Annotated in this window: 47 protein-coding genes (1 of these 47 running past the window's edge); 23 read left to right on the top strand and 24 right to left on the bottom strand. The window is 61.0% G+C overall.

Translation table 11 applies throughout. The features are described from left to right. From priA to H8S23_RS11955, 14 genes are all read left to right on the top strand, one after another. Positions 1–1107: the 3' portion of a replication restart helicase PriA gene (gene priA / locus H8S23_RS11890; RefSeq protein ID WP_186888553.1), read on the top strand. It extends 1152 nt beyond the left edge of the window; only the last 1107 of its 2259 coding nucleotides appear in the window; its start codon lies off the left edge, out of view; its stop codon occupies positions 1105–1107. A gap of 41 nt (positions 1108–1148) precedes the next feature. Beyond that, positions 1149–1688, top strand: a complete 540-nt coding sequence (gene def / locus H8S23_RS11895; RefSeq protein WP_186888554.1) for a peptide deformylase — start codon at positions 1149–1151, stop codon at positions 1686–1688. Between the two features lie 25 nt (positions 1689–1713). Continuing rightward, on the top strand, positions 1714–2640 hold the full coding sequence (fmt, locus tag H8S23_RS11900; protein WP_186888555.1) for a methionyl-tRNA formyltransferase: 927 nt from the start codon (positions 1714–1716) through the stop codon (positions 2638–2640). A 74-nt stretch (positions 2641–2714) separates the two neighbouring features. Further along, the gene (locus H8S23_RS11905) at positions 2715–3413 is read left to right on the top strand and encodes a zinc metallopeptidase (protein ID WP_186888556.1); all 699 of its coding nucleotides are present in this window, start codon (positions 2715–2717) and stop codon (positions 3411–3413) included. A gap of 10 nt (positions 3414–3423) precedes the next feature. Beyond that, on the top strand, positions 3424–4731 hold the full coding sequence (gene rsmB, locus H8S23_RS11910) for a 16S rRNA (cytosine(967)-C(5))-methyltransferase RsmB (RefSeq protein ID WP_186888557.1): 1308 nt from the start codon (positions 3424–3426) through the stop codon (positions 4729–4731). A 1-nt stretch (position 4732) separates the two neighbouring features. Further along, entirely contained in the window at positions 4733–5776 is a 1044-nt protein-coding gene (gene rlmN / locus H8S23_RS11915; RefSeq protein WP_186888558.1) for a dual-specificity RNA methyltransferase RlmN, read from the top strand. 69 nt (positions 5777–5845) lie between these two features. Continuing rightward, positions 5846–6589: a Stp1/IreP family PP2C-type Ser/Thr phosphatase gene (locus tag H8S23_RS11920; RefSeq protein ID WP_186888626.1), complete on the top strand. Its 744-nt coding sequence runs from the start codon at positions 5846–5848 to the stop codon at positions 6587–6589. A 2-nt stretch (positions 6590–6591) separates the two neighbouring features. Then, the gene (pknB, locus tag H8S23_RS11925; protein WP_186888559.1) at positions 6592–8652 is read left to right on the top strand and encodes a Stk1 family PASTA domain-containing Ser/Thr kinase; all 2061 of its coding nucleotides are present in this window, start codon (positions 6592–6594) and stop codon (positions 8650–8652) included. A gap of 58 nt (positions 8653–8710) precedes the next feature. Beyond that, positions 8711–9601: a ribosome small subunit-dependent GTPase A gene (gene rsgA / locus H8S23_RS11930; RefSeq protein ID WP_186888560.1), complete on the top strand. Its 891-nt coding sequence runs from the start codon at positions 8711–8713 to the stop codon at positions 9599–9601. Further along, entirely contained in the window at positions 9594–10226 is a 633-nt protein-coding gene (locus H8S23_RS11935; protein WP_186888561.1) for a thiamine diphosphokinase, read from the top strand. The genes rsgA and H8S23_RS11935 overlap by 8 nt, the downstream gene beginning before the upstream one ends. A 327-nt stretch (positions 10227–10553) precedes the next feature. After that, positions 10554–12071: a DUF3794 and LysM peptidoglycan-binding domain-containing protein gene (locus H8S23_RS11940; RefSeq protein WP_186888562.1), complete on the top strand. Its 1518-nt coding sequence runs from the start codon at positions 10554–10556 to the stop codon at positions 12069–12071. A 17-nt stretch (positions 12072–12088) separates the two neighbouring features. Then, a complete protein-coding gene (spoIVA, locus tag H8S23_RS11945; protein WP_186888563.1) occupies positions 12089–13558 on the top strand; it encodes a stage IV sporulation protein A in 1470 nt (489 codons plus the stop codon). A gap of 565 nt (positions 13559–14123) precedes the next feature. Further along, on the top strand, positions 14124–15227 hold the full coding sequence (locus tag H8S23_RS11950; protein WP_186888564.1) for a serpin family protein: 1104 nt from the start codon (positions 14124–14126) through the stop codon (positions 15225–15227). Between the two features lie 482 nt (positions 15228–15709). Beyond that, positions 15710–15922: a hypothetical protein gene (locus H8S23_RS11955; RefSeq protein ID WP_186888565.1), complete on the top strand. Its 213-nt coding sequence runs from the start codon at positions 15710–15712 to the stop codon at positions 15920–15922. A gap of 93 nt (positions 15923–16015) precedes the next feature. On the opposite strand, the gene H8S23_RS11960 is transcribed toward H8S23_RS11955, so the two are convergent. Beyond that, positions 16016–16825 carry an IS3 family transposase gene (locus tag H8S23_RS11960; protein WP_243166005.1) on the bottom strand — a complete coding sequence of 270 codons (810 nt, stop codon included), beginning with the start codon at positions 16823–16825 and terminating at the stop codon, positions 16016–16018. Positions 16826–17641: 816 nt separating this feature from the next. Next, a complete protein-coding gene (locus tag H8S23_RS11970) occupies positions 17642–19378 on the bottom strand; it encodes a sensor domain-containing protein (RefSeq protein ID WP_186888567.1) in 1737 nt (578 codons plus the stop codon). A 286-nt stretch (positions 19379–19664) separates the two neighbouring features. Here H8S23_RS11970 and H8S23_RS11975 point away from each other — a divergent pair, with 286 nt between their 5' ends. The 3 genes from H8S23_RS11975 to H8S23_RS11985 are packed head-to-tail and all read left to right on the top strand — an operon-like array spanning position 19665 to position 23573. Then, the gene (locus tag H8S23_RS11975) at positions 19665–20543 is read left to right on the top strand and encodes a methylenetetrahydrofolate reductase (RefSeq protein WP_186888568.1); all 879 of its coding nucleotides are present in this window, start codon (positions 19665–19667) and stop codon (positions 20541–20543) included. Continuing rightward, on the top strand, positions 20540–21238 hold the full coding sequence (locus H8S23_RS11980; RefSeq protein ID WP_186888569.1) for a vitamin B12 dependent-methionine synthase activation domain-containing protein: 699 nt from the start codon (positions 20540–20542) through the stop codon (positions 21236–21238). Before H8S23_RS11975 ends, H8S23_RS11980 begins: the two co-directional genes overlap by 4 nt. Then, positions 21216–23573 (top strand): homocysteine S-methyltransferase family protein, encoded by a 2358-nt coding sequence (locus H8S23_RS11985; RefSeq protein WP_341479921.1) that lies wholly within the window; start codon positions 21216–21218, stop codon positions 23571–23573. The genes H8S23_RS11980 and H8S23_RS11985 overlap by 23 nt, the downstream gene beginning before the upstream one ends. Before the next feature lie 933 nt (positions 23574–24506). On the opposite strand, the gene H8S23_RS11990 is transcribed toward H8S23_RS11985, so the two are convergent. The 4 genes from H8S23_RS11990 to pyk form a co-directional block, all read right to left on the bottom strand. Next, positions 24507–24899 carry a VOC family protein gene (locus tag H8S23_RS11990; RefSeq protein ID WP_186888570.1) on the bottom strand — a complete coding sequence of 131 codons (393 nt, stop codon included), beginning with the start codon at positions 24897–24899 and terminating at the stop codon, positions 24507–24509. Positions 24900–25384: 485 nt separating this feature from the next. Beyond that, entirely contained in the window at positions 25385–27211 is a 1827-nt protein-coding gene (gene recQ / locus H8S23_RS11995) for a DNA helicase RecQ (protein WP_186888571.1), read from the bottom strand. A 118-nt stretch (positions 27212–27329) separates the two neighbouring features. Further along, on the bottom strand, positions 27330–27788 hold the full coding sequence (locus H8S23_RS12000) for an S-ribosylhomocysteine lyase (RefSeq protein WP_186888628.1): 459 nt from the start codon (positions 27786–27788) through the stop codon (positions 27330–27332). A 32-nt stretch (positions 27789–27820) separates the two neighbouring features. Beyond that, complete coding sequence (gene pyk, locus H8S23_RS12005; protein WP_186888572.1) at positions 27821–29566, bottom strand: pyruvate kinase; 1746 nt, start codon at positions 29564–29566, stop codon at positions 27821–27823. 327 nt (positions 29567–29893) lie between these two features. Between pyk and H8S23_RS12010 the strand changes: the two genes are divergently transcribed. After that, entirely contained in the window at positions 29894–31069 is a 1176-nt protein-coding gene (locus H8S23_RS12010) for a phosphopentomutase (RefSeq protein WP_186888573.1), read from the top strand. A 776-nt stretch (positions 31070–31845) separates the two neighbouring features. Here the strand turns inward: H8S23_RS12010 and udk are convergent. The 4 genes from udk to H8S23_RS12030 all read right to left on the bottom strand — a co-directional run bounded on the left by udk (position 31846) and on the right by H8S23_RS12030 (position 35557). Then, the gene (gene udk, locus H8S23_RS12015) at positions 31846–32472 is read right to left on the bottom strand and encodes a uridine kinase (protein ID WP_186888574.1); all 627 of its coding nucleotides are present in this window, start codon (positions 32470–32472) and stop codon (positions 31846–31848) included. An 81-nt stretch (positions 32473–32553) separates the two neighbouring features. After that, positions 32554–34269, bottom strand: coding sequence for an ABC transporter ATP-binding protein (locus tag H8S23_RS12020; protein ID WP_186888629.1), 1716 nt, complete (start codon positions 34267–34269; stop codon positions 32554–32556). 9 nt (positions 34270–34278) lie between these two features. Then, positions 34279–34725, bottom strand: a complete 447-nt coding sequence (locus tag H8S23_RS12025) for a GNAT family N-acetyltransferase (protein WP_186888575.1) — start codon at positions 34723–34725, stop codon at positions 34279–34281. Positions 34726–34804: 79 nt separating this feature from the next. Further along, the gene (locus H8S23_RS12030; protein ID WP_186888576.1) at positions 34805–35557 is read right to left on the bottom strand and encodes a YdcF family protein; all 753 of its coding nucleotides are present in this window, start codon (positions 35555–35557) and stop codon (positions 34805–34807) included. Positions 35558–35717: 160 nt separating this feature from the next. Between H8S23_RS12030 and H8S23_RS12035 the strand changes: the two genes are divergently transcribed. The 4 genes from H8S23_RS12035 to H8S23_RS12050 all read left to right on the top strand — a co-directional run bounded on the left by H8S23_RS12035 (position 35718) and on the right by H8S23_RS12050 (position 40614). Beyond that, positions 35718–36674: an ATP-binding cassette domain-containing protein gene (locus H8S23_RS12035; protein ID WP_207721162.1), complete on the top strand. Its 957-nt coding sequence runs from the start codon at positions 35718–35720 to the stop codon at positions 36672–36674. Then, positions 36667–38112 (top strand): COG1361 S-layer family protein, encoded by a 1446-nt coding sequence (locus H8S23_RS12040; RefSeq protein ID WP_186888578.1) that lies wholly within the window; start codon positions 36667–36669, stop codon positions 38110–38112. Before H8S23_RS12035 ends, H8S23_RS12040 begins: the two co-directional genes overlap by 8 nt. After that, positions 38099–39460 (top strand): ABC transporter permease, encoded by a 1362-nt coding sequence (locus H8S23_RS12045; RefSeq protein WP_186888579.1) that lies wholly within the window; start codon positions 38099–38101, stop codon positions 39458–39460. Before H8S23_RS12040 ends, H8S23_RS12045 begins: the two co-directional genes overlap by 14 nt. 311 nt (positions 39461–39771) lie before the next feature. Further along, a complete protein-coding gene (locus tag H8S23_RS12050; RefSeq protein WP_186888580.1) occupies positions 39772–40614 on the top strand; it encodes a 5'-3' exonuclease in 843 nt (280 codons plus the stop codon). A 147-nt stretch (positions 40615–40761) separates the two neighbouring features. On the opposite strand, the gene H8S23_RS12055 is transcribed toward H8S23_RS12050, so the two are convergent. From H8S23_RS12055 to H8S23_RS12080, 6 genes are all read right to left on the bottom strand, one after another. Next, positions 40762–41412 carry a pentapeptide repeat-containing protein gene (locus tag H8S23_RS12055; RefSeq protein ID WP_186888581.1) on the bottom strand — a complete coding sequence of 217 codons (651 nt, stop codon included), beginning with the start codon at positions 41410–41412 and terminating at the stop codon, positions 40762–40764. Then, positions 41409–42029, bottom strand: coding sequence for a hypothetical protein (locus H8S23_RS12060; protein WP_186888582.1), 621 nt, complete (start codon positions 42027–42029; stop codon positions 41409–41411). The genes H8S23_RS12055 and H8S23_RS12060 overlap by 4 nt, the downstream gene beginning before the upstream one ends. A gap of 147 nt (positions 42030–42176) precedes the next feature. Then, positions 42177–43583: an MATE family efflux transporter gene (locus tag H8S23_RS12065; protein ID WP_186888583.1), complete on the bottom strand. Its 1407-nt coding sequence runs from the start codon at positions 43581–43583 to the stop codon at positions 42177–42179. A gap of 272 nt (positions 43584–43855) precedes the next feature. Then, on the bottom strand, positions 43856–44320 hold the full coding sequence (locus tag H8S23_RS12070) for a threonine/serine exporter family protein (RefSeq protein WP_186888584.1): 465 nt from the start codon (positions 44318–44320) through the stop codon (positions 43856–43858). Beyond that, positions 44317–45087 (bottom strand): threonine/serine exporter family protein, encoded by a 771-nt coding sequence (locus H8S23_RS12075; RefSeq protein WP_186888585.1) that lies wholly within the window; start codon positions 45085–45087, stop codon positions 44317–44319. The genes H8S23_RS12070 and H8S23_RS12075 overlap by 4 nt, the downstream gene beginning before the upstream one ends. Positions 45088–45113: 26 nt before the next feature. After that, entirely contained in the window at positions 45114–47156 is a 2043-nt protein-coding gene (locus H8S23_RS12080) for an LTA synthase family protein (RefSeq protein WP_186888586.1), read from the bottom strand. A gap of 317 nt (positions 47157–47473) precedes the next feature. On the opposite strand from H8S23_RS12080, the gene H8S23_RS12085 reads away from it, so the two are divergent. Continuing rightward, a complete protein-coding gene (locus tag H8S23_RS12085) occupies positions 47474–48472 on the top strand; it encodes an adenosine deaminase family protein (RefSeq protein ID WP_186888587.1) in 999 nt (332 codons plus the stop codon). A gap of 203 nt (positions 48473–48675) precedes the next feature. Here H8S23_RS12085 and H8S23_RS12090 read toward each other — a convergent pair whose 3' ends face one another. From H8S23_RS12090 to H8S23_RS12125, 8 genes are all read right to left on the bottom strand, one after another. After that, positions 48676–50121, bottom strand: coding sequence for a TrkH family potassium uptake protein (locus H8S23_RS12090; RefSeq protein WP_186888588.1), 1446 nt, complete (start codon positions 50119–50121; stop codon positions 48676–48678). Positions 50122–50128: 7 nt separating this feature from the next. After that, a complete protein-coding gene (gene trkA, locus H8S23_RS12095) occupies positions 50129–51529 on the bottom strand; it encodes a Trk system potassium transporter TrkA (protein ID WP_186888589.1) in 1401 nt (466 codons plus the stop codon). A 649-nt stretch (positions 51530–52178) separates the two neighbouring features. Continuing rightward, positions 52179–52610, bottom strand: coding sequence for an N-acetyltransferase (locus tag H8S23_RS12100; protein WP_186888590.1), 432 nt, complete (start codon positions 52608–52610; stop codon positions 52179–52181). Further along, positions 52597–53691: an A/G-specific adenine glycosylase gene (mutY, locus tag H8S23_RS12105; RefSeq protein ID WP_186888591.1), complete on the bottom strand. Its 1095-nt coding sequence runs from the start codon at positions 53689–53691 to the stop codon at positions 52597–52599. The genes H8S23_RS12100 and mutY overlap by 14 nt, the downstream gene beginning before the upstream one ends. Before the next feature lie 96 nt (positions 53692–53787). Then, entirely contained in the window at positions 53788–55374 is a 1587-nt protein-coding gene (locus H8S23_RS12110) for an amidohydrolase (RefSeq protein ID WP_186888592.1), read from the bottom strand. 254 nt (positions 55375–55628) lie between these two features. Further along, positions 55629–56285 (bottom strand): HAD family hydrolase, encoded by a 657-nt coding sequence (locus H8S23_RS12115; protein WP_186888593.1) that lies wholly within the window; start codon positions 56283–56285, stop codon positions 55629–55631. Positions 56286–56306: 21 nt separating this feature from the next. Then, the gene (locus tag H8S23_RS12120) at positions 56307–57218 is read right to left on the bottom strand and encodes a magnesium transporter CorA family protein (protein ID WP_186888594.1); all 912 of its coding nucleotides are present in this window, start codon (positions 57216–57218) and stop codon (positions 56307–56309) included. Continuing rightward, positions 57215–57622: a DUF3783 domain-containing protein gene (locus H8S23_RS12125; protein WP_186888595.1), complete on the bottom strand. Its 408-nt coding sequence runs from the start codon at positions 57620–57622 to the stop codon at positions 57215–57217. Before H8S23_RS12125 ends, H8S23_RS12120 begins: the two co-directional genes overlap by 4 nt. Between the last annotated feature and the right edge of the window lie 49 nt (positions 57623–57671).

Here is a 57671-nt window from a genome sequence, read left to right on the forward strand (position 1 = left end):
GGGCGCTGCCAGCTGCTGCGGCTGACCAGGCGCTACAACGAACAGCCGCTGCCGGCCGTGGAGATGGTGGATATGCGCGGCGAGCTGGCGGCGGGCAACACCGGCGCCATCAGCGGCCGGCTGGCGGAGGAGATCGCAAAAAACCTGGACGCCGGCGAGCAGACCATCCTGCTGCTGAACCGGCGCGGCTACAACACGGTGGCCGTGTGCAGGGACTGCGGAGAAGCGCTGAAATGCAATCTGTGCAGCGTGCCCATGGTCTACCACAAAAAGGAGGACCGCCTGCTTTGCCATTACTGCGGCGGGGCGATCTCACCGGCGCCCCGCGTCTGCCCGGCCTGCGGCGGTGAACTGCGCTATGCGGGCACCGGCACCCAGCGGGTGGAAGAGGAGCTGGAGGCGCGCTTTCCAAAGGCGCGGGTCCTGCGCATGGACATGGACACCACCCAGGGCAAAAACAGCCATGAGCGGCTGCTCTCCGCCTTTGCGCAGGGCCGGTATGACATCCTGATCGGCACCCAGATGGTGGCCAAAGGGCTGGACTTTGCCCGCGTCTCGCTGGTGGGGGTGCTGGGCATCGACCAGCTGCTTTTTGCCCAGAGCTACCGCGCCTTTGAGCGGGTGTTTTCCCTGGTGACCCAGGTGGTCGGCCGGGGGGGCAGGGGCGGCCTGCCGGGCCGGGCGCTGATCCAGACCGTGGACCCGCAGAACCGGGTGCTCAGCCTGGCTGCGGCGCAGGACTACGAGGCCTTTTACGCCGAGGAGATCGCGTTTCGGCGGCTGCACTTGTACCCGCCTTTCTGCAGCCTGTGCATGGTGCAATTTTCCGGTGCGCAGGAGCGGGAGACCGCGGACGCAGCCCGCGCCTTTGGGACATACTTGAAAGAGGGGGCGGCGGGGCGCGGCGATCTGCCGCTGCGGGTGCTGGGCCCCGCGCCTGCCGGGGTGGCCATGCTCCACGGCCGCTACCGCTACAAACTGACCATCAAGTGCCGCAACGACGGCGCTTTCCGCGAGCTGCTGCGTCAGGTGCAGCGGCGCTACAGCGGCAGCCCCTATGTGGGCCGGATATCCGTGAGCATTGATTTTAACAGCGACAGCGACTGAAACCGCCGCGCTGTGGTTTTGACGGAAGGAGACGAGAGAAGATGGCTTTGAGAACGATCGTGCAGGACGGGGACCCCATCCTGAAAAAGGTGTGCCGCCCGGTGACGGACTTTAACGCCCGGCTGGGGCAGCTGATCGACGACATGAAAGAAACTTTGGTGGAGGCCTGCGGGCTGGGCCTGGCCGCGCCCCAGGTGGGGGTGATGCGCCGGGTGTGCATCGTGGTGGACCTGCCCCCCGAAGACGACGGCGCCGCGCCGGAGGAGGGGGAAGAGCCCGAGTACAAATTTATCGAGCTGGTCAACCCTGAGATCATCGACCGTCAGGGTTCGGTGGGGCTGTACGAGGGCTGCCTGTCTTTTCCCGGGCACAACGGCTATATCGAGCGGCCTGAGCAGGTCACGGTGCGGGCGTTTGACCGCGACGGAAACGAGTTTACCCTCACCCGCACAGGCATGACGGCGCGGGCCATCTGCCATGAGCGCGATCATCTGGACGGCGTCACGATCATGGATCTGGCAGAGTATTTTTACGAGGATCAGGAGCACGGCGCAGAGGACGAGGGCGACGCGGAGGAATGATCTTGAGAGAGGGGCAGGGAACGGCATGAAACTGGTTTTTATGGGCACCCCTGAGATCGCGGCCGCCGCTCTGGAGGCGCTGATCGGGGCGGGGCACGAGATCGCGGGCGTTTTTACCCGCGAGGACAAGCCGGTGGGGCGCAGGCAGACGCTGACGCCGCCGCCGGTAAAGGTGGTGGCGCAGAGCCGGGGCATCCCGGTTTTTCAGCCGAAAACGCTGCGGGACGGCGAGGCGGAGCGCATTTTGAAAGAACTGGCCCCCGAGCTGATCGCCGTGGTGGCCTATGGGCGCATCCTGCCCGCGGAGCTGTTGGCCCTGCCCCGCTTCGGCTGTGTCAACCTGCATGTGTCGCTGCTGCCGAAATACCGGGGCGCAGCCCCCATCCAGTGGGCGGTGCTGAACGGCGATGCCGAGACCGGCGTCACCATCATGCAGATGGACGAGGGCATGGACACCGGGGATATTCTTGCGGTGGCCCCGGTCGAGATCGGGCCGGAGGAGACCAGCGCCGACGTGTTTGAAAAGGTGACGGCCCTGGGCGCCCGGACGCTGGCGCAGACCGTGGCGGCCATCGGCGCGGGTCAGGCGCGGCCCGTCCCGCAGGACGGCGCGAAAGCCACCGCCGCCCCGCCGCTGAAAAAGGAGATGGCGGCCTTTGATTTTTCGCAGGACGCACAAAAGCTGCACAACCTGATCCGCGGCCTTTATCCCTGGCCGGTGGCTCAGTTTACGGCCGGGGGCGTCAAGGTCAAGGTGAACCGGGCGCGGGCGGCGGCAGGCGCCGGCGCGCCCGGCGAGGTGCTGGCCCTTAAACCCCTCACCGTCGCCTGCGGCGCGGGCGCGCTGGAACTGCTGGAGGTCGTGCCGCAGGGCAAGCGCCCCATGACCGGGCAGGAGTGGGCTGCAGGCCGGCGCCTGAAAAAGGGCGACCTGCTGCGGCCGGAAGCATGACAACATCCCTGCCGCCGCGGCCCTTGCAGCCCTGCGGGGAAGATCGTCCGGCTTTTAAATAGGAGGCAAACTGTATGTATTTCTACGGCATCGACGTTTATTATATTGTGCTGGTGGTCCCGGCGCTGATCTTTGCCATGTGGGCACAGATTCGGGTCAGTTCCGCGTTCAGCCGCTATTCTCAGATGCGCACGGAGGGCGGCCTCACCGGCGCGGACGCGGCGCGGCTCATTTTGGACCGCAACGGCCTGACCAATGTGGCGGTAGAGCTCACCGAGGGCCGCCTCAGCGACCATTATGACCCGCGCGCAGAGGTCATCCGGCTCTCCCGCGAGGTCTACTACAACGCCACGGTGGCGGCGGTGGGCGTGGCCGCCCACGAGTGCGGGCACGCGGTGCAGCATGCCGAGGAGTATTTCCCGCTCAGGGTGCGCAGCGCGATCATCCCGGTGACCCAGATCGGCTCAAAACTCGCTTTTCCGCTTTTTCTTTTGGGGCTGCTTTTTTCTTATCCCCCGCTCATGGACGCCGGCATCCTGCTGTTCGCGCTGGTGGCGGTGTTCCAGCTGGTGACTTTGCCGGTGGAGTACAATGCCAGCAGCAGGGCCGTGGCGACGCTGTCCGGCAGCGGCATGGTCTCGGCGGAGGAGGAGCGCGGCGTGCGCAAAGTGCTCTCTGCGGCGGCGCTGACTTATGTGGCGGCGCTGGCCACCGCTTTGGCAAACCTGCTGCGTCTGATCTTGATCGCAGGCCGCCGCAACAATCGGAATTAGGGGGATGCAGATGCAATATCCACGCCGCCTGGCGGCAGAAGCGCTGATCCGCATCGAGCGCGGCGGCTATTCCAATCTGGTGCTGGCAGGCCTGCTGCGGGACAGCGGCCTGTCCCCGCGCGACCGGGCCTTTTGCTCCCGGCTGGTGTACGGCGTGCTGGAACGGCGGCGTCTGCTGGACGCGCGGCTTTCGCCCTTTCTCAAAAAACCGGTGGACAAGCTGGACGCCCAGGTGCGCGCTGCGCTGCGGCTGGGGCTCTACCAGCAGCTTTATATGGATGGAGTGCCAAACGCGGCTGCGGTCAATGAATCGGTAAAACTGGTGCGCGCCCTGGGCAAAAGCTCGGCCGCGGGGCTGGTGAACGCGGTGCTGCGCCGGGCCGCCGGGCCCTGGCAGCCCGTCTTTCACAGCGAGGCGGAGCGCCTGGGCGTCACCTGTTCGGTCTCAGACGAGATCGCGGCCCTCTTTATGGATGCCTTCGGCCCGCAGGCCGGGCCGCTGCTGGAGGCCTGTTTTGAGCCTCCGGCGCTGACGGTGCGGGTCAATGCGCTGCGCACCGACCCGGCCGCCCTGGCCGCGCGGCTGAAAGAAGAGGGCGTGCAGGCGGAGCCCGCCTGGGTGCCCGGCAGCCTGCAGCTGTACGGGGCGGGGGAGATCGCCGCGCTGCCCGCATTTCAGCAGGGGCTGTTCCACGTGCAGGGGCTGGCCTCCCAGCTGGCGGCGGCGGCGCTGGACGCGCGGCCGGGCCAGCGGGTGCTGGACCTCTGCGCCGCGCCGGGCGGCAAATCGGCGACCATTGCCCAGGCGATGCAGAATACGGGACAGCTGTTTTGCTGCGACGCGGCCGCTTCCCGGCTGCCGCTGATCGAAAAGCTGCTCGCCCGGCTGGGCGTGACCAACGCCCAGGTGCTGCGCAGCGACGCGGCACAGCCGGTGCCGGAGCTGCAGTCGATGGACCGGGTGCTCTGCGATGTGCCCTGTTCCGGCCTGGGGGTGCTGGCGAAAAAGCCGGACATCCGGTATAAGGACCTGTCGGACCTGCCAAGACTGATAGAGACCCAGCGGGCGATCCTGGCCTGCGGCGCCGAGGCGCTGCGGCCCGGCGGCCGGCTGGTTTACTCCACCTGCACCGTAAACCCGGCCGAAAACCAGGCGGTGGTGCGCGGCTTTCTTGCGCACAGGCGGGATTACAAGCTGCTGCCGCCGCCGTTTGCCCTGCCGGAGGGGGCGCTGGACGATGACGGAATGATTACATTTTTGCCCGGCACGGCCCGGATGGACGGGTTTTTTGTGGCATGTTTGGAAAGATTGTGGTAAAATGAGTGAGTTCAAGGTCAAGATCACCTCGCTGTCCGAAGAGGAGCTGACGCAGTACATACGCGGGCTCGGTCAGCCCGCGTTCCGGGCGGGCCAGATCTTCCGGTGGCTGCACCAGCGCGGCGCCGTCCGGTTTTCCGCGATGACCGATATCCCCAAAGCCCTGATCGCGCAGCTGGACGGGCAGTGCGAGATCGAAAGCCTTGCGGTGGAGCGAAAGCAGGTGTCCAAAGACGGCACGGTAAAGTATCTGTTCCGTCTGCCGGACGGCAACTGCATCGAAAGCGTCGTGATGCGCTACCATTACGGCAACACGATCTGCGTTTCCAGCGAGGTCGGCTGCCGGATGGGCTGCCGTTTTTGCGCCTCTACCCAAAACGGGCTGGCGCGGGTGCTGACGGCGGGGGAGATCGCGGCGCAGGTCTATGCCGCCGCGGCGGATCTGGACGAGCGCATCTCCCATATCGTGCTCATGGGCATTGGGGAGCCGCTGGACAACTATGACAATGTGCTCAAGTTCCTGCGCCTGATCTCTTCGCCGAACGGCGCGGGCATCGGCATGCGGAACATCAGCCTGTCCACCTGCGGCCTGGTGCCGCAGATCGGACGCCTTGCACAGGAAAAGCTGGGCCTGACCCTGTCGATCTCCCTGCACGCGCCCACCGACGCCCTGCGCTCTTCCATGATGCCGGTGAACGACGCCTATCCGCTGGCGCAGCTGATCCCGGCCTGCAGAGCTTATCAAAAAACCACCGGGCGGCGCATCAGCTTTGAGTATTCGATGGTCAAGGGCGTCAACGACAGCCCCGAGTGCGCGCGTCAGCTGGCGCAGCTGCTGCGGGGCATGGGGGCGCATGTCAACCTGATCCCCATCAACCCGGTGGACAGCTCGCCCTATACGGCCAGCGACGCCGCCAATGTGGAGCGCTTTAAAGAGCTGCTGGGCCGTCTGGGCCTCAACGCCACTGTCCGCAGGCGCCTTGGCACGGATATCAGCGCGGCCTGCGGCCAGTTGCGACAGGAGGAAGCCGGCCGCAGGGGCTGATCTTTTTTATTGCTGTCAGACGCCTGTTCCCGCAGGCGTGGGAAAAGCCCTAAGGAGGGAGTGACCACCATGAAGATCGTCGGCAAAACCGATATCGGCAAGCGCCGCACGGAAAACCAGGACAACTACCGCGCCGGCCGCCAGAGCGACGATACCATCTGGGCCGTCGTCTGCGACGGCATGGGGGGCGCGCGCGGCGGTGCGGTGGCCAGCAGCGTTGCTGTGAGCGTGCTGGAGGAGGAGTTCGTCCGCGGCCTGCTGCCGGGGCTGCATTCGGCAGCGATCCGGGAGCTGATGGAACAGGCGGCGCAGCATGCCAACCGCGAGATCTACGATCTGGCCTGTGCCGATCCCTCCAAGCGGGGCATGGGGACCACCCTGGTGGCGCTGGTGCTCAAAAACGGGCTGGCGCACATCGTGCACGCGGGCGATTCCCGCGCGTACCTCTACCGCAGCGGCCGCCTGGAGCGGCTTACGCGCGACCACTCGATGGTGCAGGAGATGGTGGAAAACGGCTCGCTGACCCCGGAGGAAGCGGAAGTGCACCCCAACAAGAACCTGATCACCCGCGCGGTGGGGGTGAACCCCGAGCTTTTGGTGGAGTACGGCGAGCGCCAGGCGCTGCCGGGCGATATCCTGCTGCTGTGCAGCGACGGGCTGACCAACTTCACCAGCGAAGAAGAGCTTTGCGATATTCTGGGCGGCAGTGAATTTTTCGGCGCGGCGGACGCGATGATCGACGCGGCGCTCGCAGCCGGCGGGCAGGACAACATCACCGCGGTGCTGATAAAGGTCGAGGCGACGGAGGATTGAGCATGGATATGTATATCGGCAAGCGGCTGGACGGCCGCTATGAGATCGAAACGCTGATCGGCGTCGGCGGTATGGCCAATGTTTACAAGGCCAAAGACCTGCTGGAAGATCGCGCCGTGGCGGTGAAGATCCTGCGGGACGAGTTCCTCTCCAACGAGGACCTGGTCCGGCGGTTCAAAAACGAGTCCAAGGCGATCTCGCTGCTCTCCCATCCCCATATCGTGCGGGTGTTCGACGTCAGCGTGTCCGATAAGGTGCAGTACATCGCCATGGAATACATCGACGGGGTGACCCTGAAAGATTATATCGAGCAGCGCAGGGTGCTGACCTGGAAAGAGACCCTCCACTTTATCACCCAGACGCTGGAAGCCCTGCAGCACGCCCACAACAGGGGGATCGTGCACCGGGACATCAAGCCGCAGAATATCATGGTGCTGGCGGACGGGTCGATCAAGGTCATGGATTTTGGCATCGCGCGCTTTTCCCGGGGCGAGTCCCGCACCACCACGGACAAGGCGATCGGCTCGGTCCATTACATCAGCCCCGAGCAGGCAAAGGGCGAGGCCATCGACCTGCGCGCCGATCTCTACTCCACCGGCGTGATGATGTACGAGATGCTCACCGGCAAGCTGCCGTTTGAGAGCGACAGCGCCGTCTCGGTGGCCATCAAGCAGATCTCGGACGAGGCCGTGCCGCCGTGCAAGGTCAACCCGGAGATCCCGGAGGCGCTGGAGGCCATCACGATGAAAGCCATGGCCAAGGATGTGCGGCGCCGCTATCAGACGGCGGGCGAGATGCTGGCCGCTATCGAAGAGTTCAAAAGGAATCCCAGCGTCCGTTTTGAGTACGAGTATTTAAAAGAGGATTCTCCGACGAGGTATATTGACAAAGTGGTTAACAAGTCGAAACGATCGCAGCCCGCCCCCCGCGGCGGAAAAAAGTCCGGCCAGCCGTCCGGCCCCAAAAAATCCAAACTCCGCTTCACCGTGCCCATTCTGGCGGGCATGGCGGTGGCGTTTGCGGTGGGGGCGGGCATCCTGTGTTTTTTGATCTTCAGGACCAGCGGCCTGTTCAGCACCAAGCCGGACGTGGAGGTGAGCACCTTCACCGGCATGACGTTGAACGAGGCGAAAAAGAACGGCGATTTCAAGTTTGAGACCGTGGAGGTCTACAACGCCAACGTGGAGGCGGGGGTCATCTTCGACCAGAGCCCCAAACCGCCCAAGATCGTCAAGCAGGGCTCCCGGATCACCGTCAAGGTGAGTTTGGGAAAACAGGAGGTCAAGGTGCCGGAGCTTTCCGGCCTGACCCGCGGCCAGGCGGAAAAGGCGCTGACTGAACTCGGGCTGATGGTCAGCATCGTGCCCGAGCAGAACGACAACGTCCAGGAGGGCAAGGTCATCCGCACCAATCCGGAAAAGGGGACCAAGCTGGAGAGCGGGCAGACCGTGGTCCTGTATGTCAGCCGCGCGGCCCGCAGCGAAAAGGTCAAGGTGCCTGACCTGACCGGCCTCACCAGTGAAGCGGACGCCTCCAAGGTGCTGGAGCCGTTGCGCCTGCGGCTGGGCACCCGGACGACGGTGGAGAACACCGCCCCCGCGGGCACGATCGTCGGCCAGGACCCGGTGGGCGGCACCGAGGTCGCGGTGGGCAGCAAGATCAATATCCAGGTCAGCTCGGGCGTGGTGGAACCCACCGAGCGGACGATCGCCGTCACCATCACCTTTGACCCCTATGTGCCGGACGGGCACTGGGCGGCGGATTTCCCGGGCGGACACAGCGAGTTCGACGTGACCCAGACCAGCCGCGTGTGGACCTTTACGGCGGTGGGCACCAGAGGGCCGTCCACAATCACGCTGTCCAACGGGATGCAGATCGGCATCGACTTTGACACCGAGACGGTGAAGAACATCGAGGTGAACGGCACACCCCCGACGCCGACACCGGTGCCTACGCCGGTGCCCACGCCGACGCTGGAGCCGACGCCGGTGCCGACGACAGAGCCCACACCGGTGCCTACCACAGAGCCGGCGCCCACAGAGACGCCGGTCCCCAACCCCTGACCGCAGGCCGGCCGTGCCGGATGCTGCGGACCTACTTAAAAGAGAAACGGGAAACCGTATGCAGCAGCTTCAAAAAGAAAATCGGATCATGAAAGGCATCGGCGGCTTCTACTATGTGCAGACGCCGTCCGGGCCTGTCGAGTGCCGCGCAAAGGGGATATTCCGCAAGAGGGGGATATCCCCTTTGGCGGGCGACCTGGTGCGGCTGGAAAGCGAGGGCGGCGGCACGGTCATCGCGGATATCCTGCCGCGCAAGAATTTTTTTGTGCGCCCGCCGGTGGCCAACCTGGACCTGCTGTTTGTGGTGGCGGCCACTGTGGAGCCCGCCCCCAATTTTCTGGTGCTGGACAAAATGTGCGCCATCGCGCTGGACAAGGGCGTCACCCCGGTGCTTGTGGCCACCAAGACCGACCTGGCGTCTGCGGACAGCTTCTCGCAGGTGTACGCCCGCAGCGGCATCGAGGTGCTGCTGGCCGGACAGGATGAGGACGCGGCGCTGGCGCGGATGCGCGAGCTGATCGCGGGCCGTCTGTGCGCGTTTACCGGCAATTCCGGCGTGGGCAAATCCACGCTGCTGAACCGGCTTTTGCCCGGCCTGCGGCAGGAGACGGCCGGCATCAGCAAAAAGCTGGGCCGCGGCCGCCACACCACCCGCGAAGTGGAGCTTTTCGAGGCGTTCGGCGGGCTGGTGGCGGATACGCCGGGCTTTTCCTCCCTGGATATGGAGCGGGCCAATGTGATCCTGAAAGAAAATCTTCAGTTCTGTTTTCCCGAGTTTGAACCGCTTTTGAACCAGTGCCGCTTCACCGGCTGTTCTCACCGCAGGGAAAAGGACTGCGCAGTGCGCCGTGCCGTGGAGCAGGGCCTGATCCATCCGCGGCGCTACGAAAACTATCTGACGATGTACGAAAACGCCAGCGCCATCAAGGAGTGGGAACAAAATGGCTGACAAAAAAGGACGCTGCGTCGTGCTGGCGGGCGGCCCCATCCGCGCGGAAGAGCTGCGGCTGCTGCGGCCGGGAGACACCGTGTGGGCGGCAGACGCGGGCCTGAAAGCGGCGCGGAGAGCCGGCCTTGTGCCGGAACTCTGCCTGGGGGACTGGGATTCCTGCGAGCGGCCACGGGACGCAAAGGAGCTGATCGCCCTGCCCGCTGAAAAGGACGATACCGACACCCATCACGCGGCGCGGCTCATCGCGGAGCGCGGGTTTGCGGAGGCGCTGCTGCTGGGCTGTCTCGGCGGCAGGCTGGACCACACGCTGGCAAACCTCAGCACCCTGCTGTATCTGACCGGGCAGGGGGTCCGCTGCTGGCTGGTGGGCGCCGACGCCGCGGTGACGGCGCTGCACAGCGGCAGCCTGCGGCTGCCCCGGCGGCCGGAGTGCTATTTTTCTGTTTTCGCGGCCGGCGGCGAGGCCCGCGGCGTGACCCTGCGGGGCATGAAATACCCGTTGGACAGGGCCCTGGTGACCGAACAGTTCCCCATCGGGGTCAGCAATGAGATCTTGCAGGAAACAGGCGAAGTCACGGTGGAAAACGGCACTTTACTGCTGGTTTACAGCAAAAGGGAGTAACGCGGCGCGCCCCCGCCGTATATAATGGTGCAAAGGCGGCCCGGCGATCTTGCTGCCGGGCCCCGAGCAAAGCAGGGCCGCCCCGGGCGTCGCTGCTGAACCATAGAAAGAAGGGGTCTTGTGCAGGTCGTCGTATGGAAAAGCCCGAAAGCGCTCAGCGGGATCTTGAAAGCGATTTTCAAGATCAGAAACGAAAAGTAAAAACAAGCGCCCCCGGCAGGCTGCGGACAGCCGCGCCGGGGGCGCTTGTTTTTTGTCCATTTTCCGTCATAGCCCCGCCGCGGACTGAATATAGTTTAATCAGAACGCGAAAGGGGCGAGGATGATATGGATTTGAAGGTGTTCCGGGACACTGTCAGCGTGTCCCAGCAGCTTTGCGACTTGACGCTGGAGCACCCGGTGGAGACCGAAATTCTGATCCCGGACTATCAGCCCGAGATCTTCAAGATCGTTAAAAGCTTTGTGACCCCCGTGATCCTGCAAAAGCAAGTGCTCGGCGGCAAACTGACCCTGGAGGGCTATCTGCGGGTGAGCGTGCTCTATCAGGGAGAAGAGGACCAGAGCCTGTGCCAGGTGGAACAAAAACTGCCCTTTTCCAAATCGGTCGAGCTGAAAAACGGCGGCTACAGCAGTTACCGGGTCAGCGTGCACGGCGAAAATGAATATCTGAACACCCGGGCCATCAACTCCCGGCGCATCGACGTAAAGGGCGCCTATGCCTTTGCCGTCGTCGCCTGCGGGCAGATGGAGCAGGAGATGGTGACGGCCCTGTCCGGCGCAGGGGCGCAGCAACAGCTGGTGCCGGTCAATTTTACCCGGGTAGTGGCGGATATCGAGAAGCCTTTTTCGGTGGAGGACAGCTTCAGCTTCCCCACCCAGCCGGCGGCGGTGCTGTATACCGGCTGTACGGGCAGCATCTCAGAGATCAAGCTCATCTCGGGCAAAGCGGTGGTCAAGGGGACGGTGCATGCGGCGGTGACCTACCGCAGCGCGCCGGGCTATGCGCTGGAACAGGCCGAAAAAGAGCTTCCCTTCAACCAGATCGTGGATATTGAAAATCTCACCGAGGACTGTGAGTGCCACGTGGAGATCGTGCCCCAGGGCTGCACGCTGGTGGAGGGCGGCGAGGAGGCCGGGGGCACCACGATCAGCGTTTCCAGCAGCCTTTCGGTGCTGGTGCTGCGGCAGAACCTGGCCTATGCCGTGGGCGACGCCTTTTCGACCCAGTACGAGGCGGAAGTGACCACCAAACCGCTGATCGCCGAGCGGCTGGTGGACAATTTCCACAACACCGTCACGGCCAGCAGCGCCGGGGCCCTGCCGGACGAGGGCTGCACGATCATCGACTGCCTGGCCACCCCGCTGCCGCTGGAAACGGTCACCGAGGAGGGGGAAGTCAGCATCCGCGGACGGGTCATCGCCCATCTTCTCTGCTGCAACAGCCTGGGCGAGCTGGAGTGCTATGACAAGCCCTGCGAATATGTGCTGCCGAAAAGATACGCGGCCGGCAGCGGCGGCGTATCCGTGGAGGTGAACGCCCTTTTTGAAGGGGCTCGGGCCCAGAAAAACGGCGGCGAGGCCAGCTGCGAGGTCACGCTTTCCGTGAGCGGCACAGTCATGGAACGGCAGAAGCTGGAGGTGCTCGACGAGATCACCTGCAAAGAGCCGCTGCCGCCGGATGAAGACGAGATCGCGCTGCGCATCTACTACGGGCGAGCGGGCGAACAGATGTTTGAGATCGCAAAGCGCTATCACGCGGACCCGGAACAGATCGCACAGCAGAGCGGTGTTGAGGGCGACGTGCTGCAGGAAAACACCCGGCTGCTGATCCCGGCGGCGGAGTGAGGGGAGGTGAGCATCAGATGGATTACAGCATTTATAAAGAACTGATCGAGCGCACGGGCGGGGACATCTATATCGGGGTGGTCGGCCCGGTGCGCACCGGCAAGAGCACTTTCATCAAAAAATTCATGGAGACGCTGGTGTTGCCCGCGATCCAGAACCAGAACGTCAAGCTGCGGGCGGTGGACGAACTGCCGCAGAGCGCGGCCGGGCGGACCATCATGACCACCGAGCCCAAATTTATCCCCGAACAGGCGGTAAATGTGGAACTGGAAGAGGGGATCAGCTTCCGCACCCGGCTCATCGACTGCGTGGGCTATATGGTCAGCGGCGCCATGGGCAGCGTTGAGGGCGAAAAGCCGCGCATGGTGAAAAGCCCCTGGTTCGATCACGCCGTTCCCTTTGACGTGGCGGCGGAGACCGGCACCAAGAAAGTCATCTGCGAGCACTCCACCATAGGGCTGGTGGTCACCACCGACGGCAGCATCAGCGATATTCCCCGCGAGGCCTATGAGGCCAGCGAGCAGCGGGTCATCGATGAGATGAAAGCCACCGGCAAGCCCTTTACCGTGCTGCTCAACTGCGTGTCCCCGGCCTCTACCGCAAGCGTTGCCCTTGCAAAACAGCTGGAGGAGAGATACGGCGTCGGCGTGCTGCCGGTGAGCTGTGTTGATCTGGACGAGGCGGCGATCTGCGAGATCCTCAAGAGCGTACTTTACGAGTTCCCTGTCCGCGAGATCGGCTTTTCGATGCCCAAGTGGGTGACCATGCTGGGGCCGGAGCACTGGCTGCAGCAGGACGTCTACGCGGCGGTGCAGCAGTTTGCGGCCGGGGTGGAGCGGGTGCGGGACCTGCGGCGCGAGCAGAAGATCGAGAGCGAATTTGTGGCGCGGTCGGGCGTGACCAGGGTGGACCTTGGCACCGGCGTGGCGCGGGTAGAGGTCACGCTGCAGCCCGACATCTTTTACCGGGTACTGGGGGAGACCACGGGCCTGGAGATCTGCGACGAGGCTAGCCTGATGCCCTGCATCATCAACCTGGCACGGATCCGGAAAGAGTATGAAAAGATCAAGGACGCGATGGACCAGGTGGAGGCCACCGGTTACGGCATCGTGATGCCCACCATCGACGAGCTGCATCTGGAGGAGCCGGAGATCGTCAAGCAGTCGGGACGCTACGGGGTAAAGCTGCGGGCCAGCGCCCCCTCTATCCAGATGCTCAAAGTCAACATCACCACCGAGATCAACCCCATCGTCGGCTCTGAAAAACAGAGCGAGGAGCTGGTCCACAGCCTGCTGGATGAATTTGAGGAGGACCCTATCCGCATCTGGGAGTCCAACATTTTCGGCAAATCCCTGCACGAGCTGGTCAACGACGGGCTGCAGGGCAAATTGCTGCACATGCCCAGCGAGGCGCGCATGAAGCTGCAGGAGACCATGGAACGGGTCATCAACGAGGGCTGTCAGGGCCTGATCTGCATCATCCTCTGACGGGCCGCATCAACAAAACAAAAGGGCAGGAGCGCCGGAGACCGCAGCCGGCGCCCCTGCCCTTTTCTGCAGCCCTGAAACAAAGCGGCCCCCTGCGCGCCGCGGGGACAGGCAAACCATGCGAAATCAAAAATAAAGAGAAACGGGAAAAGCGGAGGCTGGAAACCGCGCTTTTATAAGGACCGGCCGCTCTGCGGGCGGCGCGCATTGTGATAGCAGAGCGCGGCAGGAGGCGCAGGGGCCGTCCTTATGGACTGCCTGCGCCGCCGTTTTTTGCGGTTTTTCGATGCAAAGCCGCAGAAAACATGGTATAATAACCAAAAAGCGGTCACGGCGCCGCCCATGCACATCATCCGCCCTGCGCGCAGCTGCACAGCGGGCGGCCGGCTTTTGAGGCTGCCGCACAGGCCCTCCGCGTCTGTGCGGCTAACGATAAAAGTACTGTCCTGCCCGGTCTTGGATCCGGCAGCCCGTTTCCTGCGGCGGGGCTGCTTTGCGCCTGGCGTTCCGGGCATAATAAAAACAAAGGGGAACGGTTTGCCCCGGTACGGAGGGAACACGACGCATGGCCTTGTTTAAGGGAACGGTAAAAACAGCGCTCAAGCTGCTGCTTCTTTTGCCGCTGGTGCTGCTGGTGCTCTGGGTCAACTATTTCGTGGATCAGACGGGGCTGTTCCGGGGCGGAAAATATGAGTTGGAGCTGGCGCAGATCCTGCTGGGAGGCGACGCGGTCTCCAATTTCACCAAAATGGACGAGCGGGAAGTGCTGAAGCTTTACATCAAAAACATGCCCCAGCCCTATGACACCCTGGTGGTGGGGTCCAGCCGCGGGCTGCAGATCACGGCCGCCATTGCGGGGGAAACCGGCACCTTTTACAACGCCGGCATGTCGGGGGAGGATTTTTACGACATTGTGGGCACCATCGCGCTGCTGGACAAGTATGACCGGCTGCCGAAAAACATGATTTTGGTGCTGGACCCCTGGATATTGAACGACAATGTGGACAGTTACAGCAAGCGGTCGGACGCAGACCTGGCCAATGAGTTCCTTAGCGAGACGCTGGGGTTCCATGAGAGCTATGAGGCGCAGGATCGCAGCCGGTACACAGAGGCGCTGCTGGACCTCGACTATTTTCAGAAAAATGTAGCCTACCACTTTGCGGATCACTCAGATGAGGACCAGCCCTCCCGCGTGAGCGGCAACGTTTACGAGCAGGCCACCGAGACCAAAATGCCGGACGGCACCCTGCTGTACACCCGGGAATATCGCGAAAACTCGCAGGAGTGGGTGGACCAGGAAGCCCTTTCACGGGCAAGCAGCATACTGCCTTTTGGTTGCTATGATTTTACCGTGCTCAATGAAAAGCGCTGTGCCCAGTTTGAAGCGGTGATCGACTTTTTGCGGGAAAAAGGAGTGGAGCTGACTTTTGTGCTGAGTCCATTTCATCCGATTTTTTATGACAAATTGGCCGGAACGGAAAATGCACGGGGAGTCTTGCTGACTGAAATTTATTTTAACCGCATGGCACGTCGGCTGCAGATCCCTTTTTATGGCTCTTATGATCCCGCGCAGGCCGGCTGCAGCAATGAAGATTTTTATGACGGTTTACATGTGCGCAGAGAATCCATCAAGAAATTTTTCTTTGGTATCCATGCTTCTCTCGTATGATCCGGGGAGATTTTCAGGCCGGAGGATGGCAGATCAGACCGCATAGTGGGAAAGAAGAATAAAGAGGACCGACATGCTGAAGCGTGTCGGTCCTTTTGTGATTATCTTCCAGCGGAACAGGACGGTTTCCCACCAAAGGACCAAACATATTGCGGCGAGATGTTTTAAACAGAGCTGAAAGCGGGAAGAGATTTTAGAATCTTTTCAGATGGAAGAAAGTTGTATTCACCGCTGAAGATGCATGGCATGCCCTCTCCGCAGGACGACAGAGGGATACGGCGGCGGGCATGCCTCTCGGACAATGTGTTGATTCTTTACTTTATGTCAGGAGATTCGGGACGATTCTTGCGATGAAAAAAAGCGGACACAAAATTTTTTGCTTCTACTGCAGAAATTGATGTAAGATTGTGATATTTTCCGGCGTTATCCACATATAAGAATATTAAATAAAGCAAAATGCACTGGTGAAAGGAGGACACGCAGTGAAAAAAGTATTTTATCTCTCCTGTTCAGCGCTGTGGATGCTGCTGCTCATGGTACAGCATTACCGGGGGCAGAGCTTTTTGCTGGAAGATCTTGTCCTCGTGGTCAGCATCATGGTGTTTTTGGGGCTGTTTGCAGTGGAATACGCCAAAGGCAAAGAGCGGAAAGCGCCGCCGTGTGAACCCCGCATCATGATCCCCAAAAAGCCTTAGAAAAAACAGATAAAAGGGGCGGCTGCAAAGCGAACAGCCCCCGATTATGCAGACAGCACAAAAAAGCGGGGTCCTAAGTAGGAAAACGAGGTTCTAAGTGGAGAGGCGGCGTGCAAGCGGCGCCTCTCCGGTCTTTAGCTGGTTGCGCTCATAATTGTAGAAATGGAGAAAATGATCAATCATATCGTTGGCTTCAGCGAATGTATTTGGTTTACGGCGGTAGATACGCTCTACCTTGAGGATAGAAAAGAAGTTCTCCGCCATAGTATTGTCGTAGCAGTTTCCACGCCTTGACATAGAGGGCGTTATGCCGTATTCTTGAGTCAGGTTAAAGTATGCTTGCGAGGTGTACTGAAATCTCTGGTCGCTGTGGAGCTGTAACTCTGCAGTGGCCCTTTTTTGCTTCATAGCAAGGTGAATTGTATCTAAGACAAGGTTTACCGTCTGCCGGGTTGCGGTCTTGTATACCACAACACTGTTGTCATAGAGATCGCGGATCATGGACAGATAGAGTACCCCTTGTTTCGTAAAAATATAGGAGATATCCGTCGCCCATTTCTGCTTAGGATGCGCTGCGCGAAACTCCCGATTGAGCAGATTTTCATATTTGTGAACCTGCTGTCCCATCTGGACGCACTTTCTGCGCCGGCGAATTTCAGACAGCAGATCATACTTCTTCATGATTCTCAGGACCGTCTTGGGATTACGATGGATGTTATGGCTTTTCAGCCATAACCACATCCTGCGGTAGCCATAGGTTTGGAAACATTGCTCACGCTGCTTGGCGATCATCTCGGCAAGCTCAGCGTCCTTTTCTGTTCTCCCAAGGCGGTGAACAAAGTCATAGTAACCACTCCTGGACACAGCAAAAAATCGGCACATGACTGTGATCGGATATTCCATCCTATGGCGATAAATCACATGATACTTTACCCTCGCTCTCACTTCCTTCCTGTCAATTCCAGAAAATCCCGCAGCAGCTTATTCTCCATCCTCAGACGATTGATTTCATAGGCCTGCTCTGCCACTACGTTTCTTGGTGTGCCATCGCTCCTTGGCCTTCCCTTGGGACGAGGTATGATTCCCGCCGCCAGCTTTGCCTGTTTTCGGTTATATCGTGTGATTCATGTTTCAACCTGTTTGAGTGTTAACCCTAACCGCTCGCCTATCTCACGTCGTGTCTTTCCCCCCGCCCGCATCTCCATAATTTCCGCTTCCATTTTTGTGTACTTCCGTTTTTCCATAAAATGGCCCCCTGATGTAGTCTTATTTTCCTACATCAGGGGGCCATTTGTCTATTGTCTGTTTTTACTGGGGCTGTTCAAAAGCGGTCGCCCTTTTTATCTGTTTTTTGGACCCTGGCGCACGAGACCGCCAGCGCGCGCGGGGACGGGAACAAATGCGCCTGCGCGCCGAGCACGGAAATGGAAAAGCGCGCTGCGGACCGGAGATTTCCCCATGGGGAAAGTCCTGTTTACCGGTAAAAGTTTCTTTAGGGGGCGGATGACTATCAGCCTCCTGTACGCCGAGAAATCAGGCCTAAAAATAGCCGCGGCAAAGCGAAGCCTATTTTTTCGGCCCTTCGCCCCGGTCGTCCCGCAGGGACGAGGGGCAGGCCATCAGGATAAGTCTTTTTTATTGTGGAGCAATAAAAAACGCTCACAGATCCCGCCGAAAAAACGGAACCTGTGGGCGCCGGTGTGATAAAGCCCTGAAATACTATTCTGCAGACGGGGGAGAGCCCATCTGTTCCCCGGCCGCCGTGCCTTTTTCTTCATACAGATGCCAGCGGTTTTTGCCCAGCGCTTTTGCCTGATAGAGCGCCGCGTCAGAGTGCTGGTACAGCGTCTTGAAGTCGGCGCCGTCCTCCGGGGCAAAAGCAATGCCCACCGAACAGGACAGCTCGCAGCGGACGCCGCGAATGGGGTAGACCCCGTGCAGCGTCCGGCAGATCTGGTCGGCTTTTTTGAAAGCGAGTTCCCGGTGAGGGATGCCATAGAGAAAGACGAAAAATTCATCTCCGCCCAGCCTGGCGAGAATGTCTCCTTTCCGCAGCATGGAGGAAAGGCGGGAAGCAAAGTTGACCAGCACTTCATCGCCGAACTGGTGGCCGAAAGTGTCGTTGATATTTTTAAAGTTGTCGATATCCATCATAAAGGCGGCGCACAGGGTGGCCGTGCCGCGCAGGGCCTGTTCCACCAGCCTGCGGGCGGTAGAGCGGTTGTACAGCCCGGTCAATGGGTCGCGTTCTGCCTTGCTGCGCAGGGCGAGCTCCTGCCGCATCTGGCGGTCGATGTCCTGCATATGGATAAAACAGCACACGTCGTTGCCCGGCGGCGCCTGAATGAGGGTGGCGGTACAGTGGACCCAGATCATCTTCTCTTCCGGGCCCAGCCGCAGATAGTCCAGCCGCACCTCGCGCTGGCCGTCGGCAAACGCGTCGAGCAGGGCCTTTCGGTTGAACTTTCCAAACATTTCTTCGCGATGGTCGGGATGTACCAGCAGATTGACCGCCGTGCCCACCAGCTGGGAGTAGCTGCACCCGGGCAAAAGCCCCAGCTGATCCGCCCAGGAGGAAGAGATCTGCATCACCTTATCCTGGGTGAGGTTTGCCTCGTAAGTGCAGACCGCGTTGGAAAACATGGCGGCGCGGTACTGCTGTTCCTGCGCCGAGCGCTGTTCCAACAGCTTTTCCCGGGTGATGTCGCGGGTGGTGCCCACAATACGCATCGGTTCGCCCTCGGCATCCTGCACCCGGTTCGCGTGGATGGAGACCCAGTGCCAGTCGCCGTCCAGCCCGCGTATCTGCAGCGCGGTATCCACGGCGGACAGATCGCCTCCCTGCCGCATCAGACGCTGAAAAGCGGAGATGCTGTCGGGGTGGATGACGCCTTCACGCAGCAGCGTCGCCTCCACGTCGTCGATGACGGCGCGGCGGTCAAAGGGGCTGTTTTCCAGCGCCTGGCCCTCGCTGAACTGGCGCAGCCTGCGGCTGGACAGATCATATTCCCACATCATCGTCCCGGTCTGCTGCAGGGCCAGCTGGTAGCGCTCTTCGCTGGCCGCCAGCCTTTCCTGCGTCCGGGCGAGCTCGGTGACTTCGGTGGACAGGCTCAAAAAGGCGATGCGGTCGCCGCCCGGGCCCAGCAGGTCCGAGATGGAGACCCGGAACGCGCGCCCATCGGGCCGGTGCTGTACAGCCGGGGCCTCCCCGCGCAGATAGCGCCGGATGCAGCAGTCGTCGGTGCCGCACAGCGGGGTGCTGCAGATCGAGCACGGACGCCCCACGCATTCCTCCAGCGTCAATCCGAGCAGCTGCTCCGACGCCCGGTTGAGGAACAACAGCCGAAAATCCGTGTCGATGATAAAAAACGGATTTTCCATGGAGTAGAGCACGTGTTTGTAAAATTCATTGTCCATATCCGCCCAAAAAGCGACGGGCTTGTCCCGGTCCATCTGCTGCGGCACCTCCTTTCAATGCGGTTTCAGGGCAGAAGCGTTTTGCCGGCGGCTCCGACCGGCATTCTGGACCGCTGCGGGCCCTGATTTTTGTCTTGAGTTCAGAATACCCTATTTTGTGAAAAAAGACAACAAAAAATTGCTGTGTGCATTCAAAAAAGCGTCTCGAACGGGAAACTTCGCGGGAAAAAGGTTTACAAAGCCGGGCGCACAGTTTTATAATAAGTAGCTGTCAGCGATATTTTAAGGCCGCGCACCAGGCGCGGCGGGGGATGGGGACGTTATGAGGATCCATGAGTTGTTTGCAGGCGAAAAGCCTGTTTTTTCGCTTGAGGTGTTTCCGCCGAAAAAAAACGGTTCCATAGAGGGCATGTATCGGACCCTGGCTGAACTGGCGGACCTGAGACCCGATTACATCAGCGTCACCTATGGCGCGGGCGGCACGGCAGCGGGGCTTTCCTGCGAGCTGTCGTCCCATGTCAAGCATCGTCTGGGCATCGAGCCGCTGGCCCACCTTACCTGCATCAACTCGAGCCGCAGCCAGGTGGAACAGGTGCTGGACCGGCTGCGGGACGAGCAGATCGAAAACGTGCTGGCCCTGCGGGGAGACCGGGTGCCGGGGCTGGAACCGAAGAGCGATTTTTCTCACGCTGACGAGCTGATGCGCTTTGTCAGCGGGCGGTACGATCTCTCGCTGGCGGGGGCCTGTTATCCCGAGGGCCACCCGGACAGCGAGAGCCTGCAGGCGGACGTGGAGAGCCTGCGCCGCAAACAGGAGGCGGGCGCAAAGCATCTGGTCACCCAGCTGTTTTTTGACACCGACCCCTATTTCCGCTTTCTTGACCGGGCGGCGGCCGCAGGCGTGACGCTGCCGGTGCAGCCGGGCGTTATGCCCATCGTCAAGCTGGGGCAGATCCAGCGAACCGTGGCGCTGAGTTCCGCCAGCCTGCCCGCGTCTTTTTCAAAAATGATCACCCGCTATGAGTACGACGCCGACGGGCTATATAAAGCGGGGATCCAGTATGCGGTCAGCCAGTGCCTGGCGCTGCTGGCGGGCGGCGCGCCGGGCGTGCACATTTATACCATGAACAATGCGGATGTGGCCCGGCAGGTGTATCAGGGCATTCGCGGCGCGCTGGACCGGGAAGAGGGCAGAACATGAAGCTTGCACTGGACGCCCCGCTGGACCGAGCGGAGATCTGCCGTTATCTGGGCTGTACGCCCGCCGACCTGGACGGGGCGGCGCGGGCGCTGATAGAGGAGTGCGAGCGGGAAATTTTACATGCGGCCGCGCCCCGCTGTGTGTTTCGGCGGTTTGGGCTGCAGTGGCAGGCGGAAACGCCCCGCCTGGCGGGGGCGTCTCAGGCGCTGGAGGGGCGGGATATCGCCCGTCACCTTGGCGGGTGCCATGCGGTACTGCTGATGGCCTCCACGCTGGGGGCGGGGGTGGACGCCCTGCTGCGCGCGGCCGCGGCGGGGGACGTGGCCCGCTCGGTGGTGCTGGACGCCGCGGCCTCTGTGGCGGCGGAGACGGCGGCCGCAACGGCGGAAGAGGCTGCGGCCGCGGCCCTGTGCAGGGCAGGAGAATACCGCACGGGCCGTTTCAGCCCAGGGTACGGGGATCTCCCCATCACAGGGCAGAGGGCCTGGGTGGCGCTGCTGGACGCGCCGCGGGCGATCGGCCTGGCGGCGACGCGGGAGGCGATCCTCACCCCGCGCAAATCCGTGACGGCCCTGGTCGGCGTTGCGGACCACCCGGTGCGGGGGCGGCTTGCCGGCTGCGACTGCTGCGCCCTGAAAGAAAAATGTGAATTGAGAAAGCGAGGGACGCCCTGTGGAAAAGCGGACGGGCAATGACGGATATTTGATCCTGGACGGCGGGATGGGCACCATGCTGCAAAGCGCCGGGCTTGCCGGGGGCCAGCGGCCGGAGACGCTGTCGGTCACCGAGGCGGAAAAGATCACCGCCATCCACCGGGCCTATCTGGATGCGGGCGCACAGGTGGTCTATACCAACACCTTTGGGGCGAACGGCCTTAAGGCGGAGGGATGCGGCTATTCGGTGCAGGAGCTGGTGACGGCGTCGGTGCGGGCCGCGCGCGCAGCCGCACCGACGGGCAGCGCGCGGGTTGCGCTGGACATCGGCCCGCTGGGGGAACTGCTGGAGCCGGTCGGCACCCTCTCGTTTGAAGAGGCATACGAGCTGTTTGCGGAGATGGTGCGCCCGGGCGCGGCGGCAGGGGCGGATCTGGTGGTCATCGAGACCATGACGGACCTGTATGAGGTGAAAGCCGCGGTGCTGGCCGCAAAGGAAAACTGCGCGCTGCCGGTATGGGTGTCGATGACATTTGAAGAGTCGGGCCGCACCTTTACGGGCTGCAGCGTGGAGGCCATGGCCGCGACGCTGGAGGGCCTGGGCGCTGACGCGGTCGGCATCAACTGTTCGCTGGGGCCGGTGGAGATCCTCCCCATCGCAAAGCGGCTGTGCGCGGCCACCAACCTGCCGGTGTTCATCAAGCCGAACGCAGGCCTGCCTGACCCGGAGAGCGGCAGCTACGATATCACGCCCGAGCAGTTCTGCGCCCAGATGGAGCCCTATCTGGAGCTGGGCGTTTTCGCGCTGGGGGGCTGCTGCGGCACCACGCCGGAGTATATCCGCCGTCTTGCCGCGCTGTGCGGCGGCAGGGTCCCGGCGGCACGGCAGCCGGTGGAGGCCTCCGTCGTCTGTACCCCCACCCTGGTGCAGCAGGTGGAGGGGCTGACCGTGGTGGGGGAGCGCATCAACCCCACCGGCAAAAAACTGTTCAAACAGGCGCTGCTGGACGGCAATATGGACTATATTTTGACCCAGGCCCTGAGCCAGAAAGAAGCGGGGGCCCAGATCCTGGACGTCAACGTGGGCCTGCCCGGCATCGATGAGCCCGCGATGATGGAGCAGGTGGTGAAAAGCCTGCAGACGGTGAGCGATCTGCCCCTGCAGTTGGATTCCTCAGACCCCGAGGCGCTGCGCCGGGGCCTGCGCGTTTACAACGGCAAGCCGATCGTCAACTCGGTGAATGGCGAGCAAAAGGTGCTGGATGCCGTGCTGCCGCTGTGCAAAAAGTACGGGGCCGCGGTGGTGGGCCTGACGCTGGACGGGAACGGCATCCCGATGAAAGCGGAGCAGCGGTTTGCGGTGGCGGAAAAGATCGTCTCAGCCTGCGAGGCGGCAGGCATCCCCCGCAGGGATATCTATATCGACTGCCTGACCCTTACCGCCTCGGCCCAGCAGAAAGAGGTGGCCGAGACGCTGGCGGCCATCCGCATGGTCAAAGAGCGTCTGGGTGTGCGCACAGTGCTGGGGGTGTCGAACATCTCCTTTGGCCTGCCCAACCGGGAACTGCTCAACCACAGCTTTTTGACGATGGCGGCCGCCGCCGGGCTGGACCTGGCGATCATCAACCCCAACGTGACTTCCATGATGGACGCGGTGCGCGCCGCGGATGTGCTGCTGGCCCGGGACAAAAAAGCGGGCCGCTATCTGGTCGCCTATGCAAACGCTGCGCCGGCGCCCCTGGCGGCCGCAAAGCGGGAAATGACGATCGAGGACGCCATCTACCGGGGCTTTAAAGCGGAAGCGCGCCAGTGCACGCAGGAACTGCTGCTGAAAATGGGCGAACTGCGGCTGGTGAACGAGCGGCTGATCCCGGCGCTGGATGCGGTGGGGGCGGAGTTCGAGGCCGGAAAACTGTTTTTGCCGCAGCTGCTGCAGGCAGCTTCGGCGGCCCAGGCCGCCTTTGAGGTGGTCAAGCTCTCCATCGCCTCCAAGGGCCGTCCGCCGGTGAGCAAGGGGAAGATCCTTGTGGCCACGGTCAAGGGTGACATCCACGATATTGGCAAAAATATCGTCAAGGTGATCCTTGAAAATTACGGCTACGACGTGATCGATCTGGGCCGGGACGTGGCTGCAGAGCGGGTGGTAAAGACGGCGCAGGAGCAGGGGATCCGGCTGGTGGGGCTTTCGGCGCTGATGACCACGACCCTTGCCAGCATGGAGCAGACCATCCGCCTGCTGCGGGAAGCCGCGGTGGACTGCCGGGTGTTTGTGGGCGGGGCAGTGCTCACGCCCGGCTACGCAAAGCGTATCGGGGCCGATTATTACGCCAAAGACGCAAAGCAGGCGGTGGATATCGCCAAAGAGGTGCTGGGATAGGCTTTGGCAGCGCGGCTGCCCGGCGCGCCTTGTGTGCGGGGGACCGTTTCCCGGAATATTTTTTCTTTATGGCTGTGGCCCGGCGGGGTCCACAGCTTTTTTGTTTTTGCACCGCGGCGGAGGAACGGCAAAAAGGCCGGCTGCCGCAGGCTTTGACAGCAGCCGGATGACGGTGATGCTTCAGCCCCTGCAGCGCCCCCACAGAAAAGCAGCCCCTACCGCGCAGGAGTTTCTGCGGCAGGGGGCTGGAATTCAAGGTAAGCTTGCAGGAGATGTACTGAATCGCCCCATCGAACCCGGGAAATTGCCCCTTTAAAACAGGGAGGGAATCCGGACGGCCGGAAAACAGGCCCGGCAGATCTGTTTCCAGCCTGTTGGACTGAGCGGAGAGGAACGCTGTGTTTTTGCAAAAAAATGCGAAAGATCCAAACGCCTTGTCCGGCACGGACGGTAAATAAGAGCGGACGGGGAAACAAGAATTCAAAGCGCTGGATGGGATGAGGCTTTCAAGCGCCTGCTGGGAGCCCAGGTGATGTATCTCCTTGATCCCGAAAAGGGCAGCCGCCATTTTATAGAATGACGAAAAAAGAGAGGGAAAATGCCCCTCTCTTTTTTCGTTTTTATGCGCGGCAGAGGCGCTGATCTTGATGCCGAATGCGCAGGACGGTCAGGATGCAAATGCAGCTGCCCGGAAAAAGCGCATGCGGGAAGGGATGCGGACTTTTTAGCAGGAGCGAACTTTTTATTGCTCCGCAACAAAAAACTTATCTTAATAGCTCCCCCTCGCCGCTTGTGCGGCAACCGGGCGGATGGCCCCCAAATAGCTGCTGCGCGGCATTTCCAGCCGATGGTTTCCCGCAGGGGACTGTGTCTTTTGCAGCCGGTAAAGGCTCTCTTTTAATTGCTCCAAACGTGCGCAGCCGCGCAGCGCGCTCATGTCCAGGGCATAATAGGGGGCAGGATGCAAAACGGATGTCCCGAGGGGTCGAGCATCACACGCCAGCGGTCATCAAATTGAAGTTCAGAGACCGTTGCGCCGCACGAGACGGCGTGCTTCACACCTTCTTCCACGTCCTGCACATGAAAATCCAGATGTGCCATCTGCTGCTGTTCACCCGGTACAGGGGGCCAAATGGGCGGCACATAGTCGTCTGCCTGTTGAATGGTGATCCAGGTCGGCACGCCTTTTTGCTCTAAGTTGGTCAAAACTGTATACTCTTCGCCTTTGAAACGTGTCCAGCCAAGAAGCTTTTCATAAAACACAGACAACTCATCTGCGCGATCAGAGTCCAGGACGGTATTCCATCCCACAAGATCGAGAGCCATAGCAACGCACCTCCGCTTTTCATTGTTTTCCGTTCCTGGCCGTCAGCAGGTCATAGCCGCTCAAGGGGGCCAGGCAGGGCTTGATTTCTCAATTCTAATCTCAGCATGAAGAAATGTCAAACAACTCCGTGGACGCTCAGCGAATGATCCCGCGAAAGTTCTGCGGCGGCAGGGCGGGGAAGCTCGCCGGAGATCCCATCTCTGAAAATAACGGCCCGGCCGGCGGAAGTCTGCTTTCCGCCGGCCGGGCCGTTCTGATGTTTGCCCCCCGGCGTCCGATCAGGCCGCGGAGGGGGAAAGAGAGGACGAAAGGCCGCAGAGGGCGCCTGTGCCAAGGGGCTGCACTTTTTTGCGGGGGCCGCCGCCGCACCATGCGCACACATCTGTCCCCAACCCAGCCGCCGGTTTTTCAAACAGCAGCCTGCGGTTAGTCGCACCATCTGCGCAGGGGTGCGCGCATCTGTCCCCAAGGCGCGCCGGCCCTGCTATTGCGGCTGCTTTTGCCGCTCCTGATAGCTGCGGATCGCGGCCAGGAACTCGCCGGCATACCGTTCGCATTTTGTTCTGCCCACGCCCGGCACTTTCAAAAACTCCGCCTCATCGCAGGGCATCAGCTGGCACATTTTCTGCAGCGTGGCGTCGGTGAAGATGACGAAAGCGGGCACCCCGGCCCGGCGGGCGGCGGTGAGGCGCAGCGCCTTGAGCTCGGCGTAAAGGCTCTCGTCCACCTCGCGCAGCGGGGCCGAACGGGGAGCCGCAGCCCTGGGCCGCACGCATTTCATGATCAGGCTCGACGGCTCAGCCAAAAAGGCCGCGCCTTCCGGCGTCAGGGCCAGCACCGCATATTCCTCTTCCGTTTGATACAGCAGCCCGTCCGAGAGCAGCAGCGAAAACAGCTCCCGCACCCGGGTCTCGCTCCACTCGGCCAGCGCGCCGTATTCTGTGGTCTCGGTCAGCCCAAAACGGCGTGTCTTTTCGTTTTTGCTCCCCCGCAGCGCGTCCACCCAGGTCTTGACCCCATAGCGGCGCCGGCTGGCCTGCACTGCGCCCAGGGCCAGCACGGCCGCCGCGGTGGCGTCCACCTCTTCAAAATTCGACAGACAGCCCGAGCAGTTGCCGCAGTAGGAAGCGGGGCGCTCGCCGAAATATTTGAGGATAAACTCCCGCAGGCAGCCCCGGGTGGTGGCGTAGAAGGTCATCTGCCGCAGCCGCGCTTTGTCTTTTTCCCGCAGCTGCAGCTGCTGCTCTTCGGTGAGTTCCGCTTTGCCCTCGCCGTGGTCGATCAGAAACTGATTGGTGATCACATCCCGGCCGCTGTAAAGCAGGATGCAGTCCGCGGCTTCCCCGTCCCGTCCCGCACGCCCGGCCTCCTGATAATAGCTTTCGATATTTTTCGGCATATTGTAGTGGATGACAAAAGAAACGTTTGATTTGTCGATCCCCATACCAAAGGCATTGGTGGCCACCATGATGCGGGCGCGGTCGTAGAGAAAATCATCCTGGTTGTCCCTGCGCTCGGCCGGGTCCAGCCCCGCATGGTAGCGGGCGGCGGCAAAGCCGTCGGCGCACAGCCGGGCGGTCACCTCCTCCACCGTCTTGCGGGTCAGGCAATAGACGATGCCGCTGCGGTCCGGGTGTGAGAACAGATATTCTTTCAGCGCGGCGTATTTGTCGCCCGGGGCCTGCACTTCAAAATAAAGATTGGGTCGGTCGAAGCCGGTGACCAGGATCTCGGGCTCCCGCAGGCCGAGCAGCTCCACAATGTCGCCCCGCACTTCTTCGGTGGCGGTGGCGGTAAATGCGCCCACCACCGGCCGGGCGGGCAGGGTGTCCAGATATTTCGGGATATCCAGATAGCTGGGACGGAAGTCCTGTCCCCACTGGGAGACGCAGTGCGCCTCGTCCACGCAGACCATGTTGATGGCCTGAAACTGTCCCAGGGCCAAAAAGCCCGGGGTGAGCAGCCGCTCGGGGGCGACGTAGATGATCTTATACATGCCGCCGCGGGCGTTTTCCATGGCTTTGCGGCACTGGCTTTCGGTGAGGGAAGAGTTGATGTACGCCGCGCGCACGCCCGCCTGCACCAGTGCGCTGACCTGGTCTTTCATCAGCGAGATGAGGGGGGAGACCACCACCGTGATGCCGGGCAGCAGCAGGGCGGGCAGCTGATAGCAGATCGATTTGCCCGCGCCGGTAGGCATGATGCCGACCGCGTCCCGTCCCGAGAGCAGGCTGTCAATCAGCGGCTCCTGCCCGGGCCGGAACTGGGGATAGCCGAATATTTCCTGTAAGAGCTGTTGTCTTTGATCCATAAAGCTTCCTTTTCAAAACAGCGCCGCCGTGACGCTGCGCGCCACGGCGGCTGAATAAAGCGCTTTTCTGTCAGCGCAGCACGGCCCCTGTGCCGCTGGGGGGCAAAGCCGTCTGCCGTTAAGCCTGGTAGGCAAGGTCGTCGGGCGTCCAGAATTCCAGCACACGGCACATCTCCCGCGCCGCCTCTTTTGCCCCGGGCAGGTCGTGCTCGCGGCAGTTGCCGCACTCGGCCTCTTCCGAACCGGGGATCCTGCCCTCAAAATCCGCGATGAAAGCGAAACTCTCGCGCACCAGATCGATGGACTGCTGCGGCGAAAGACCGCGCACCAGCAGATAAAAGCCGGTGCGGCAGCCCATGGGGCCGACGTAAAGCACCCCGTCCTGATAGCGGGAATTGCGGGCATAGGTGGCAAACAGATGCTCAAAAGTGTGCAGGGCCCCGCAGGAGAGATAATCCCCCTGGTTGGGGCGTTTCATGCGGATATCGTAGGTCACCACGTCGCCGTCGACGCGGGAGGTATACATGCCTTTCTGCAGCCGGGTGTGGTCCACAGAAAAACTGGCGATGCGCTGCATTTCCATAACAGATGACTCCTTTTCTGCGGTCCCTACTGCGGCATGACCCGCACAATGCCGCGTTCAGCGTCCACGGCCACCTTGACGCCGTCTTTCAGTTTGTGGGTGGCGCCGGTGGCGCCCACGATGACCGGCTTTTCCAGCGTCAGCCCCACAATGGCCGCATGGCTGTTGAGGCCGGGCTCCTCGCAGATGATGGCGGAGGCCTTTTTCATCTGGTCCAGGATGTCGTTGCTGGTGGAGGGAAGCACCAGCACGTCGCCGGGATGGAATTTTGAGCGGATCTCGGCTTCGGTCTTGCAGATGCAGATGCGGCCCACGCCCACCAGCTTGCCCACGCCCACGCCGGACAGCAGGGAAGCGCCCACCAGATGGGCCTTGATCATATTGGTGGAGCCCGAGACCCCCACCGGCACGCCGGCGGTAATGACCGCCATGTCGCCCTCTTTGAGATAACCGGCTTTTTGCGCCAGCTCGGCGGAGGTGTCGATCAGATCGTCGGTGGTTTTTACCAGCGGCATCACCATGGGGACGATGCCCCAGGAAAGGCTGAGATGCCGGTAGACCTGCTCGGAGGTGACGCAGGCGATGATGGGCGGCGTGGGGCGGTATTTGCACAGCAGCCGCGCCGTCTCGCCGCTTTTGGACACCGTGACGATGGCCTTTGCCCTGATATCCATGGCGGTGGTGCAGGCCGCGTGGGCCATGGCGTCTGCGATGCCCATGTGATCTTCCAGGCCGCGGTTGCGCAGCCGCTTGTCGTAATTGATGTCGGCCTCGGTGCGCTCGGCGATGGCGGCCATGGTCTTGACGGCTTCCACCGGGAATTTGCCCGCAGCCGTCTCGCCCGAAAGCATGATGGCCGAGGTGCCGTCATAGATGGCGTTGGCCACGTCGGTGATCTCGGCACGGGTGGGGCGCGGGTTGTTCATCATCGATTCCAGCATCTGGGTGGCGGTGATGGCGGGCTTGCCGCTGTTATAGCAGTGCCAGATGATGTTTTTCTGGATGATGGGGATCTCGGTAAAGTCGATTTCCACCCCCATATCTCCGCGGGCGACCATCACGCCGTCGGACACTGCCAGGATCTCCTCGATGTTTTGCACGCCGTCGCTGTTTTCGATCTTGGCAATGATGCGGATGTGGTCGCACTTGTGCCTGTCCAGCACTTCCCGGATATCCAGCACATCCCGCGCGCAGCGCACAAAAGACGCGGCGATAAAATCAAAGCCGTTTTCAATGCCGAAAAGGATGTCTTTTTCATCCTGCTTGCTCAGATAGGGCATCGAGAGGCGCACGCCGGGCACATTTACGCTTTTGTGGTTGGAGACATAACCGCTGTTTTGGACCGAACAGGTGATCTCGCTGCCCTCGATCTTTGACACCACCATTGAGATCAGGCCGTCGTCCAGCAGCAGCCGGGTGCCGACCTTTACGTCCTGGGGCAGGTCGCGGTAGGTGATGGAGCAGATCTCCTCGGTGCCCTCGACCTCGCGCGTCGTCAGCACAAAGGTGGACCCCGCCTTTAAAAAGACCTTTCCGCCTTTGAAATCCCGCAGGCGGATCTCCGGCCCTTTGGTATCCAGCAGGGCGGCGATGGGCTGTTCCAGCTCATTGCGGACCTTGCGCAGCAGGTTGAGACGGGCCAGATGTTCTTCATAACTGCCGTGGGAAAAATTGAAACGGGCGACATTCATGCCCGCGGCCGCCATTTGACGCAGTATTTCCTCCGAATCGGTGGAGGGGCCGAGGGTGCAGATGATCTTGGTCTTACGCAAAGCGCAAACCTCCTTGTCAAACGGTAGGGGAAAAAGCCCCTTGCTTTTTACGAAATCAGAAACATTATACACCATCCCATCCTGTTTGCCTACAGGGTTTTATGTCGATTTTACATTTCAGGAACATTTTGGAGCAAAAAACAGACAACACGAAGGCTCGGCGCACAGAAAATGCGGACAAAACGATGAAAAACAGACTGTCTTTGTGTGAAAAACAGAGGAAAGGAGGCAAACCGCATTGTCCGCGCGGCGCTTTTATGATACAATAAAGCTATCCAGTCCGAGACCGGAAAACGATCATATTTAATGATACAGGAGCGTAGCAAAATGGCAAAAAGAGCATTTCTTATTGTACTGGACAGCTTCGGCATCGGTGCGGAGCCGGATGCTGCCGCGTTCGGCGACGAAGGCGCCGATACCCTGGGGGCCATTGCCTCTCACCCCAATTTCAAGTGTCCCAATCTGCAAAAACTGGGCATGTTCAACATCGACGGCGTGACAGCCGGCGAAAAATGCGCCGCCCCGGCGGGGGCGTTTGCCCGCCTGCAGGAGCAGAGCATGGGCAAGGATACCACGATCGGCCACTGGGAGATCGCGGGCGTCGTCAGCCCCGAGCCGCTGCCCACTTTCCCGGACGGGTTCCCCGCTGAGCTCATCGCGGAATATGAGGCAAAGACCGGTCACAAGGTGCTGTGCAACAAGCCCTATTCCGGCACGAAAGTCCTCCAGGACTACGGCGAGCAGGCCATAGCCGAGGACGCTCTCATCGTCTACACCAGTGCAGACAGCGTGTTCCAGGTGGCGGCCAGCGAAGAGATGGTGCCGGTGCCCGAGCTGTACCGCTACTGCGAAATTGCCCGCGAGATGCTCAAGGGCAAATATGGTGTGGGGCGCGTCATCGCCCGCCCGTTCCTGGGCCGGACGGCGGACACGTTCTACCGCACCACCAACCGCCACGACCTGAGCCTGAAGCCGCCCCGCGCCACGATGCTGGACGTGCTGAAAGCAGCGGGCAAAGACGTGATCGCCGTGGGCAAGATCTACGATATTTTTGACGGCGAGGGCGTGACCGAAAAGATCAAGACCACCGGCAACACCAACGGCATCGCTTTCACCAAGGCGCTGCAGACCCGTGATTTTGAGGGCCTGGCCTTTGTCAATCTGGTGGATTTCGACATGCTGTACGGCCACCGCCGGGACGTGGCGGGCTATGCCGCTGCGGCCAGCGAGTTTGACGCGTTTCTGTCCGAGTTCATCCCGGGCATGCGGGAGGACGACCTGCTGATGATCACCGCCGACCACGGCTGCGACCCCTCCTATACCAAGACCACCGACCACACCCGCGAGTATGTGCCCCTGCTGGTCTGCGGCAAGCAGGTCAAAGAGGGCGCAGATCTGGGCACCCGCATGGGCTTTGGCGCCATTGCGCGCACCGTCTGCGACTATCTGGGCGTGGAGAACCAGCTGGACGGCGAGAGCCTGCTGTCCGAGATCCTGAAATAAGCCGCCGCACACAGGCGGGGCAGAAAGGCCGTCCTTCGGGACGGCTTTTCTTTTTGGGCAGGCCCTTGCCGGCCAGACGAGGGGGCAGCTCCAAAAAGGCTTTCGCTGTGGGAAGCGGATGGGGCGGTTTTGACAGCAGGGCTGCCGCGCGGACGGAAAGCAGAGCCGGGCGGGCAGAGACTGGCTGCGGACGGCAGGGCAGGGGGACAGGTGCGGGCAGGCAGAAGCCCGGCTGTGCCCCGCAGCCTGTTTCCCCGAAAATCAGCGGCGGCCGCGGCAGCGCCCGCCGGTGTCCGGCCCTTATAAAACGCGGCTTCGATCTGCCGCCCTGCCGGAAAAAGCTGTCTTTGCCGGGGCGCCAAAAGCGGGGCTGCCCGCACGGTGGACCGCACCGCGGCAAAAGCACCCTGTCTTTTCGGGTCGGTGTGGCCCGGCCTGCCGCGGCGCGTGGGGCCGCGAAGCGCTGTTTCTTAAGAAATTATGAAATTTTGAAAACCCTGTAATAAACGCGCAGCGGTTCTCGTTTCCATTAATAGAAAGACGAAAAACAAGACGTCGAGAATCGGAGAAGGAGGGTTTTTACAATGTTTGTGGAGACTTTGATTTTTGCAGTGATCGCGGTGGGATGCGTGCTGTTCAGCGTGGGCGTGCTCGCGGCCGGCGGCAGTGAAGACCCTCAGGAGGCCGCACAGAACTGAGACTGTGAGATCAGCGAAAGCAAAAGGCTGCCCGAAAAATTTCGGGCAGCCTTTTTTGCGCGCAGACGGCGGCGCGCCTTATTTTTTTGCGATCTCGGCGCGGATGCGGTCGATGACCATATCCAGCGCCACGGCGTTGAAGCCGCCCTCCGGGACAATGACGTCCGCATACCGCTTGCTGGGTTCCACGAATTCTTCATGCATCGGCTTGACGGTGGAGAGGTATTGATCCATCACGCTCTGCAGGCTGCGGCCGCGCTCTTTCACGTCCCGTGTCAAGCGGCGGATCAGGCGCACGTCGCTGTCGGTGTCCACATAGACCTTGATATCGAAAAGCTCGCGCAGCTGCCGGTTTTCAAAAATCAAAATACCGTCCACGATGATGACCGGGGCGGCCGCCACCCGCACGGTCTGGGGCAGACGGGTGAATTCCGTGTAGGAGTAGATCGGCCGGTCGATATCCTCGCCGTGTTTGAGCCGGAGGAGATCTGCGATCAGCAGATCGGTGTCAAAGGCGTTGGGGTGATCAAAATTCTGCTTTTTTCGCTCTTCCAGCGGCAGCTCGGCGAAAGGCTTGTAATAAAAGTCGTGGTTGAGGGTGGCCACATCGCCGCCGAAGTACTGGATGATCTTGTTGGCAAAGGTGGTCTTGCCGGAGCCGGAACCACCTGCGATGCCGATGACGAGCGCGTCTCTTCTTTCCATACGAAAACCTCCCGTGAGGGGGCCCCGGGCAGGGCGGTCCCAAATCTGCGCCCCGCCTGCCGGCGGCCCGGTGATCTGTCTTTAATTCATGGAGAATTGCGTGTTATAAAGGGCGGCGTAAAGGCCGTTCTCTTTCAGCAGCTGTGCGTGCGGGCCCGACTCGGCGATCCCGTCCTCGGTGAGCACCAGGATGCGGTCGGCATTGCGCACGGTGGAGAGGCGATGGGCCACCACCAGGGTGGTGCGCCCGCGGGAGAGCTGGTCAAAGCTTTTCTGGATGGCCTGCTCGGTGACGGTATCCAGCGCGCTGGTCGCCTCGTCCAGGATCAGGATGGGCGGGTTTTTCAAAAAGACCCGCGCAATGGCGATGCGCTGCTTTTGCCCGCCGGAGAGTTTGACGCCCCTCTCCCCGATATCGGTGTCGTAGCCGTCCGGCATGGCCATGATGGTGTCGTGCAGTTCCGCCTCTTTGGCCGCGGCCACGATCTCCTCCTCGGTGGCGTCCAGCTTCCCGTAGGCGATGTTCTCCCGGATGGTGCCGGTAAACAGAAAGACGTCCTGCTGCACGATGCCGATGCTGCGCCGCAGGCTGCTTGCGGGGATATCGCGCACGTCGATGCCGCCAATGCGCACCGCACCGCGGGTGGGCGTGTAAAAGCGGGGAATAAGGTGACAGAATGTGGTCTTGCCGCCGCCCGACGGCCCCACCAGGGCCACCGTCTCGCCGCGGGGGATGACGGTGTCGATGTTCTCCAGCACCGTCTTGTTCTCATCATAGCGGAAACTGACGCCCTCAAAGGTGATGTCGGAGGAAAAACTCTCCGGGGTGCGGGGATGCGCGGGCTCCTGCTCGGAAGGGGTATCCATCACCTGGCAGAAACGCTCAAAGCCGGACATCCCGTCCTGGAACATCTCCACGAACTGGTTGAGCCGCCGGATGGGGTTGGTAAACATGGAGATATAGAGCAGAAAAGCGGCAAAGTCGCCGATATCGATGCGCCCCCAAAAGACAAAGAGGCCGCTGGCGACAAGGGCCAGCAGCGGCAGCAGGTCGATACCCAGCTGCATGCCGGAGTTGAAGATCGCCATCACCCGGTAAACGCCCTGACGCGCGCTGACATAGGCGCGGTTGCGGCCCTCGAACTTTTCCCCCTCATAGCCGGCGTTGTCGAAAGCCTTGGCCACCCGGATGCCGGAGAGGCTGTTCTCGATCTCGGCGTTGATATGGCCGGTCTCCTCGCGGCTGCGCGCAAAAGCTTTCAGCATCAGGCGCCGCAGCCGCACGGCGAACAGTACCAGCAGCGGCACGAAGAAAAAGATGATCAAAGTCAGCGCCAGGTCGATGCGGGCCAGCAGGATGAACGAGAGGAAAAAGGTCACCAGCGAGATGAACAGGTCCTCCGGCCCGTGATGCGCCAGCTCGGCGATCTCAAAGGTATCGTTCACCACCCGGCTCATCAGGGCGCCGGTCTTGTTCTCATCAAAAAAGGAAAAGGGCAGCGTTTCCATATGCCGGAACAGGTCGCGGCGCATGTCCGCCTGGATCTTCACCCCCACCATATGGCCCCAGTAGATGGTGAAGTAGGTCAGCAGCGTCTTGATGAGGTAGATGACCAGCATGGCGGCGGCCCAGCCCACAAAGAGCTGCAGCTTGCGGCCGGGGACGTAGTCGTTGATGACGGTGCGGGTGAGCATGGGGTAAAACAGGTCGCAGGCAGCCATAAAAAAGGCGGCCAGAAGATCCAGCGTGAACAGGACCCGATGCGGCTTATAATAGCGGGCAAAGCGTCTGAGCATTTTCACAGTTTAAAATCCCTCCAGGATCATCTGCGTATAGGGCAGCACCTGAAAGCCCTCCCGCTCGTAAAGCTGGCGCGCGCGCGGGTTTTCGGGAGCCACTTCAAGGCGCAGGCGGGCAGCCCGGCCCTCGTATTCTTTCTTGATAAAATCCAGCAGCTGCCTGCCCAGGCCCCGGCCGCGGCAGTCGGGGCGGAGATAGAGCTCCTCCAGCAGGACGACGGGGCCGCCGGCTTCGGTGGAATAGGTGAAAGCCAGCTGGCAGTAGCCGCACAGCTGGTCTTGGTCCAGCAGGGCAAGGCCGCGCAGCAGCCCGCGATCCGCCGCCATTTCATCAAAGGCGTCTGCAAAATTCTGCACCGGGATGGCGTGCAGGCAGGCGGGGGAGTTGTAAAAGTCGGACACCAGGGCCAGGACGGCCTCCCGGTCCTGGGGCAAAAAGGTTCGGATCTGCATGGTTATCTCCTTTGGTTCTCCAGTTTTATCTCGCTGTTTTCAGTCTCAAGCCCGCGGCGGCCCAAAACCCGCGGCGGGTTCAGATCTTCGCCCAATAGGCGCAGATGGCCAGCGCTTCCCGCATGACGGCCGCCGGCCAGACAAAGACGCTGGTGCCGGTGGGCAGGGCGGCTGCGCGTGAAAAACCGGCGCGGCGCGCATAGCCCGCCGCCCGGTAGCAGTGAAAACGGTTGGTCACAAAGAGCATCGGCGTGTCGCCCCCCAGCCCGCGGCGGCGCAGCAGGCGCAGGGAAAAGGCGAAATTTTCCTCTGTGGAGGAGGACGCATCCTCCAGCAGCAGGTCCTGTTCCGGCACGCCTGCCGCCCGCAGATACCGGGCCATCGCCTCGGCTTCGGGCAGCGTTTCGTCCGGGCCCTGGCCGCCGCTGAGCACCAGCAGGCAGCCGGGATGCTCCTGATAATAGTCCAGAGCGGCGTCCAGGCGGCGGCGCAGCGTGTCGGAGGGCTGTTCACCGCGCAGCCCCGCGCCCAACACCACGATCACCCGCTCTTCCCCGGTGGGGGCGGCGCGCAGGGCGCTGAGTTCCATCAGCCCCACCAGACACAGAAAAAAGGCAAAGCCGCAAAAGAACACGATCCGGAGCAGCGCGCCCGGGCCATGGCTGCAGAACCCGTCGATCTGGCGGTGAAAAAAGAAATAGACAAAGAGGGCGGCAGTGAGCCCGTACATTAAAAAAAGGCCCAGCGTTACGCTGGCACGAACGGTGAGCACGGCGCTGTCCAACAGGCAGAGCAGCGCCAGGATGAGAAGTATGATCTCTTTTAGTTTCATAAAATATATTTTAACAGCATTTGTAAGTTTTATCAACCGCGATACGTTTCAGTACTGTATTATGGCGCCGGAAAACGTCGCTTTTAGGAAAGTGTTTGTAATATAAGGACGACCTATGGTAGAATGAAAAATAACAAGGCAGGTGAAGCAAGTGCAGTCCATGATCAAAGTAGAACATCTGCGCAAAGTCTACCGCACCGGAAAAGAAAAGGTGCTGGCGCTGGCGGATATCAACCTGGAGCTGGCAAAAGGGGAATTCTGCTGCATCGTCGGCGCGTCCGGCAGCGGCAAGTCGACCCTGCTCAACCAGCTGGCGGGCCTGGAAAAGCCCACCCGGGGCACGGTGGTGATCGACGGGGAAAACATCTCGGCCATGAGCGAAAACCAGCTGGCGGCGTTCCGCCAGCAGAAGCTGGGGTTCGTGTTCCAGTCTTACAATCTGCTGCCCACCATGACGGCGGTCGAAAATGTGGCGCTGCCGCTGATGTTCAAGGGGATCCCAAAACGCAAACGGGAGAAAATGGCAAAAGAACAGCTCAAAAAGATGGGGCTGGGCAAAAGGGCACACCACAAACCCACCGAGATGTCGGGCGGCCAGCAGCAGCGCGTGGGCATCGCCCGCGCGTTCGTCAGCAAACCGGCGGTCATCTTTGCCGACGAGCCCACCGGCAACCTGGATTCTCACACCACGGTGCAGGTGATGAACGCCATCCTAAAGCTGATCCGCGAAAACAACATCACCTTTGTCATGGTCACACACGAGCGTGATCTGGCCGCCTGTGCGGACCGCATCATCACGCTGCGGGACGGCCTGGTGCTGCGGGACGAGCGGATGGACCACCCGCAGGAGGCGTATACCGTCCCCGAGGGGCAGGAGGATGCCGACCTGGACGACAAAAGCTGGGACGACAGCACCGGCAAGGCGGCGGCCCAGCCGGCAGAGGGAGAGACGGGAGAAGGACAGGGGACAGAGATACCGCCCCCGCTGGCCGGGCAGGCGCAGCAGGACGAGACTTTGGCCCAGATCAGCGAGACCATCCGCAGGGCAAAGGAAAAAGCCCCGGCGGCCCCGGTACAGACGAACCAAAAGATAAAGGAGAACAGCACCCATGAGTAGAAAGAAAACTGCATTTCAAAAAGTTTTGTGCAGCGCTTTGTCGCTGCTCCTGATGGCCGGCGTTCTGGCGTCCGCCCCCGCAGGGGCGACGGATGGTGGGAACCAGCCCACCCCCACCCCTGCGCCGACTGAAACGCCGAAGCCGGATATCGACCAGGGCGGCTCGCCGGTGATCACCGCCTATACGGTGCAGGACGCATCCGGCAAAGAACTGCAGCGCATCGAAGAAGGGCAGAAGTGCCAGATCGTCGTGGCCATTGCCGATTCCCGCTTCACCACGCTTGCGGGCCTGCAGACCGATGGGCAGATGACGGCTGATTTTGCCAACGCAAAGATCACGTCCACCGGCTCTTTCTCCACCCCCAGCCTGGGAGATATCCGCTTTACCACTCCCAAGGACGACGGCGGTGTCGTGCGGTATGCGGTCGTTTTTAACGACATTACATATCTGGGCGGAGAGAACAAGCTGAGCTTTGACCTCAGCTATAAAAACCAGAGGGTCTCCCTGGTCAACCTGACTCAGGCCATCAGCCAGTGCGCGGGTTCTTCTTCCACCGAGGGCGGCAAATCCAGCGCCCTGGTGGTCAAATCCGCTTCCTATGGTGCCAGCGAGGTACAGGCGGGCAAGGAGTTCGACCTCACCGCTGAGATCCTGGCCACCGCGGGCACCAATGCCATCGACATGGTGCAGGTCTCGCTGGAGCTGCCCGAAAAGATCACGGTCGTCTCCGGCAACAACAACTACTATGTGGGCAAACTGACTGCCGAAGCGTCCGCTTCGGTCACTTTCCGGCTGCTGGCCAGCGCAGTCACCGAGCCGGGCAGCTATAACATCTCGGTCAACGTCTCGGGCATCGGCAACGATGGCGCCCCGGTGAGCAACAGCCTGAAAGTCACGGTGCCGGTGGTGCAGCCCGAGCGGTTTGAGATCACCAACCTTGAAGCTTACAGCCCGCTGTTTACCGGTGAAGAGGGCAGCGTTTCGGTCACCTATGTGAACAAGGGCAAGGGGATCATCTATAACCTCTCGGCCAAGATCGAGGGCGAGGGCATGGACAACGAGGGCCAGAACCAGTATCTGGGCAATATCGCAGCCGGCACCGAGGGCAGCGCAGACTTCACCGTCTCGTCCCAAAACCCCGGCACCATCAACGGCAAAGTCATCTTGACCTATGAGGATGAAAAGGGCCAGGAGAAAACGCTGGAAAAAGAATTTTCAGTTGAGGTCCAGCAGAACGATATGGGCGGCATGGACCCGGGCATCATGGACCCCGGTATGATGGACCCGACCATGGGCCAGCCCAGCGGCGGCATGCCCTGGTGGGGCTGGGTGCTGATCGTTGTCGGCGCGGCGGCGGTCGTGATCGTGATTGTTGTGGTCGTGAAAAAACAGAAAGCGAAAAAGCAGCGTCTGGAGGACGAAGATGAGGATATCTGATCTTCTCTCGCTCAGCTTTGAGAACCTGCGCCGCCGCAAGGGCCGCACGACGCTGACCATCATCGGCGTCATTGTGGGCACCTGCTCCATCGTGGTCATGGTCTCGCTGGGTATCGCCATGAACGTGGGCTTCGACGAGATGATCTCCCAGTGGGGCGATCTGACCCAGATACAGGTTTATAACTGGGGCGGCAGCAACAGCGACGTCCCAAAGCTGGACGATAAAATGGTGGCGGAGCTCGACGCGCTGGAGCATGTCAAGGTGGCCACGCCTATCTATAATGCCCGCTATCTGAACGCGCAGATCTTCGCCGGCAAGGGCGACCGCTATGTGATGGATGCCTATAATATCGTGGGCATCTACCCCGAGGCCATCAAAGAGCTGGAATATGAGCTGATCAGCGGCAAATATCTGGACGAGGCGGCGGTCTCCGGCAAAAAACTGCCGGTGCTGGTGGGACAATATGCGGGCTACGGCTTTACCGACAGCAAAAAGCGGGGAGAAAAGGCCTATCGCTGGCAGGGGCAGACAGATGCCCAGGGCAATCCGCTGGACCCGTTTGTGGACGTCAACAAGGATAAGCTGACCCTGAAAACAGTGAAACAGGAAGACAACTCCAAGCAGATCACCTACGAACTGCAGGTCACCGGCGTGATGCTGGAGGACTACAAAAAGGGGTATGTCACTTCACAGGGCATCGTCATGGACCTGAATACCCTCAAACGGCTGGAAAAAGAGTACATGAAAGCCAACGGCATCAAGGACGCCAATTACGACAAGCAGGGGTATGACAATATCTATGTAAAAGTTGACGATGTGGACAATGTGGAGGCGGTGGAAAAAGCCATTCAGGACTATGGCTACGACACCTATTCCATGAGCAGCGAGCGCGACCGCATGCGCGAGCAGTCCCAGATGATCCAGATGATCTTGGGAGGGCTCGGCGCGGTGTCCCTGTTCGTGGCGGCGCTCTCGATCGCCAACACCATGACCATGGCCATCTATGAGCGCACCCGCGAGATCGGCGTCATGAAGGTGCTGGGCTGCAAGCTGGGCAAAATTCGCCAGATGTTCCTGCTGGAAGCGGCGATGATCGGCTTTGTGGGCGGCGTGCTGGGCGTGGGCATCAGCTATACGCTCTCTTTCCTTATGAACCATTTCGGGCCCATGCTGCAGAATGTGCTGGGTAGCATCCTGCCCATGTACGGCTCCAAAATGTCGGTCATCCCGCCGTGGCTGGCCTTGGTGGGCATCCTGTTCTCCACCGGCATCGGTATCCTGTCCGGCATCATGCCGGCCAACCGCGCAGTGAAGATCTCCGCGCTGGAGGCGATCCGGCACGAATAGGCCGCCGTACGGCACAGGGAGCGCGGCTTCCTGCTGAAACAGTATAAAAAAGAACGCCTTTCCCTCTGCCTGCGGCGGGGAAAGGCGTTCTGCGTTGGGGGCATTTTGGGGGCCCGGATGCCGTTATCTGCCGGAAAAGACACCGGCGCCGGACTGCGTACCGCCGGTCTTGCAGCTTATCCCCAGCGCGCGAAAAGCGCTTCGGGGCAGAGGGACGTTCCCGCCGGCCAGTGCCCGGCGCTCTGACCCCCAATACCTGCCCGCCCCGTTGGAACGGATCGTTTTGACATTTTTGAAAGGTGGATATTTCTATGGATCGGCTGCTGATCATCGACGGCTCAAACCTGCTGTTTCAGATGTTTTACGGGATGCCCGCGCGCATTGTGAACAGGGAGGGAAAGGCGATACAGGGCACGCTGGGATTTGTCGGCGCAGCGATCAAAATGATCGGGATGACGCAGCCGACACATCTTGTGGTGCTCTTTGACGGCGAGCACCCCAACAGCCGCACAGAACTGCTGGCAGAATATAAGGCAAACCGCCCGGATTATTCACAGGCGGCGGAAAGCGAAAATCCATTTTCCCAGCTTGCAGACGTCCGCCGCGCCCTGACCTTTATGGGCATCCGGCACACCGAGGTACAGGAGTTTGAGACCGACGACGTTGCCGCAAGCTACGCTTATGCCTGCGGCGCGCAGATGTCCGTTGTGATATCGTCTTTTGACAGCGATTTTTTCCAGCTGATCAGCGAGAATGTGAACGTCCTGCGCTATCGCGGCAAAAAGTCAGTCCTCTGCGATGTCGCTTATCTGAAAGAAAAGCTGGGGGTCGCCCCTTGCCGGTATGCGGATTTTAAATCCCTCACCGGGGACAGCTCGGACAATATCAAAGGCGCGGACAAAATAGGGCCAAAGACGGCGGCGCAGCTGCTTTGCGAATTTGATAATCTGGAAAATCTGATCGCCAATGCGGAAAAGATCCCAAAACCCTCCGTCAGGGCGTCGATCATCCAAAACGTCGGCCTGCTGCGCAGAAATTATCAGCTCATCAAGCTGGATACCAGAGCGGCGCTGCCCTTTTCTTTGAAAGAACTGGAATATCGGCACAGCGGGTTGACGACAAACGAGGTTCTTGCGGGGATCGGGCTGAAGTAAACTTCAAACCAGCTGGAGCCTGCCGTCCGCCGCAGCGGGCGCAGGCGGACACGCTGCCGCACGGCCGCCACCCGCGCAAAAGAAGCGGTATTCAAATACGCCCCCGGCCTTTCAAAGGCCGGGGGCGTGTGCGCAGAGCAGTTGAAGTTATTTGATGACGACCCCCAGCAGCCGGGCCAGTTCGCAGGCCTGAAGGGCGCTGACAATAGCGCCGCGCAGCTCGGGCCCGGAGGCCAGCATGCCCTCGATATCATCGCTGGTCAGATCGATCCCTTTGAGAGGAGTGCCGCTGAAGTCCGCCCGCCGCAGCGCGCAGCCGGTGAGCGTGAGGCGCACCGGCTTGCAGCTGTCAAAACTGGCCTCAGGCAGGCGGCATTCCTCAAAGTCTGTCTGGCGCAGGGAACAGCCGCTGAAGTTGACAAAGTCCCCGGAACAGCGCAAAAAAGCGCAGTCCCGCAGCGAGCTGGAGGCAAACTGGGCGCCGGAAAATTTGCAGTCTTTCCACAAAACGCCCCAATAGGTCGCGTCGGTCATACGGCAGCCGGACAGGTCGCATTGTTCCAGCGCGCACTCGCGCAGGTAGAGCTTGGGCAGGCGGCAGGCGATAAAACGGCAGCCCTCAAACCTGCAGCGGCGGAATTCGATCCCCGTCAGCAGCAGGTTGTCAAAGGTCAGCCGGTGAAAGACAAGGTCCTCCACCGGCGTTTCCTCCTCCGCGGCCCGGGCGAGAAAATCAGCCAGATAGCCCTGCTCGTCAAACACCACCGCGCCGGAAAAATCCAGAGGCCCCCGTGTCATGCTTCCTCCTGAAAATACAGCAGCCGCACCGTGTTTTTGGGGTGACGCTCAAACAGCAGGGAGGCGGGGCGGACCTCGCGCTCACCGCAGTTGCTCAAGATCACCTGCTTGCCGTCCGCCCCCTCCAGGTAGCCGCTCACCGTCACCCAGTGCCAGTTGTCGTCTTCCAGCTCCGGCGCGCGATGGCGCAGGATCAAAAGGGCAAGGGGATTGTCGGAGTCGATGCCGCGGCGCACAAAATCAAACATCTCGTCTTCGCTGTGGGCGGCGCCGCAGCCTTTGCTGGACAGGCGCACCCCGCGGTAGAGGGCGTAGGCCCGGTACTTGAGCGCATACTTCCCCGCATAGGGAAACCCCATGTAACTGGGGGTGATAAAACGGAAGATGTCCTCAATGGTGTCGATATACTCCTGCCGGGAAAAGGGGGAGAGGGAGCCCCGGTAAAGGCCGCGCATCGAGGGACGGGTCATGGCGTAGTAGGCGGACAGATTGGCGCCCGTCGTGGGGCCGCAGCCGCAGCCGCGGTGCCAGGCCGAGGGGCACCACTCCTGGTCGCCGCCGTAAGCCCAGCGCGCGCCGTCCTCGATCAGGGGCATTTTGAGTTCTTTTTTGGACAAAGCGGGCCACCTCCTGAAAAATGCGTTTTGCGACGTGCCGCGGCGCGTCGAAAAAAGAGAGCAGCGCCCCCGGCCGCAGAACACGGCAACGGAGGACACTGCCTTTTATTATAGCACATTTGTCCGCGGATAACATCCCGCAGCTGGTCAGATCTCGATCTTGGTCCATTTTCCGCTGCCAAAACGGTAGCGGGAGAGCGCAAAACGCACGATCTGGTCAATGGCAAGGCCGATCCAGGCGCCGTAAAGGCCCCAGCCTACCGGATAGCAAAGCAGCCAGCTGGCAAAAGGACGAACAAAGGTGACGCTGATCAGGCTGATCACGGCGACAAAACGCGTGTCGCCGGCCCCGCGCAGGCAGCCGTTGAAGATGACCTGTGAGATCTGCAACAGCACGATAAGGGACATCATGTCCAGAATGACCGAGCTGTTGTCCAGAATCGTTGGGTCCGCTGTGAACAGGCTCACGATCCCGCGCCCGCAGGTGAAAAAGACGATCCCCAGCAGGATAGAGATCATAAAACCGATGCGCTGGCAGATACTGCCGTAGACCTGGGCCAGATCCACACGTCGCTGGCCCATGCTTTGCCCGACCAGTGAGACGGCGGCTACCGAGAGGCCGTCCCCAAAGCAAAAGGCCAGGCTGAGGATGTTCATACAGATCTGGTGCGTGGCAAAGGGTTCGGTGCCAAGGCGCGCCACGATGATGGCGGAGATAAAAAAGCCGATGCGCAGAAAGATCTGTTCCGCCAACGTGGACGAGCCGATGTTGGCGAGGCCCCCCAGCGTGCGCCTGTCAAAGCGCAGCTTCAGCGGGCGGCTGAGCCGCAAAAATCCATTGGTGTGCAGGATGCTGATGAGGCTCATCACGCAGGCGGCCACCGTGCCGATCACGGTGGCGATGGCGGCGCCCGCGACCCCCAGCTTGGGGAAGCCGAAATTGCCGCCGATCAGCAGATAGTTGAAGACGATGTTCACCACATTGCTGGTCACATTGGTGCGCAGGGCGATCTTTGTGTTGCCGCAGCCGCGCTGCGCCGCGTTGATGACCATGGATATCGTGTTGAAGCCCATGCCCCCCATAATGATGCGGAAATAGGTGACCGCTTCTTCATGGGTATCCGGGGCGGACCCGGACAACCGCAGGATAGGGTCGGCAAAGACGACGCAGAGGGTGCTGATCACGGCGGTCATCAAAAGGGTGATGGCGAGCGACTGCAGCAGCACCTGTTTTGCACTTTCCGCATCTTTTTCACCGCGCCGCCGGGCGACCAGGGCCGAGACGGCGATGTTGAGGGACAGAAAAAAAGAGAGCCCGATGAATTTGGGCTGGGTTGTGAGGCCGACCGCCGCGATGGCGTAGGTGCCCAGGGTGCTCACCATCATGGTGTCGATCATGCCCACAAGGCCGATCAAAACGGATTCGGTCAGCGAGGGCCACGCGATCTTGAGCGCCTTGGTCAGCATGGCGGAAGCTTCGGGCATAGGGCCTGCGATGGGAACTTTTTTCACAAGCTTCTGCGGGTTGAAAAATCGGTCCAAAAATCCATTCATTCGACTGCACACCTGGCTTTCTGATATCATACACCATCATTCTACACTAAAACGTCATACTTTTCAAAGCCTTTGCTGCTTTTTGTAAAATTCTCGTAAAAAAACAGGACCCCCAAAAAGGAGGTCCCAGCAAAAACCAGAAAGTCCGGCCAGGCAAAAAGCAGTACTCCGCGCAGAACATTGAGGAAGCAGCCCGCACGCTGGCACAGGGTATAAAGGCGCCCTGCTGCCGTTTGATCTGCGTCTGTGCCGGCAGAGGCCGCGGGCGCCGGTCACGCCGGGGGCAGGCCCGCTTTCTGCCGCAGATGCCGCCGCACTACGCTGTAAAAGCGGACGATGCTGGAGACGACCAGGACCCCCAGCGCCAGGGAACCGGCAATACCGAAAGTGTGCAGCCCGGTCTCAAGGAACATGGCGGTGTCCCCGCTGATACAGTACTCCATGGTGTAATAGATGCCGCCCCCGGGCACCAGGGGCAGCAGCCCCACCAGCAGAAAGCCGGTGGCCGGGGCGCGGTGGAGCCGTGCCATGATCTCGGCGTAAATGGAGACCGCCAGCGTGGCAAAAAAATAGCAGAGCAGCTCGGAAGCCGCGGGGGCTGCGGCGATATAGACCAGCCACCCCAGGCTGGCCCCGAGAGGGGCAAACAGCAGCATCCGGCCGCGGATGTTGACCACAAAACAGAAAGCAAAACAGGCGACAAAAGCATAAACGCAGGGCAGAAACAACTCGCTCATGCGATCACCCCCATCAGCGCGCGGCCAAGGCTGAGCGCCACGCCGGTGCCAAGGGCGATGCCCGTGGCCACCAGCAGGGCCTCCACCAGCTTTGTCAGGCCTGCGATCAGGTCGCCCGCGATCACATCCCGCATCACATTGGTCAGCGCCACCCCAGGCACCAGGTTCATGAGTACCCCGATGATGATCTTATCGAGATTCTGCCCCAGCCCCAGCTGGACGCCCATAAAGGCCAGCGCCGCCGCGGTAAAGCTGGCCATGATCGTGGTGAAAAAAGAATTTGCCTCAAAGCGCTGAAACTGATACAGCACTACCCGCACCGCCGCGCCGCAGAGCAGGGAACAGACGGCGTCGGCAAGCCCGCCCCCGAACAGAAGCGTAAAGCCGAAAGCGACCATCGCGAAAGCCGCGGTCTGCTGAAGCACAGAATAGCGCGGCCCGCGCGCGATGCGCGCCAGCTCGCGGCGGATCTTTTCAAAGGAAGGGCGCTCCTGACAGATCTGCCGGCACAGGTTGTTGTAGGCGTCCACCCTGGCAAGGTCGCTTCCGTGGCCGCCCAGCCGCCGGATCTCGGTCAGCGGGTGCCCCTTGTCGTCCTGCACGGAAAGAATGAGCAGCGTGGGGATGGCAAAGACCGCGCCGTGCTCGACCCCATAAGCGCGGAAAATGCGCTGGATCGCTTCTTCCACCCGGTAAATTTCCGCGCCGCTCTCCAGCAGGGCAAACGCGATGTCGGTGCTGGTGTTCAGCAGCTCATCATAGTTCAAAGGCAACGCACCTTTCCTTTCCATGGTCACTCCGCGTCCGCCGGCGGCGCAAAGTCAAAAAGCTGATCCAGGCGTTCTTTTTTGTCGAACAGATAATTGTACTGCAGCGTGCGGTAGTCCTCCAGCAGACCGGTGTAGGGGGAGTCGTCCTCATAGCCGTATTCCACACCATCCTCTCCCCGATAGCCGTTCAGGTTGACGGCGGGGAGCTTGGCAGAGAGGGCGGCGAGATAATCCATGTAAGGGGTGGTCCTGAGGCCCGCCGTGCGCATGAGGAGGGTGGAGAGGTAATTGGCGCTCAGCAGGCCTGCGTCGCCGCCCATCGTGTCGATCTCGTAGTTGGCCCACAGCACAAAGGGCACGGTAAAGCGCTTTTGCATCTCTTCCAGCGTGAGGCCGTCCAAGCTTTTGCCCAGCAGCGCCTCGTAGACGCCGTCCGGCAGGTTGGGCGCATGGTCGCCGAACATCAGGATAATGGTGGGTTCTTCCACCTTGCTGAAATAGTCGATCAGCTGTTCAAAAGCGGTGTCGGTGGCCTTGATAAGCGAGAGGTAGTTATCCGCATATTTGCTGGTGTAGCCGCCGCGGGTCATATGGACGAGCTCGTCGGGGGCGTTGATGAGCTGCGCATAGCCGCCGTGGTTCTGCATCGTCACGTTGAAGAGGAACATCGGCTGGCCTGGGGCCTTGGCTTCAAACAGTTCGATCAGCTTTGCAAAGTCCGACTCGTCGCTCACGCAGTTGCCCGCATAGCTGCCGATCATGCGGGCGCCGGGAAAATCAGAGAGGTCATAAAAGTGCTCAAAGCCCAGCAAAGGGTAGACCTTGTCCCGGCTCCAGCAATAGTCGTAGAACGGATGCACCGCGTCCGCCGTGTAGCCCTGCCCCTTGAGAACCGTGGCAAGCGACGGCGTTTCCCGGTGGATATATTGCTGATAGACCACGCTGCCCGATGGGAAAAAGCCCAGCGTGTTGCCGGTCAGAAATTCAAATTCCGTGTTGCAGGTGCCGCCGCCGAACGTGCTGACCCGCAGCTGGCCGGTAATGGTGTTGGGCTGGCCGGACATACTGCGGATAAAGGGCATGTAGTCCACGTCGGTCTCGAATTCTCCCACCACTGACAGATCGGCAAAGCTCTCATTCATGATGGCGATGATATTGGGTTTCTGGTCCGCTGGTTTTACGGGCTGCGGGCGCTCCGCCTCGTCGATCACCTGCTGCGCCGTCTGCGCGCTGTAGTTTTCAGGCACCTCGATATTCAGATATTTGGTGCTGTAGGCGAGGCTCAAAAGCAGACCGTTGTCATAGAAAGCGAGATTCTGGTTCCAGAGATAGTCCTTGATGCCGATGCTGTTGAGAAACGCCGTGTTGGAAAAGACGGCGCCGAAAACCAGCACCGATACAAGACATGCGCCGCGGGCGATCCAGCGGGGGAGACGGCGCTCGCTGCGCCAGACGGCTTTTCCGGCCAGGAACCAGATGAACAGCATCAGCAGCGTGGCGGTAAAAAAGTAAAACTCAAACGGATAGCGATACCGGCCGGACACCGCCGCCGCCGTTTTGATGTTGTACAGATCCAGCGCGGAGATGGGCGTTCCCCGGAAAGTGCGCACCGCGCTGTTGGCCAGCCCCATGACGTAAAACAGCACGTCCGCAATGCGCAGCGCCACTGTAAAGCGCCCGAACAGCGAGTAGAGCACCCAACAGACAAGCCAGATCAGGAAGATATTGAAAAGCCGCGCGTGAGGAAGCACCTTGAAGATCGTATTGACGTCGAAAGCCTCCATCATGGCGAACATGGGCAGGGCGCTGACCACCGCCAGAAAGACGGACAGGACGCCCTGCGCCGGCCGGGAAAGGTGCAGATCAAACGCGATCAGCAGCCCCGTGGCCGGGACAAGGGCCAGCGACCAAAGGTAATAGGACAGCTGAAATCCCTTTCCGTTGTAAAAAAAGAGATCCCGCGCCAGAATCAAAAAAAGCAGAGCGCCGGCACTGAAGATCAGTGCGAGCGCCCGTTTGAACCGAGATGGGGTGAGGGAGAGGATCCCCCGTTCCTTTACCTGCAATCCGGACAGCTCCTTTATAAAGGAAAAAGGCTTTACAGCCTGCGTTTTCCTTTGATTACGTTACACATTCGTGTAATATACACAAAAAATGCGACATTTTATGTACACAGTTGACAGTATCAGGATACCACATCAGCGCTAAAAAGTAAAGCGGCACCCACAGGAAAAACCAGGGGCGCGGGGCGGTCCTGTCCTGCCGCAAAAAGCGGGGCGCTTGCCGTTTTTGTGATTTTGTGGCAAAATAAAAGAAAAGCACCGGACGCTGCAGACGCGGCGCTCCGCCTTGCGCTTACACCACAAAACAGGAGGGAACCCCTTTGAGAGAATTTCCCAAGATCGACCTTCATCTGCATATCGACGGCTCGGTCCAGCCGGAGACCGCGCTGGAACTGGCGCGGCAGCAGGGGCTGGCGGAGGGCGCGCTTTCCCCCGAGGAGGCTGTGCGAAAAATGGTGATCCAGCCGGGGGGAAACGGCTCGGATTTCAAGGAGTTCGATCTGCCCATCGCCGTGATGCAGACAGCGCCGGCCCTGCGCCGGGTGACCGCCGAGCTGGTCCGCCGCCTGGCGGCGGAGGGGGTGTGGTATGCCGAGCTGCGCTTCGCGCCGCAGTTCCACCTTTGCGGCGGACTTTCCCAGCGCGAGGTCATCCAGGCGGTGCTGGACGGGCAGGCGGAAGGCGAAGCTGATTGTCCCGGCATAGAGACGGGCATTCTGCTCTGCGCCATGGGGACGCTGGACCCGGCGGAGCAAAATCGGGAACAGAATCTGGAGACCGTGCGCCTGGCAAAGGAGTTCATCGACGCGGGGACCGGGGTGGCGGGGATCGACCTGGCCGGTTATGAAGAGCGCCTGGCGGAGTATGCCGACGTGTTTGCGCTGGCAAAGAAGCTTGGGGTGCCGGCCACTTGCCACTCGGAATTTGAAGTGCCCCAGTGCCTGCCGTTCGGCACGCCCCGCATCGGGCACGGGTATCAGGTGGCCCAGCAGGCGGAGCTGCAGCAGGCGGTCAAGGCGCGCGGCGTCACACTGGAGATGTGCCCCATGAGCAGCATCATCTCCTACGACCTGCCGGACGACGGCCGCCATCCGCTCAAGGTCCTCTACGATCAGGGCGTCCGGGTGACCGTGAACACCGACAACCTTGTGGTGCTGGGCACCAGCCTGGAACGGGAATATGAATGCTGCCGGCGCATGGGCTTCAGCGACGCCGATCTCGTGCGGATGAACCTCTACAGCGCCGAGGCCGCTTTTCTGCCGCCGGAGCGGAAAAAGCGCCTCATTGCCCGGGTGAGAGCCTGCCTGGATGAAGTTTGACTGCTTCTGGCTGCACACGCCCCAACGGATGCCCGGCTGAAAAGAGAAAAAAGCGCCGCACAGCCCCGGAGATCTTCCGCAAGGCTGTGCGGCGCTTTTATAGTTTTCTTTTGTTGCCCTGTGAAAAGGGGACAGGCATTCAGCGGCAGGGCAGGGCAGGGCAGGGAGAACCGCAGGCCGCATCTCCGGCCGGGCGCCGCGGCTCAGCGCCTGCGGTAAGTGGAGGGCACAAAAAGCATCAGGATGGGGAAGATCTCCAGCCTGCCGGCAAGCATGTCAAAACTGAGGACGATCTTGGACAGGTCGCTGAACGGGGCATAACTGCCCATCGGGCCGCAGATGCCCAGTGCGGGGCCGATGTTGTTGATACAGGCGGCGACGGCGGTGAGATTCGACACATGGTCGTGCTGATCGCCCGCCAGCAGCAGCACGCTGAGGGCGAAGAGCAGGATATAGGCGGTAAAAAAGCAGTTGATGCTGCCCAGCGTCTGTTTTTCCAGCGGTTTGCCCTCAAATTTGAGGGCACGCACGCTGCGGGGGGACAGCATGGAGCGCAGGCCACGCACCGCGTTTTTGAAAAGGATGGCCACGCGCGAGACCTTGATACCGCCCCCGGTGGAACCCGCCATGGCGCCGACAAACATGATCAGCACCAAAATCGTCTGGGAAAAGACCGGCCATGCGCTGTAGTCCGCCGTGGTGTAGCCGGTGGTGGTGATGATGCTGGAGACCTGGAAAAATGCATAGCGGAAGCTGTGGAGGGGGTCTCCGCCGTACAGGGGCAGGATATTGATCGTGATCAGGCCCACCGAGGCCGCGATGATGCCCAGATACCAGCGCAGCTCCTCGCTTTTGAATACGCTGGCAAAATCGCCCAGCAGCAGGAAATAGTACAGGTTGAAGTTGACGCCGAACAGGATCATGAACACGCCGATGACGCCGTCGATATACGCCGAGCCGTAATGGCCGATACTGGTGGCCTTGATGCCGAAGCCGCCGGTGCCGGCGGTGCCGAACGAGTGCAGGACGCTGTCAAACAGGGGCATGCCGCCAAGCATCAGCAGCACGATCAACAGCACGGTCATGGCAAGGTAGATGCCGTAAAGGATCAGCGCGGTGTGGCGCACCTTGGCCACCAGCTTGCCGCAGGTGGGGCCGGGCACTTCGGCTTTCATGACATAAAGGGTCTGCGCGTCGGACTGCGGCAGGATGGCCAGCACAAAGACCAGCACGCCCATGCCGCCGACCCAGTGGGTAAAGCTGCGCCAGAACAAAATGCCGCGGCTCAGTGACTCCACATCGGTGAGGATGCTCGCGCCGGTGGTGGTAAAGCCCGACACGGTCTCAAAAAAAGCGTCCACGAAGCGGGGGATCTCACCCGACAGGGTAAACGGCAGGGCGCCGAACAGCGACAGCAGCACCCAGGAGATGCCCACGATCAGAAACCCCTCGCGCGCATACATGGCGCGATCTTTGGGTTTGTGAAAAGAGAGCAAAAGCCCGATGATGAGCAGCAGCAGGATGGTGATGGCAAAAGACAGCACGGTATCTTCGCCGTAAAAGACGGCGACCAGCAGCGGCAGCAGCATCAAGCCCGCCTCCGCCTTTAAAAGGTTGCCGGTCAGGTAGAAAACCATGGGATAATTCATATGTCCTTCACGCCTCCGCCAAAGTGTCTTTCAGATCCCGCAGGCCGGGGGCGGTCGTCACGACGATGACAAGGTCGCCGGGCAGCATCACGTCGCTGCCCTGGGGATGGATGAGCTTGCCCGCGCGGATGATGCCGGCGATAAGCGTCCCCTTTTTGAACTGAAGTTCCTGCAGCGTTTTCCCGATAAAGGGCGCACTTTCCCCGACGATGAACTCAAGGGCCTCCATGCGGCCGTCAAGCAGCTTATACAGCGTCTGCACGCTGTTGCCTTTGGAGTTGCGCATGGCGCGCACATACCGCAGGATCAGCTCGCCGGTGACGGCGCGGGGGGAGACGACGCTTTCAATGCCGACGCTGCGCATGATGGAGAACAGATTCGAGCGGTTGACTTTTGTGATCACCTTTTTGACCTTTTTCATGGCGGCGAACATGGAAACGATGATATTTTCTTCGTCAATGCCGGTCAGAGAGACGCAGGCGTCGATAGAGCCGAGCCCCTCCTCAAGCAAAAGCTCCTGATCGGTGCCGTCGCCGTGCAGGATGGTCGCTTTGGGCAGAGCCTCGCTGAGCAGTTCGCAGGTGGCCTCGTCCTGCTCCACGATCTTGACCCGCATCCCCAGATGCAGAAGCTGCGCGGCCAGGTAAAAGGCGATCTTGCCGCCTCCCACGATCAGCACGGACCTTACGCTGTCGCGATAGATGCCGAGGCTTTTGAAAAAAGTGCTGATGTCCGCGTGGGAGGCCGTGACGTTGATATGGTCGCCCGCGTGCAGGACAAATTCGCCCGAGGGGATAAAGACGTCGTCGCCGCGCTGTACGGCGCAGATCAGCACCTGGGCGCCAAATTTTTGCTGCAGCTCATGCAGGGCGACGCCTTCCAGCAGGGTGCCGGGGAAAAGCGTGACCTCGGCCATCTCCAGCCGGCCCTTGGCAAACAGCTCCAGCTTGGTCGCACTGGGGAAGCGCAGCATGCGGCTGATGGCATTGGCGGCCTCCAGTTCGGGGTTGACGGCCATGGAAAGGCCGAGCTCCTTGCGCATAAAATTCAGCTGTTTGAAATAATCCGGGTTGCGCACCCGGGCGATGGCGTGGCGCGCGCCGCTCTTTTTTGCCAGGATGCAGCACAGGATGTTAAATTCGTCAGAGGACGTCAGCGCAATGATCAGGTCAGCTTTGGGGACCCCTGCCTCTTTTTGGATCTCGATGGAAGCGCCGTTTCCGCAGATGCCCAACACGTCGTAGTTGCTCGCCATGTGGTCCACCACGTCAGGGTTGCGGTCCACCACGACCACCTCATGCCCCTCGCGGGAAAGGTATTCCGCCACGGTGCTGCCCACCTTGCCGATGCCGACGATCACGATATTCATATTGCCCTCCAGTTGCAGCCGGCTTTTTGCCTGAGTCATATTTAATGCCGCATTAATCAAATCGACAATTTTCTTAATGCAATTTTAATGCGATTTCATGATACAACTTTGTCATGGGCAATGCAACAGAAAAATAAAAAAGAGAGCTTGTGGCAGCAGGCAGGACTCTGCGGCGAGAAAGGGAAAAGGGAAGAAGAATACCGCAGAGCCGGTCTGCCGCTTTCCCTGGCGGCAGGTATCCCCCGCCAGCAAAGGGGCTTGCCGTGAGAGATGAAATAAACTGAAAACGCATAGCGCCGCGCGCTTTCAGATGGAGCGACCTGCATCAGAACGAGATAAAGCCCTGCACCTCGCAAAATGGTTTTTGTTTGCGGTGCGAAAAGTAAAATAGCTTTACAATGCAAAAACCGCGGGAGACCATTTCCCGCGGTTTTTGATATGCGTATCTGCGGTCTCAGGGCCGGGACGCCGCAAACAGGCGTTTTTAAAGGGCCGGAAAGGCCCGGCTCCGGGCCCGGCGAGGCCCCGCCGATGAGCTTAAACCTCCGAACGCTTGAAAAAATTGCTCGGATGAGAGGCAGCCGGCCCCTCGCCAAAAATGCGCGGGGACGCTCTGCCCGCGCTTTTCTTTGAAAAGCGCCTGCATCCACAGGGGTTCTGGTGATTTGCCGTTTCAGGATGCGTGTGGTCACCGATGCCAGGACATCACGAATTCGCGCTGGTCGGTGGCCTCATCGATCCGTTCTTCCTGCAAAGAAAAACCGTTCTTTTCATAAAAACCGACTGCCCTGGTGTTTTCTGCATAGACACTCAGCTTCAGGTGGGCAAAGCGCTCTTTTGCTGCGTTCAGCAGGGCGGTGCCGTGCCCCTTGCCCTGACAGCTGGGGCCGGCAAAAAGCGCTCCGATCTCACCGGGAGCGGTAAAGCTGAGAAAGCCCTCGATCTCCCCGTCCACATCGGCGAGCAGGGTCACAGCCCCGGGCAGCCAGCGGTGATACACCTCCCGGTAGGCGCGAAGCCAGTATTCCTCAGGAATAAAGGGGTGCGCTTTGATGGTACTGGTCAGCCAAAGCGCCGCGGTCTTTTCCAGGTCCTGCGGCTGGTATTCACGAATCTGCATCGGTAAACTCCTTTACAAAAGCTTTGATCTGTCCGGTATAAGCGCGGAAAGCGCTGGGCAGGCACAGCTCGTCAAAAATACGGTCGGGCGTGGCAAAAGTCAGCCCGGGCGCCTCGCTCTGGACCGGGGCGGCCCAACCGCGCATCCTCCACTCCACATGGGTGAAGATGTGCTTCGCTTTGCCCGCGTCCCGCAGCGGACCAGTGGGGAAGAGCCCCTGCCCGGCCAGATACGACCGCGCCTCATCCTGCGAGAGAAAACCGTCTGTGCCGGGCAGCTCCCATAAGCCGCGAAGCAGGCCGGAAGCAGGCCGCTTTTGCACGGCGACAAGGCCGTCCCTCACCAGCAGAAAAACGGTGCGTTCCTGCATGCGGCGGGCCTTTTTCGGCGCTTTGCGCGGATAACTGCCGGTGGTGCCGCTGCGGTACGCCAGACATTGGTCCTGCAAAGGGCAGGCGCCGCAGCGGGGGGCGCCGTTGGGCAGGCAGACCATGGCGCCCAATTCCATAAGGGCCTGATTGAAATCGCCGGGCCGGGTCCGGGGCAGGACCTGTTCCAGGGCTGCGCCCATGGCCTTTTTCGTCTCCTCCCTGCCGATGTCCTCCGGGCTTTCCAGCACCCGGCTGAGCACCCGCAGCACATTGCCGTCCACCGCCGGCACTGGCAGGCCGAAAGCGATACTGGCGATGGCGCCGGCAGAATACCGGCCGATGCCGGGCAGGGCCAGCAGGGCTTCAAAATCGGCGGGCAGCTGACCGCCGTAGCGGTCGGTTACCACCTGAGCGGCTTTCTGCAGGTTGCGCACCCGGTTATAATATCCCAGCCCCTCCCACAGCTTGAGCAGCTGTTCTTCCGGGGCTGCGGCCAGATCGGCAATGGACGGCAGTTCTGCGATGAAGCGCTCGAAATAGGGTGTCGCCGCCTCCACCCGCGTCTGCTGCAGCATGATCTCGGACAGCCAGACATAATAAGGCTGCGGGTCCGATCGCCAGGGCAAGACCCGGGCTCCCGCATCGTACCAGCGCAGCAGCGGCGCGGGGATGCGGTTCAATGCTTCCAGGTCTTTTTGAAAGTCAGGCATGGGGTCTCCCTTGTCCGCACGGCAAACAGCGGACGTTTTACATTTTTTGCAGAACAAAAACCGTGCCGGGACGGATGCCATTTAAAAGGGGCAGCGCTACGCGCGCCACACCGAGACGCCGTCCTTGAAGGTTTCCAGCACCCGGATGCGCCGCAGCTCTTCTGCCGGCACGGCGCGGGGATCTTCTGAGAGCAGGATCAGGTCGGCCCGTTTGCCGGGGGCGATACTGCCTTTTTCTCCCTCTTCAAAGTACTGGGCCGCCGCGTTGATCGTCACGCCGCGCAGCGCGTCCAGAACGCTGACACGCTCGTTCTGATCCAGGTGGACGCCGCTGCGGGTCAGCCGGTTAACGGCGCAGAACAGCGTATCGATCATATCAGGCGGCAGCACCGGGGTGTCCTGATGAAACGTGTAGGGTACCCCTGCCCGCAGCGCGCTGCCCGCCGGGCTGATGCGGGAGGCGCGCTGCATGCCGAAATTTTCAATGTGGACGTCTCCCCACTGCCAGGTGTGAGCGACGAAAAAAGAAGCGAATATGCCCAGCTCTGCCAGCTGCGGCAGCTGGTCCTCACGCAGCAGCTGGGCGTGGATCATCACGGGCCGGATGCCGCCGCGCCCGGTCTTTTTAACAGCGGCGGCATAAGCGTCCAGCATCTGCTGGGCAGCGGCGTCGCCGTTGCAGTGGACAAGGATCTGGGTGTCGTCCTCCAGCGCAGCGGTCATAAAGGCCTCCACCGCCGCATCGGAGTGGACCGGGTAACCGCGATAGCCATCGTCTGCGCCCAGATAGGGACGGCTCATCCAGGCAGTGCGCCCCTGGGGCGAGCCATCGAGAAAGATCTTATAGCCGCCCAGCTTGAGGCGGCCGCGGTACTGTTTGAGACGGGGCTCATCTGTGGCAAGGTCCCGGCAATGCTGTAGGTCGATATAGCTGACAATGTCCGCCCTGAGGCTGCCCTGTTCCGAGGCGGCCTGCAGCAGCGCCCAGTCGGCGTCCCGGGTCAGACCGTCCTGTATGGTAGTGATGCCGTGGGAGAGATAGACCTCCTCTGCGCGGCAGAGCTGAGAAATGCGCTGCTGCATCGTGGGGCGGGGAGCCAGTGAGCCCAGGGCGGTAAAGGCGGTCTCCTCCAGATAGCCGTTGGGCTCGCGCCCGCCGGGTTCGCGGCCGATCATCCCGCCCTCGGGGTCGGGCGTACCTGCGGTGATCCCCATCGCCCGCAGGGCGGCGCTGTTGGCCACCCCCATGTGCCCGCTTGTGTTGGAGATAAGGATGGGGATATCAGCGCTGACCTGATCCAGCAGCCGGCGTGTGGGATGCTGTTTTTCGCGCAGAAAGTTGTGATCGTAGCCAAAACCGCAGACCCAGCCCCCTGGGGCGGGGAGATCGGCGTCCAGAAACGCGCGCAGCGCGGCGGCGATCTCGTCAAAACTTTGGGCGGCGCTCAGGTCACAGAGGCCCAGGGTGCCGGCCAGGGAGGTGATATGGCTGTGAGGGTCGAGAAAAGCGGGCAGCAAAGCGCGCCCTTCAAGGTCCAGCCGCTGTGCATGCGGGGCAAGGGCACTGCATTTTTCCAGGGAGCCCAGGGCTTCGATACGGCCCTCCCGCACCAGCACGGCCTCCGGGTCGGGGCCTGGCTCCATGGTGAGGATCGGGCCGCCAAAGCAGATGATATCTTCCAAATTCAAAACTTCCTTTCCTGTTTTGCCGGGACGGGATTTTCAGAGCCTTCGCTGCATTTGGTATTTGGCCGCACGGACAAAGCCGTACCGGCGATGCCTTGGCCCGGCTGGGCGATAGGGACAAAACACGCAAAACGGCATTGTATTGACGCAAAGGGACGCCGGGGAAAAGCGGGCTGCCTGACCGCGACCGCGGCGCTCTGCACACAGCCGGCGCGGCCTGTGCCTTGTGCAGAGTTCCAGGCCCCTGAAAATCAAAAGAGGACAGAGGACAAAAGAGGCGGCAGCTCGCACAGCGAGGCGATCACCGGGCTGCCGGTGGCCGCCAGGACCGCAGGGGGCTGATGGCCGCCGCTGAACAGCACACAGGGAGAACCGCAGCCCTGCGCCACCTCAAAATCATGTACGCTGTCGCCGACAAAAAGAACTGACTGAGGGTCCAGGCCGCTCTCCCGCAGAAAAGAGAGCGCCAGCTCCTGTTTGCTGGCGGCGTAGATATCGCCGATGCCCAGCAGCCGGTCAAAACAGGGGCCGATGGGGGTGCGGGCGACCTGCATTTCCAGATGGGCCTGGAGGGAAGCGGAGAGCAATATCTGCCGCAGCCCTGCCTCCTGCAGGGCGTTCAGGACGGCCTGCGCCCCCTCCTGCAAAGAACAGTGTTCCGCCGCCGGGTGATACAGGTCCATATATTGCCGGGCCGCCTCCTCAAAAGGGGTGCGCGCAAAATCAAAGCCCGCGTTGCGATAATATTGGATGATGGGAAAGCAGAACTTTTCCCGGTAGGAGGCAAGATCGGGGATGGGCGGGTAACCGTTTTGTGAGAGCACCCGGTTGATGGTGCGGTAAGAGACGTCCACGTCGTCCAGCAGGGTGCCGTTCCAATCCCAGACCACAGCGGTGAGTTTTGTCAAGCCGAGCTCCTTTCATGCAGGTCAGAACCAGCGGTGTTTTTTGAAGTAATAAATGCACAGGGCCACCACGGACACGCTCAGCAGGAGGACGGCGGGATAGCCCAGGGCCCAGCGGTATTCCGGCATGGAAAAATTCATGCCGTACCAGCCGGCGATCAGGGTCAGGGGAGAGATCACGGCGGTGATGACGGTGAACAGCTTCATGATCTTGTTGAGTTCAATGTCCACCTGGGCCTGATAGGACTCCCGCACCTGGGTGATATAGTCGCGCAGGTTGCCGGTGTGGCGGCCCAGGCGGTCCAGCTTGCCTGAAAAGATCTTAAAATAGCGCAGGGCCTCCCGCCCAAACAGGCCGTTTTCATTTTCCATGATGCCGTCGAGAAGATTGTAGAACTGTTCATAATAGCTTTTGAGGGTGAAAAGCTTGCGGCGCAGGGCCGCGATCTGCCGCGCGCATTCCGGCGTGTGTTCGCCCTCCAGCAGCCGGTCCTCCAGCTGCAGGATCTCCGACTCGATGTCGTCCAGCCGGACGCTGTCCTCCTCCGTGAGGCGCTTGAAGAGAAAATAAAGCACCCGGTCGAAAGCGACTTCATCCGCTTTTTCCGCGTAGGAGGCAAGCGCCCGGCGCATCCTCTCGCTGTCGGAAAAAGCCAGAAGCATCCCCTGCGACAGGTACAACACCACCGGATGGCTGGAAAGAGCGATCTTTTGGCCGTTGAGCACCGAGAGCCGGATCAGGTCAAAACCGTCATGGCTCTCAAATTTTGCCGCCCTGCCGGAAAGCAGCTCGGGCAGAAAAGGCGCGCCGATGCCAAGGCTGTCAAAGACCTGCTGCGCCTGCGCAAGGGGGAACAATCCGAAGCACGGCCCTGTCGGCCGCCCTGTTCCGTCCGGCAGGGGGACAAAGTGCCCCTCTTCAATGCGGTAGATCATTCCGCGGCGTCCCCCCGCTCCTGTGAAAATTCTTCTCTTTCCCGGCAGAGCTCCGCCAGCAGCGCGGCCAGGGTCCAGCCGCGGTTGTGCGCGGTGACCACCGCCTTGAGCGCGCCTGCCGCAAGACCCCGGGCGCGCAATCCATCCAGCAGCCGGTCCAGCGCCGCGTCGGAAAAAGCGTAAAAGATCAATGCCTTTTCCTCAGGCGTCTGTTCTGGCGGCGCGCCGGTGGGCGGGTGACCGGGCAGGCCGAGCAGGGCGCCCAGCGTTTCGCCGGATGCAGCCCGCCCAGCCAAGCGGACAGTGGCGCGCTCACTGCGGAACAGCTGTTCCAGTTCCGCGCGCTCCGGGGCGTTTTCATAGCCGTAAAGCAGGACAGTGCCTGACTGGATGCGTGCTTTCAATCCTCTCACGATCCTTTCGATGCTTTTTGAGAACAGGGCGGATAAAAAA

The sequence above is a fragment of the Anaerofilum hominis genome (assembly GCF_014287275.1).
Taxonomy (GTDB): Bacteria; Bacillota; Clostridia; order Oscillospirales; family Ruminococcaceae; genus Pygmaiobacter; species Pygmaiobacter hominis.

What these genes read in the sequence shown, in the direction of transcription:
- def (WP_186888554.1), top strand. Translation starts at nt 1,149, where the DNA reads ATGGCTTTGAGAACGATCGTGCAGGACGGGGACCCCATCCTGAAAAAG.
- fmt (WP_186888555.1), top strand. Translation starts at nt 1,714, where the DNA reads ATGAAACTGGTTTTTATGGGCACCCCTGAGATCGCGGCCGCCGCTCTG.
- H8S23_RS11905 (WP_186888556.1), top strand. Translation starts at nt 2,715, where the DNA reads ATGTATTTCTACGGCATCGACGTTTATTATATTGTGCTGGTGGTCCCG.
- rsmB (WP_186888557.1), top strand. Translation starts at nt 3,424, where the DNA reads ATGCAATATCCACGCCGCCTGGCGGCAGAAGCGCTGATCCGCATCGAG.
- rlmN (WP_186888558.1), top strand. Translation starts at nt 4,733, where the DNA reads ATGAGTGAGTTCAAGGTCAAGATCACCTCGCTGTCCGAAGAGGAGCTG.
- H8S23_RS11920 (WP_186888626.1), top strand. Translation starts at nt 5,846, where the DNA reads ATGAAGATCGTCGGCAAAACCGATATCGGCAAGCGCCGCACGGAAAAC.
- pknB (WP_186888559.1), top strand. Translation starts at nt 6,592, where the DNA reads ATGGATATGTATATCGGCAAGCGGCTGGACGGCCGCTATGAGATCGAA.
- rsgA (WP_186888560.1), top strand. Translation starts at nt 8,711, where the DNA reads ATGCAGCAGCTTCAAAAAGAAAATCGGATCATGAAAGGCATCGGCGGC.
- H8S23_RS11935 (WP_186888561.1), top strand. Translation starts at nt 9,594, where the DNA reads ATGGCTGACAAAAAAGGACGCTGCGTCGTGCTGGCGGGCGGCCCCATC.
- H8S23_RS11940 (WP_186888562.1), top strand. Translation starts at nt 10,554, where the DNA reads ATGGATTTGAAGGTGTTCCGGGACACTGTCAGCGTGTCCCAGCAGCTT.
- spoIVA (WP_186888563.1), top strand. Translation starts at nt 12,089, where the DNA reads ATGGATTACAGCATTTATAAAGAACTGATCGAGCGCACGGGCGGGGAC.
- H8S23_RS11950 (WP_186888564.1), top strand. Translation starts at nt 14,124, where the DNA reads ATGGCCTTGTTTAAGGGAACGGTAAAAACAGCGCTCAAGCTGCTGCTT.
- H8S23_RS11960 (WP_243166005.1), bottom strand. Translation starts at nt 16,825, where the DNA reads ATGGAATATCCGATCACAGTCATGTGCCGATTTTTTGCTGTGTCCAGG.
- H8S23_RS11970 (WP_186888567.1), bottom strand. Translation starts at nt 19,378, where the DNA reads ATGGACCGGGACAAGCCCGTCGCTTTTTGGGCGGATATGGACAATGAA.
- H8S23_RS11975 (WP_186888568.1), top strand. Translation starts at nt 19,665, where the DNA reads ATGAGGATCCATGAGTTGTTTGCAGGCGAAAAGCCTGTTTTTTCGCTT.
- H8S23_RS11980 (WP_186888569.1), top strand. Translation starts at nt 20,540, where the DNA reads ATGAAGCTTGCACTGGACGCCCCGCTGGACCGAGCGGAGATCTGCCGT.
- H8S23_RS11990 (WP_186888570.1), bottom strand. Translation starts at nt 24,899, where the DNA reads ATGGCTCTCGATCTTGTGGGATGGAATACCGTCCTGGACTCTGATCGC.
- recQ (WP_186888571.1), bottom strand. Translation starts at nt 27,211, where the DNA reads ATGGATCAAAGACAACAGCTCTTACAGGAAATATTCGGCTATCCCCAG.
- H8S23_RS12000 (WP_186888628.1), bottom strand. Translation starts at nt 27,788, where the DNA reads ATGCAGCGCATCGCCAGTTTTTCTGTGGACCACACCCGGCTGCAGAAA.
- H8S23_RS12010 (WP_186888573.1), top strand. Translation starts at nt 29,894, where the DNA reads ATGGCAAAAAGAGCATTTCTTATTGTACTGGACAGCTTCGGCATCGGT.
- udk (WP_186888574.1), bottom strand. Translation starts at nt 32,472, where the DNA reads ATGGAAAGAAGAGACGCGCTCGTCATCGGCATCGCAGGTGGTTCCGGC.
- H8S23_RS12020 (WP_186888629.1), bottom strand. Translation starts at nt 34,269, where the DNA reads ATGCTCAGACGCTTTGCCCGCTATTATAAGCCGCATCGGGTCCTGTTC.
- H8S23_RS12025 (WP_186888575.1), bottom strand. Translation starts at nt 34,725, where the DNA reads ATGCAGATCCGAACCTTTTTGCCCCAGGACCGGGAGGCCGTCCTGGCC.
- H8S23_RS12030 (WP_186888576.1), bottom strand. Translation starts at nt 35,557, where the DNA reads ATGAAACTAAAAGAGATCATACTTCTCATCCTGGCGCTGCTCTGCCTG.
- H8S23_RS12035 (WP_207721162.1), top strand. Translation starts at nt 35,718, where the DNA reads ATGATCAAAGTAGAACATCTGCGCAAAGTCTACCGCACCGGAAAAGAA.
- H8S23_RS12040 (WP_186888578.1), top strand. Translation starts at nt 36,667, where the DNA reads ATGAGTAGAAAGAAAACTGCATTTCAAAAAGTTTTGTGCAGCGCTTTG.
- H8S23_RS12045 (WP_186888579.1), top strand. Translation starts at nt 38,099, where the DNA reads ATGAGGATATCTGATCTTCTCTCGCTCAGCTTTGAGAACCTGCGCCGC.
- H8S23_RS12050 (WP_186888580.1), top strand. Translation starts at nt 39,772, where the DNA reads ATGGATCGGCTGCTGATCATCGACGGCTCAAACCTGCTGTTTCAGATG.
- H8S23_RS12055 (WP_186888581.1), bottom strand. Translation starts at nt 41,412, where the DNA reads ATGACACGGGGGCCTCTGGATTTTTCCGGCGCGGTGGTGTTTGACGAG.
- H8S23_RS12065 (WP_186888583.1), bottom strand. Translation starts at nt 43,583, where the DNA reads ATGAATGGATTTTTGGACCGATTTTTCAACCCGCAGAAGCTTGTGAAA.
- H8S23_RS12070 (WP_186888584.1), bottom strand. Translation starts at nt 44,320, where the DNA reads ATGAGCGAGTTGTTTCTGCCCTGCGTTTATGCTTTTGTCGCCTGTTTT.
- H8S23_RS12090 (WP_186888588.1), bottom strand. Translation starts at nt 50,121, where the DNA reads ATGAATTATCCCATGGTTTTCTACCTGACCGGCAACCTTTTAAAGGCG.
- trkA (WP_186888589.1), bottom strand. Translation starts at nt 51,529, where the DNA reads ATGACTCAGGCAAAAAGCCGGCTGCAACTGGAGGGCAATATGAATATC.
- H8S23_RS12100 (WP_186888590.1), bottom strand. Translation starts at nt 52,610, where the DNA reads ATGCAGATTCGTGAATACCAGCCGCAGGACCTGGAAAAGACCGCGGCG.
- mutY (WP_186888591.1), bottom strand. Translation starts at nt 53,691, where the DNA reads ATGCCTGACTTTCAAAAAGACCTGGAAGCATTGAACCGCATCCCCGCG.
- H8S23_RS12120 (WP_186888594.1), bottom strand. Translation starts at nt 57,218, where the DNA reads ATGATCTACCGCATTGAAGAGGGGCACTTTGTCCCCCTGCCGGACGGA.